This is a genomic window from Pseudomonas sp. Z18(2022) (genome assembly GCF_036346535.1).
Taxonomy (GTDB): Bacteria; Pseudomonadota; Gammaproteobacteria; order Pseudomonadales; family Pseudomonadaceae; genus Aquipseudomonas; species Aquipseudomonas yamanorum_A.
In genome coordinates, this window is record NZ_JAOTOA010000016.1 from 1 (window position 1) to 57,671 (window position 57,671).

Here is a 57,671-nt window from a genome sequence, read left to right on the forward strand (position 1 = left end):
GGCGAGGTGCCGACAGGCGGGGCAGAGCCCTTTGCTTACTTTGGGGCTTTTCCAAAGTGAGTCGCTGTAAGAGCGAAACCATAGGCCGCCGTTACCTAAATAACGGATATGTACACCGATCAACCCTTGGAAGCCTCACTGATAATCTGCCGAATCGCCCCGACAAACGCCTCAGCCGGCTGCCCGCCACTCACCGCATATTGATCATTAAACACAATGGTCGGCACAGAACTCACCCCACGCGACACCCACAACTGCTCCTGCTCACGAACCTCAGCCGCATATTCATCCGAAGCCAGAATCTCCTCAGCCCGCTGACGATCCAGCCCAACCCCTTCGGCAATCGTCGCTAAAGTCGCGTGATCAGACGGATTCTGCTGGTCAGTAAAGTACGCCTTGAACAGCGCCTCCTTGAGGTTGTACTGCAACCCCTCAAGCCCGGCCCAATGCAACAGGCGATGCGCATCAAACGTGTTGTAGATCCGGCTCTGCCCATCGGTACGAAACGCAAACCCCAACTCCGCCCCCATGTCACGAATCCGCGCCCGGTTAGCCTGGGATTGCTCCGCAGTGGAGCCGTATTTCTCAGTGATGTGCTCAGTAATGTTCTGACCTTCAGGCCCCATATTCGGGTTCAACTCAAAAGGCTGGAAATGAATCTCGGCCTGCACCTCCGGCCCCAACTGGTCCAGAGCCTCGGTCAAGCCGCGCAGGCCGATGATGCACCAGGGGCAGGACACGTCGCTGACGAAATCGATTTTCAGGGGAGTACTCATGACTAGGCAACCTCGCTGGCTTTAAACGCCGGAAAGGCACCACGATACACCCCGCCAAGCCCTTACAAAACCTTGGAAGGCGCCACTGGGTCGATCTGCGCCCAATGCGCCGCATCCTCGCGATGGGCTTGCAGGTACGGCAACACCGCCGCCAGCAACGGCGCCTTGAACGCCTCCTGGAAACGATGGGCCAGGCCCGGAATCAGCCGCAACTGGCTGCCCTGGATATGCGCCGCCAGGTGCACGCCATGCATCACCGGCAACAGCGGGTCGGCAGTTCCATGCACCACCAGCGTTGGCACACGCAGTTGATTGAGCAACGGCACCCGGCTCGGCTCGGCAAGGATCGCCATGATCTGGCGCTTCACACCGTCGGGGTTGAACGCCCGGTCGTAGGACTGCGCCGCCTGTTGCAGCAGCACCTTGCGATCATCCTTCACATAAGGGCTGCCCAGCGCCGCCAGCAGGTCGGCCTGTTGCTCCAGGGCCACTTCACGATTGGGCGCGCTGCGCCGTGACAACAGTTGCACCAGCGCTGCACTCGGTGCCGGCAGGCCTTCGGCGCCGGAGCTGGTCATGATCAGGGTCAGGCTTTCCACCCGTTGCGGCGCCATGGCCGCCAGGTGCTGGGCGATCATCCCGCCCATGCTCGCGCCCAGCACGTGGAATTGCTGGATGTGCAAACCATCCATCAGCCCCAGAGCGTCGTCGGCCATGTCCGTCAGGGTGTAGGGCGCCGCCACCGGCAGACCGAGTTTGTAGCGCAGCACCTCGAAGGTCAGGTTGGCGCTGGCAGGCGCCTGGCGCCAGGTCGACAGGCCGACATCGCGGTTGTCATAACGAATCACCCGAAAGCCTTGCTGGCACAGGGCGACGACCACTTCGTCGGGCCAGTGAATCAACTGCCCGCCCAGGCCCATCACCAGCAGCAAGGCCGGATCGGACTCACGGCCGATACTCTGGTAGGCGATGCTCACCTGGGCCAGGTCGACCGTTTGAGTCGGGACATTGACATCACATCGAGAAGCCGCAAAAGACGGCAGGCCGAATAATAAAGCGGCCATTAAAAACAAAACGCGCATGAAAAACACCGAAACGCAGAACCCCAGTAGAGCGCGAGTCTGATGAAGTTTGTTCAAGCGCGCTGCCACAGTTCAGTGACAGTTTGATGAATGTCGCCAGGCGGTCGCGGTATCCATCTAGCCCACGCCGCTCTGCCGTATCTCATTCAATAGCCCGATTCCCGAGCCGTATCGGGGCCTTGAGAGAGACAGACATGAGCGATACCCCCGACAACCTGCCGGATGTGAAGATCACCCCGTTTGATATCACGGCGCGAACGCTGGCCCGCCCGGTGGACGAAACCCTGCTGTGGGACGCCACTCGCCGGGGCCAGCAAAGCCAGCAGTTACTGCACACCCTCATCGCCCTGGCGCCTCGTGCGGCCACCGCCATCCGCGAGCTGTTGCGGCACGCCTGGAATCTGGACGGTGATCAGGTCGGCGTCATTTCCCCCCCCACCCAACAGCGCAGCACTCGCCAGTGCAGCCTGAGCCAGGCCTGCGGGTTTGTCCTGCAAAACCCGCAACTGTCCCCGGCGCAATTTCCAGCCTGCCGGATCAGCCGAATGCCTGCGCAACACCCGTTCGCATCGCTGTCGGCCATCGAGCTGTTTGAACGCTGCAAGGCGCTGGCACTCAAGCCCTTTATGCAACAACGCTGGGATGCCTATTGGCAGGCTCGCGCGCCCGGCAGCGGGGTCTCGCGCCATGAGCGCGCGGCCCAGTTGTATGGCCAGCACCTAGAAGCGGCGACCCATCACATCGAGGCCGTCGACGGCCTGACGCCGCCGCTGCTCAACGCTGTGCAAACCCTCATGGACCCTACAGCCCCCGTCGGCACGTTGATCGACGGGCGCCGGATCCACACCGAACAGGTGGCCCTCAAACACCCCGGCCAGGTGCCGATAGCATTACCGGGCGCCTGGATCATTACCCTCGACGGCGAGGACCCGGTTCCCCAGTTACTCTACCTGCCGGCCTGGCAGCCAGCGGTCCAACTGTTCCATCGACGCACTCACCTGGAGCGTTGGCTGATCGATAACCAGCAAGCCGTGTTCCAGGTCGACAGGGCCTTGCCACGCGCGATGATCGACTACATCGCCACCCGCCAACCATTGCAAACGGGCATCGCCCAACGCCTGTCCGACCTCGCCAACCACCAGTTCTTAAGCGTGCTGAGCCACCTCTCCCACCACCACGACATCAGCGAACACGCGATCCACACCCTGGACAATGCACTCGCGTTCGATGAGCAGCTCAGCCGCGTCCCATTGTTGGCCGCGCCTCCCGAGGTGAGCGAACAACCGCCTGATATGGACGCCCTCAAGACCACCGCGCAATTTGGCTGGCTGTACGCCGACATTCCTCCCGCCACGCGCCAGGCCATGATCGACCACCAGCACCAAGCCATCGAAACGCTGCTGGGTGAGGATTACCAGGGTGACCACCGCCACCCACCGCTGGTGCAATTGACGCAGCACCTGGAACAGCTCCACAACGCCCAATCCGCGGCCAGCGATGCTGCCGTGGCGCTGCTTGCGCGCCGGGTCTACGACACCGCCAGCCTGGACACCCACTACACTGCACTCTACCGCGCACGAAACGCCGGGCTGCGGGCCGAAGCCCTGCTCCAGCGCAGCCTTGGGCAACTCGGCGACGACGAACTGAACGGCCTCCTGGCCCTGCTGGAGGACCCGGAACTGGAGGACCGCACGGCAGATGTGGGCGCAGCCCGGCTGACGCTGGCGGTCAGGCGACACAATGGCAGCAGCACCCTGATTACCGAAAAGGTCCTCAAGGGCCCCGTGCTGATCGCCCGCCGCGCAGCCCTGCGGGGGCCGGGCACCGATGCCGACAGCCTGTTGCTCTACTGGCCCGGACGGGGCGGTGCCCTGCAGCGTTTCGATTCGCGCCGGGCCCTGGAGCAGTACCTGTTCGGCATCCAGGCTGGCGACCCTCACCTGGCGCTGCGCCTGGACGAGGTGACCTCGGACCCGTTCGAGTACAGCCTGCAAAGCCAACAGACCGACTTCGAAGAACAGGCCGCGCGAATCCGCGCCGAACAGGCCGATGCACAATCACGGGACAGCGCGTTGCAAAGGCTGCGCCTGGAGGTCGCCGGCCAATTGTGCGTGCCCGAGCATCAAGCCCGCGATGCAGCGTTCGAGCAGATCATCGAGCAAAACAACAGCAGCCATCTGGCCGAGCATTTACCCCAGTGGCTACAGACCCTGAACGACCCACAGCGCACACTGTTCAAATACTTGGTGCAGGCCTACCTGCCCGCGGCGCAGCGCGCCCAGGCACTGCTCGAGCGCTCGCTGCCCCAGCGCGAGGCCTTCGCCCGGCAGCAAATAGAAGCCCGCCTGCGCCGGGATTTCTCACTTAAAAAGAACTTCACGGTCGTGCTCGACCTGCCTGACTCAGTCAGGGCCATTCGCGACGTCATTCCCGGGGCCGCACCGGGAACGCCCGTCAGGATGCTCAACGCCCCCAGCGCGATACGCAGCAAGCTCTCCCTTGAAACCCTCGCACTGTCGAACATCGGCGATTCCATGGGCGCACGCCTGAGCTTTATGCGCCTGGAGGTCACGGCCGACGATCAGCGCGAGTACGACACACTGAAAAACGGAATCACCGGCGCCTATCTGGCCCGAGTGGTTTCCGAGCTGGACCTGGCGCAACAGTATGAGATCCAGATTCTCCGGGCGTTCAACGGTAGCCCCGAGCAGTCCCGGTTCGATCGCGAATACCAGCGTGAATGCCTGATCGAACCACTGCGCCTCACCCTGCAACTGCACGCCACCCGCGCCCATCTGCAAGGCCATATCAATGACAACGAACTGCACACCCTGAAGGTGGCCATTGACGCCGATACCCCACAGGCCTGGGAGGTCGATCGCAAACAGATCGTCCTGCTCCCCGCCGGGCTCGCGGTGGGCGGCGCCGACACCAATCAACGCCCGACGGCCTTGGTCGGCGTCACCTTTATCCAGGAGAAAAACAGCGGTGTGACCCTGGTGTATCTGCCGGATGCCCCCGACCATCGCAACCTGCTCCGGGCCGACAGCCTCGACCAGGCACGTGCCCTGCTGTTTGCGCTGTGTGCCCAGGACAGCGGCGTGGACTACCTGGCAGGCCGTACCTTGAAAGGCGATGTGATTGCCCATGCCGCACGCATCCGGAAGGCCTATCAAAGCCGGTACGACGGGCTGATCGGCGTGGGCTCGCCCTGGCCGTCCACGACCTCACTGGCGGCGCACGAGCTTGACTCCCGGATGGCTCGGCTGATCGAGGCCCATCGCAACACCTCCCGCTCCAACTTCGACCTGGCCGTAGAGCGCTACGCCCTGCAAAACCGCATGCTGTTCCATTGGATCAAAGTCGCCCTCAATTGCCTGCCGTTCGTGGGCACGGCCATTTCCCTGTATGACGCACGCGCCAACCTGCACGCTGCCGTGAAAGCCTTCCTGCGGGGGGACATCGGGCAGGGTATCGATGACCTGGCCTCAGCGTTTGAGGCACTGTTATTCGCCACCATGGATGCTGCGCAGATAGCCGGCGCTTCGACACAGGTGGGCAAAGCCGCGCGTGGGTTGATGCGCCGGCACCAGCTGTCGAGGAGGCTGGACAAGGGCGCGTTCTGGCGCTCTGGCGGGCCCGCAAAAAAACCATCCCGGCGTTCGGACTTCGAGGGCTATGCCTATGACCAACCGCTGTCCCTCGAAGGCCTGCACGCACCGACGTCCGGAAAGTATCGCCAGGTCTATCGGCATGCACGTGGTGAGTTCATTGTCCGCCAGGGGCAGATCCTTGAGGTCACCTTTGACAGCACCTACGACACCTGGCGCCTGAAGGGCAACCGCAACCGCCTTTACAGACAACCGATCGCCCTGGATGAAGCCAGTGAGTGGCAATCCCACGGCATTCTTTATGGGCGCCTCGTCGCCGGCGGTTTGCCCGGTGGCAGCCGCCGCATCCCCCGACGCCGGGCCGGCGCACCGCCCGCCGCGGTGGAAGCACAACTGCCCCAGGAGATGACACGTACCCTGTCACGGCGTCAGATCCAGCTCAACGAAATCGCCGTCGCCCTGGACGACCTGCTCCGCCAGAGCAAAGCCAGCAATACCGAACTCAGCCGTTACACCGACGCCTGGTCAAGCCACACACCGGCAGAGCGCTTCCCCCTCAGTCAAGATATCGACGTACAGTTATTCGCCGATATCGAGCTGGCCAAGCAGACTTATCAACTGGCAGACAACGCGACCCAACTTCCGGGCGGCGGCCTGTTGGCCACCCTCAACCGTGACAAAAATACCGCGGCCCTGGTGATCACCGAACGAGCGTTGCAGCGCGCCCAGTTGGCCGGCCATCGATTGAGCCACCTCACCCGGCACCTCGACGACCTGAACAGGCAGATCAATCGCGACCACCCCGGCACCGAACATTTGAGGCTGGCCCGTGAGATCACCGAAAGCCGGGGCAAGATTCTTGCCGAGTACACCATCATCGAAGCCAGCATCAATGACATACGCCTCTGGCGCCCGCGTGTCGCGCCCACCCCCCTGCCCGCCGGTTCGGTGGAGGCGGCGAACGTCATCATGGAAAACTTCTCCGAACTGCGCTTGCTGATCACCCGCACCAGCCTGCATCTGCAAAGCGCCAGGTACCTGGATGTGCCCCATACCCTCAGTTGGTTTTACCTGTACAAACAGGTAGGCGAGCTGCATGTAAAACTCAACAATACCTTGGTCACCCATATGGAACTGCCTCGACGCGGTATCAGTCGCGTCGAGCGTAACCGCGTCCTGAATTATTGCAGCGCGACTTACGAGGAAGCCCGTCAAAGCTTCAACAGCTGGAGCATCAATTACCCCGAGCTTTTTGATCCACACCAGGTGCAACCGCTGCGGGACAATCTCGAAACCCTCAGTGCCCGGGCACTCAAGGCCCGGCGCAAGACCAGCACGGAACAGGCCGCCGACCGGCCCCACAAGACGTTCAACAGCGAAGGCGACGAACTGTTGGTGGGCACTGAAGAGGTACGCCCAGACGTATCGCAACGGCGCTACATTCGCCTCGTCGGTGAGGGGCGTAGGGAAACCTGGGATCAGGTCGGGCAAAGCCAGAAATACCGCAGGGTCGATGCCCCCGGCCCGTCCAGGCCGGCGCCCCCCGCTGCGCCCGCCAATGTGGCCGTGGTCCTGGAGGAAGCCCGGGGCCGGCTCGGCGACCTGCCGGCGTATGAAGCCAAGGTCCATAGCTACAGGAACATGGAACCGGTCAACCTGGAACACATGATGGCCAGCGAAGCGGACGGCCTGGTACAGCGTGCCAGGCATCTGGAAAACCTGGGTTCCCGGGACCCGCTCATCGCGAAACTGCGCGAGCAAGCCATGGGATTGCAAACCCGTGGCCGGGACCTGCGCACCGAACGGTCCCTCACCAGCCAGCAACCCACCGAAGGCTATCTGGACGACCTCAAGACCGTAGGCAAAATAGACATCCAGAAGCTGGGAAGCCGTGAGTCCCGGCCCAACCGCCTGGACGGTGGCGCAGATTTCCTGCAGGAATATGTGATCAACGACCTGACAAAAAATCCGCCCGTCCCTTTGTGGTACGCACACTTTCACTATGATGCCCGGGCATCGGCCTTTGACAGTTTTATCAAGGCGCACCTGAAGCTCGGCCGCCAGCGCAAGAAGGGCCTGCAATGGCAGTTGTCACAGCAGGAACAGGGGGCGCTGTGGAGCAACCTCAGGATCTGGCGCGGCGATATCGGCAAAGCCTTTGCGGTGAAGCATTTCGAAGCGCTCTAAACGACACAGGAATACCACTTAACGCGCTGCGTACTCGGGTGTACTGGCCGCCAAAGAGGAGCACCCCGCTCCTCTTTGGCGAGGAACACTCACCATGACCGATGGACACCAGACACCCCGGGCCTGGTCACGCGCCTGCTCAGGGAGCAATTGGACCTGGAATGGCAAAAACAACAGGCCACCCATACACCGATCTGGCGCGGCGATATCAGCCGGTCGCTGTTCCTCAAACACTTCTCCCAGCTCTGAACCAACGGACATCACGCCACCGATCCTGGCGGCGTGATCGCCTCAGCACGGTCGACAGCCAGGACAACATGAGACAAACTCACCCGATCCGAATTTGTCACAAGTTATGCTCATGGAGACCCCGTGCTCGAAATCCGTCATCTCAAGACCCTGCACGCCCTGCGCGAAGCCGACAGCCTGGTGGAAGCCGCCGAGCGCCTGCACCTGACCCAATCCGCGCTCTCGCACCAGTTCAAGGAGCTTGAGGAAAGGCTCGGCATGCAGCTGTTCGTACGCAAGACCAAGCCGCTGCGCTTCACCAGCGCCGGCCTGCGCCTGCTGCAACTGGCGGACGCCACCCTGCCGCTGCTGCGCGGCGCCGAACGTGACATCGCACGCCTGGCGGGCGGCACCGCCGGGCGCTTGCACATGGCTATCGAGTGCCACAGTTGCTTCCAGTGGCTGATGCCCACCATCGACCAGTTCCGCGATGCGTGGCCGGAAGTCGAGCTGGACCTGGCCTCCGGTTTCGCCTTCGCGCCCTTGCCGGCCCTGGCCCGGGGCGACCTGGACCTGGTGGTGACCTCCGACCCGCTGGAGCTGCCGGGCATCACCTATGTGCCGCTGTTCACCTACGAGGCCATGCTGGCCGTAGCCAACCAGCACCCGCTGGCGAACAAGCCGTACATCGTGCCCGAAGACCTGATCAGCGAAACCCTGATCACCTACCCGGTGGAGCGGGATCGCCTGGACATCTTCACCCGCTTCCTGGAACCCGCCGACGTTGAGCCGGCCCAGGTGCGCACCTCGGAACTGACGGTGATGATGATGCAGTTGGTGGCCAGCGGTCGCGGCGTGTGTGGCATGCCTCATTGGGCGCTGCATGAATACAGCTCCCGGGGTTACGTGAAGGCCAAGCGGCTGGGGGAGAAAGGCCTGTTTGCCACGCTGTACGCCGGCATCCGCGCCGACATGCTGGACGCGCCGTACATGCGCGACTTTTTGCTGACGGCCAAGGACACCTCGTTTTCGACCCTGGATGGGGTCAGCGCCGTACGCTGATGAACAGCGGGTACCTGTGGCGAGGGAGCTTGCTGTGGCGAGGGAGCTTGCTCCCGCTGGGGCGCGAAGCGGCCCCGAGATTTTTGGGTCTGCTGCGCAGCCCAGCGGGAGCAAGCTCCCTCGCCACAGTTTCACGCACCCGTTAGAGAGGCGCGATAGAACGGCAGGATCAAGTCCCGGGTCAGGGGCGCCAGGTGCAAGTCGCCGTCACCGGCCGGGTCGATCCAGCGCACTTCTTCAATCTCGGCGGCCGGTGTCACCGGCACGTCGATGTGTACCTGGAACAACTCGGCCTGCACCACAAACCCTGGCTCATTCGCCGCCGGGGCCGAGAATTGGCCCAGGTACACCGCCGCTGCCGGGTCAATGCGCAGGCCCAGCTCTTCGTGCAGCTCACGGGCCAGGGCCTCGGCAGGTTGCTCGCCGGCATCGATCTTGCCGCCTGGCTGCATGAAGGCCTGGGTGCCGCGCTTGCGCACCAGCAGAGTCTGGCCGTCGCTGCCGATCAGCAGGGCGGCGGCGATGCGAATGGTAGAGGTCATAAAGGGTCGCCTTGAATGCAAAGGCGCAAGGATCCCATGAACCGGCCTCAACCCAAAAGTACCGTCTCTTCCGGCGCCTTGATGAACACGCTGTACCTGGCCCCTTCCATCGTCTCGAACGCGATCAGCTTGTCCACCAGCGGCAGGTTCAACACCTTGCCGGCGTTGAGCAGCAACATGCCATTGTCGGCATTGAGGTTGCGCGCCAATACCATGCCTTCGGCCAGTTCGCGGGTGGTCAGGACTTTCACCGTCGGGTCGCCCAGGGTCACGTCGCTGAGGAACGCCGCGCAGGCGTGGACGAAATCTTCCACCATGTCCGGGTCGTAAAGGCGCCCGGCGTATTTGCGGATATAGAGCAGCGCTTCGTCGCTGTTCATCTGCCGCTCCAGGATCAGGCCGCGCTGCAGTTCGATAAAGTCCACCGCCAGCTTCAACAGGCGCGCGCCGAACGGAATCGCCTCGCCCTTGAGATGGTCGGGAAAGCCGGTGCCGTCCCAGCGTTCCTGGTGATGGCGGATCAGGCGCGCGGCATCTTTCATCGGCTCCAGGGTCATCAGCAACGATTCGCTCTGGGTTGGGTACGCCCGGTAGCGTTCACGGTCGGTGCTGTGCAGCAGGTCAGCGGGCGACACCATCATGCTGTCGCTCCAGCTCAGCTTGCCGATGTTGTAGAGGGCGGCGGCCATGGTCAGGTCCCGGGCGCTGGCTTCATCCATGGGCTGGAACTTGCAGTACACGCGGATCAGTTCGATCAATTGGCGGTTGGTCTGTTTTTCCTTGGGCAACCGCAGGTTGGCCAGCAGCGAAAACACCTCGGTGCCGGTCACGTAGCTGCGCTTGAGCTCGTCGTAGGCCAGGTCGAGCATGTCGGCGGTCTGCTGCAACTCGGAGGTGCGCGCCACTACGCGTTTTTCCAGGGTCGCATTGAGGGCTTTCAGCTGGTCGTTCTGCTCGCGGGTCAGTTGCTCAAGGCGCAGCCGTTCGCGCTCGGAATGCTGGTGCTCCAGGGACTGACGCAAGGTCAGGAGCATTTCCTCATCGTTCCAGGGTTTGCTGATGTAGCGGTGGATCTGCCCTTCGTTGATCGCCTTGATCATCATGCTCATGTCGGCGTAGCCGGTCAGCAGGATGCGCGTGGTGGCCGGGTACAGCCGGTGGGTTTCGGCCAGGAGCATCGCGCCGTCCATGGCCGGCATGCGGGCGTCGGTCATGACCAGGTCGATGGGCCGGGCGGCCATGATCTGCAGGGCCTGGGCGCCGCTGCCGGCCAGCAACACCTCATAGGGTTGGCCCCGCAGCAAACGGCGCAGGCTGTTGAGGATCGACTCTTCGTCATCGACCAGCAAAATCGTGGGGGTGTAGGGGGCAGTCGTAGCAAGTTGCTCATCCATGGCGACACCTCCTCTCAATGACACAAAATTGCACCATTGCGCCCCCGTCGTGATCAATCGCTGTACTTGCAGGTGCATTGAGCGCTAGATGAATGCGGGGGTAACTGGCGTTGATTTGACGCCAACCGGCCGACTTATTCAAGGGAGCCAACTATGCTTGTGGCAAGAAGCCCATGACCGCCCCTGTTTACCGATGTACTTAAGGTAAGGAAGCCACATGCGCCAGAATATGCAGTTGAGCGCGACCCGGAACCGCTCGTGAACCCGCGCTCCGCAAGGGCCAATCGGCGGATTCTGATCGTCGACGACACCGCGTCGATCCACGAAGACTTCCGCAAGATCCTCGAAGCCGACCCCAACGGCGGCCAGTCCCTGGACAGCATCGAAGAGACCCTGTTCGGCACCGCCCCGGCCCTGCGCCAGACATTCCTGCTGGACTCGGCCTACCAGGGCCAGGAAGCGCTGGCGCTGGTGACCAAGGCCCTGGCCGCCAACACGCCCTACGCCCTGGTATTTATCGACATGCGCATGCCCCCGGGCTGGGACGGCCTGGAGACCATCGAGCAGCTATGGGCCATCGACCCTCACCTGCAAATCGCCTTGTGCACGGCCTACTCCGACTATTCCTTCGAAGCCATCGAAGCGCGCCTGAAATACGACGACCAACTGCTGATCCTGAAAAAGCCCTTCGACAACCTGGAAATCCGCCAGATGGCCAGCGCCCTGACCTGGAAATGGCAGCTGGCACAAGATGCCGCGCTCAAGCTGATGGGCCTGGAGCGCACGGTGGAGGAACGGGTGCAGGAACTGCTCAAGGTCTCGCACCTGCTGCAATACGACGCCCTCACCGAGCTGCCCAACAGCACCCTGCTGGGAGACCGCCTGACCCAGGCCATCGCCGTGTGCCGGCGTCATGACACCCAGTTGGCCGTGATGTTTATCGGCCTCGACCGCTTCAAGCGCATCAACAATGCCCTGGGCCATCCGGTGGGCGATGAAGTGCTCAAACAAGTCAGCCAAAGCCTGGTGGCGACGGTGCGCGAGTCGGACTCGGTGTTTCGCTACGGCTCCGACGAGTTCGTACTGATCCTCAACGACGTTCATCATCCCCAGCAAACCCAGCACATTGCCGAAAAAGTCCTAAAGGCCGTCAGCCACACCCGCTACGTCGCCGGCCACGACCTGAGCGTTACCGCCAGCCTGGGTATCAGCATCTACCCCGACGACAGCCAAAGTGCCGTGGAATTGATCAAGAAAGCCGAAACCGCCATGCACGCCGCCAAGGACCATGGCCCGAATGACTTCAGCTTTTTCATCGATGACATGAACCTGCGCGCCCAGGAACAACAAAGCCTGGAGACCGCGATTCGGCTGGCCCTGCAGCGCAATGAGTTTGTCTTGCACTACCAGCCCAAACTGGATTTGAACACCGGGCAGATCGTCGGCGCGGAAGCCCTGATTCGCTGGCACCAGCCCGATCATGGCTGGGTCTACCCCTCGGCTTTTATCCCGGTGGCCGAAGACAGCGGCCTGATCGTGCCCCTGAGCCAATGGGTGCTGGGCCAGGCCTGCGAACAAGCGCAAGCCTGGCAGGCGGCCGGCCTGGCGCCGATCTGCATTTCAGTGAACATCTCGGCCATCGACTTTCGCCAGCGGGATTTTGTCCCCAACCTTGCGGCCATCCTCGAACGCACCAGCCTGGCCCCAGGCTTGCTGGAGCTTGAGATTACCGAAAGCGTGCTGATGCAAAACGTCGAGGACACCCTGACCACCCTGCGGGCCATCAAGACCATGGGTGTGCGCCTGGCAGTGGATGATTTCGGCACCGGCTACTCCAGCCTCAGCTACCTGCGGCGGTTTCCCATTGATGTGCTGAAAATCGACCAGTCGTTCATTCGCGGCTTGAGTAAAAACCCTCAGGACGCGCAACTGATCAGCGCAATCATCAGCCTGGGTAAGAGCCTGGACCTGAACATCATTGCCGAAGGCGTGGAAACAGTTGAGCAGCTGGATTTCCTCAAGGCCCACCAGTGTGAAGAAGGCCAGGGCTACCTGTTCAGCAAGGCCGTGGCCGCCGATGAATTTGCCCTGTTGATGCAAGCCGGGCGGCGCCCCCTGATGCCTGGCCAATAACCTTCTGCCCCAAGGAATAATCGCTTGAGCGACGCCATGCCACGCTACGTCCACCGCTCTTCACGGGCGCCCGGGCTTGTCATCATGCTGTGGCTGGCGACCTGCCTGCCGGTGATGGCTGCGCCGCTGGATGAACCGCTCAAACCTCTGCCGCCGATACCGCAACTGGATCCGGCAACAGTGGAGTTGGGGCGCCAGTTGTTCAATGAGACACAACTGTCGGTCAATAACACCAAGTCCTGCGCCAGTTGCCATGACCTGCAAAACGGCGGTGCCGACAACCGGGCCTTCTCCCTGGGTTTCGACGGCAAGCCGGTGACGCTCAATACCCCCACCGTGTTCAACGCCAGCCTGAACTTCAAACAGTTCTGGAACGCCCGGGTCGACACCCTGCAGGCACAGGTCGAACAGGTGGTCACCAGCCCCATGGAGATGGGCAACGACTGGAAAACCGTGATCCGGAGCCTGTCGGCACTGCCCCACTACCAGGCCACGTTCCGGCAGATCTACCCCGACGGCATCACGCCCGCCAACGTGCAAAATGCCCTGGCCACCTATGAGCGCACCCTGCTCACCCCCAACTCACGCTTCGACCAATACCTGCAAGGCGACACCGACATCCTCACCCTCCAGGAAAAATACGGCTATCAACGCTTCAAGGAATACGGCTGCATTGCCTGCCATCAGGGCACCAATATCGGCGGCAACATGTACCAGAAGTTCGGCGTGATGGGCGATTACTTCAAGGCCCGCGGCAACCCCACCGAAGCCGACCTGGGGCGCTACCTCGTGACCGGGGACGAGGAAGACCGCAACGTGTTCAAGGTGCCCAGCCTGCGCAATGTGGCAGTCACCGCGCCGTACTTTCACGACGCCTCGGCCAAGACCCTCGAAGACGCCGTCGACGTGATGTTCAAGTACCAGCTGGGGCGCGTTCCCTCGACTGAAGACAAGACCCTGATCGTGCTGTTCCTGAAGACCCTGACCGGCGAATGGGCAGGCAAGCCCCTATGAAGCTCTCACGCCGCGCCACCCAGTTCATGCTCAGCGCCATGACCCTGATACTCGCCTCGATCCTGGTATTCCTGTACCTCAAGTCGTCGAGTGACCAGACCACCTACACCGAGTCCCGCGACCTGATCCGCCAGATCAAGCAATTGAACGCACAGTGGGACAGTGAAGTGCTCAAGGCCAGGATCGCCCTGACCCACAACTACGACCCGCTGGTCGCGCCCCTCAGCGAGATGAACAGCCTGTGGTCCCGTCTTGAACGCCGCGAGTCGCAAAACCCTCACGAAGAGCCGGCCCTCTGGCAAGCCAGCCAGGAAGCCTATCGCCAGGCGATTCAGGAAAAGGCCCGGCTGGTGGACCGGTTCAAGTCCCACAATGCGGTACTGCGCAACTCCCTGGCCTTCCTGCCCAACGCCGAAGACGACATACAGGCGCAGTTCCTGGCGCTCACCGACGCCGACAAACTGCTGCAGCAAAGCATCGCCACCGACACCTACGACCTGCTGCTCAGCAGCCTCGAATTCGCCCAGGTGACCAGCGACGACAAGGCCGCTGACATTCTGGTGGGCCTGAATAAACTGGCGATCAACAAGCTGAGCCTGCCCGAGTCGTTCCAGGTGCCGGTGGAGATTCTCAGCAATCACATCTCGCTGATCCTGCGGGAACAGCCGGTGGTCAACGACCTGCTCGAACGCATCGCCGCCGTGCCGCTGGCCGAACGCCTGGACGACCTGACCAACCAGCTCAACCAGGACCAGTCGGCGGCCGACCTGCTCGACCAGAAATACCATCGCTACCTGCTGGTGTTTTCGACCTTGCTGGTGGCGCTGCTGCTGTACCTGGCGATCCGCCTGTTGCGCAGTTTCGCCGAGATCAACCGGGTCAACCGGGCCTTGCATGTGGTCAACGAAAGCCTTGAGCAGCGCGTTGAAGAACGCACCCGGGAACTCAAGGATGCCCAGGGCGAACTCATGGACAGCGCCCGCCAGGCCGGCATGGCGGAGATCGCGACCAACGTGCTGCACAACGTCGGCAACGTGCTCAACAGCGTGAACATTTCCGCCGAGCTGGTGGCGCGCAAGCTGCGCACCAGCAAGGCACTGGGGCTGGGCAAGGCCATGCAGTTATTCAATGAACATCGCCATGACCTGGGCACCTTCCTCACCGAGGATGAAAAGGGCAAGTTGCTGCCCGGTTACCTGAACCAACTGGTCGAGGCCATCGCCACTGAACAGCAGGGCCTCACCGAGGAACTGGCGCAACTGAGCAAAAGCGTCGACCACATCAAGGATATTGTGTCCACCCAACAGTCCTACGCCGGCGCATCCACCCTGCTGGAGCCGGTGCATATCAGCGCCTTGATGGAAGATGCCCTGCGCATGAACTCCGGGGCCCTGAGCCGCCACCATGTGACGGTGGTCAAGGACTACCACGAGGTACCCGAGATCATGGCCGACAAGCATCGATTGCTGCTGATCCTGGTCAACCTGATCAGCAACGCCAAGTACGCCATGTCCAACCTCACCGACCGTACCCGGCAAATGACCCTGACGGTACTGCCGCTGGATGACGGCACCTTGCAGATCAGCGTCAAGGACGAGGGCGAAGGCATACCGGCAGAAAACATGACAAGAATCTTCACCCACGGTTTTACCACCCGCAAGGAAGGCCACGGCTTTGGCCTTCACAGCTGCGCGCTGGCCGCCCTGGAAATGAAGGGCCGCCTGAGCGCCCACAGCGATGGCCCGGGCAAAGGCGCGTTGTTCACCTTGCACATCCCCCTTGATCCCGCACGGAACTGAGCATGAACAAACCACCGAACCGGCGAATTTTATTGATCGATGACACCCCGTCGATTCACCAGGACTTTCGCAAAATCCTGATGCCGCCCGTGGACGCGAACCTGGAACTGGATGAGATGGAAACCGCGCTGTTCGGCGACAGCGCCAAACCCCAGGCCCAGGCCTTCGAGCTGGATTCGGCCTACGGTGGCCAGGAAGGGCTGGAGCTGCTGTGCCAGGCCATGCAGCAACAGCGCCCCTACGCCCTGGCCTTTGTTGACATGCGCATGCCCCAGGGTTGGGATGGCGCGCAAACCATCGAAGAACTCTGGAAAGTCGACCCGCACCTGCAAGTGGTGGTGTGCACCGCCTACTCCGATTACTCCTGGGAAGAACTGCTGTTTCGCCTGCAGGCCCACGACCGGCTGCTGATCCTGAAAAAGCCCTTCGACAACATCGAAGTCCAACAGATGGCCAACACCCTGGCCGCCAAATGGGACATGGCCCGGCGCGCATCCCTGCAAACCAGTCATCTGGAGCTCCTGGTGGAACAGCGCACCGAGGCATTGACCTTGACCAGCCAGGCGCTGCAACTGGAGATCGATGAGCGCAAGCAATTGGAAAGCCAATTGGTGCAGTCGGAAAAACTCGCGTCCCTGGGCCAGCTCGCGGCGGGCGTGGCCCATGAAATCAACAACCCGGTGGGATTCATCTCCTCCAACCTGAGCACCCTGGACGGCTACTTCAAACAGTTGCAGCAGATGCTCGACGCCTATCGGCAGGCCGAAGAAGCCCTCGCGCCCGGCGAATGCCTGACGCAATTGCAAAGCCTGCGCAAGGCCATGGACCTGGCGTTTCTCAAGGAAGACATCCCGATCCTGATCCACGAATCCAAGGACGGCATTGGTCGCGTGGCCCGCATCGTCAAGGACCTGAAGGATTTCTCGCGGGTCGACAACGACGAGCAATGGCAGTGGGCAAACCTGCAACAGGGCATCGACTCGACCCTGAACATCGTCGCCAGCGAACTCAAGTACAAGGCCGACGTGGTCAAGCACTTCCAGGTGCTGCCGGACATTGAATGCCTGGCTTCGCAGCTCAATCAAGTGGTGATGAACCTGGTGATCAACGCCGCCCAGGCCATGGGGCCGGAGCGCGGCACCATCACCCTCAGCAACGGCGTGGAGGGCGACAAGGTGTGGCTGGAAGTGGCGGACACCGGCTGCGGGATCGCGCCGCAGAGTGTGCAGAAAATCTTTGATCCGTTCTTCACCACCAAGCCGGTGGGCGAAGGCACGGGCCTGGGCCTGTCACTGTCGTACGGGATTGTGAAGAAGCATCACGGGACGATTTCCGTGAGCAGCGAAGTGGGCAAGGGCACCACGTTTCGAGTGGTGTTGCCGATCCGCCAGACGGCAGATCCCCTGTAGAGGCAGGCCTCTACAGGGGACAGGCTCAGGCTTGGGCGTTCTTCGGGCTCGAACCGAACGACGCAAACCGCTTGTTGAAGCCGGCGATGCGGCCTTCGGACTGGGTCTTGCGCTGCTGGCCGGTATACACCGGGTGCGAGGCGCTGGACACGTCGAGCAGCACGTAAGGGTAGGTGTTGCCGTCGCTGTGCTTTTGCGTGCGGTCGGTATCCACGGTGGAACCGATCAGGAAGAACACATCGGCGGCGGTGTCATGGAACAACACGGTGCGGTAGTCGGGGTGGATACCAGGTTTCATAAGGCCTCCGGGGCGTCTGGGCGAACAATTAGTGTTATACAGTAACACAAATCATGCACCCAAACGAGAACCGATTGCAATAAGAATAGACCCCGACCTTCTATGCAGTTTCCTGGAAGTCCATTTCAGGTGGCTGCTGCGAAAAGCCTCGCGTCAGAAAACCCAGGTACACCAGGCCAATCGCCAACCAGCTCAGGCCCAGGTAAATCGCCAGGTGATCAAGGCTGACCATCAACCACACATCCGCCAGCAGGCCGATGGTCGGGAACACCAGGAACAGCACCAGCTCCCGCAGCCCGCGCTGTTTGGCGCCGATCCAGTAGTGGAAGATCACCGACAGGTTCACCAGGCTGAAGGCCAGGAACGCGCCGAAGTTGATGAACGAGGTGGAGGTGGTGACGTCCAGCTTCAGTGCCAGCAAAGCGACTACCGCGCACAGCAGGATACTGTTGACCGGCGTGCCGAAGCGCGCATGCAAGGTGCCGAAGAACGACTTGGGCAACACCCCGTCGCGCCCCATCGCAAACAGCAACCGCGAACCGCTGGCCTGGGCCGAGAGCCCCGAGGCGAACTGACCGACGATCAGGCCGATCAGGAAGATCGACACAAACAGGTCGCCGCCAATGTTGCGGGCAATCTCATAGGCGGCCGAATCCACGTCGGTAAATTCGAACGATGGATGGGCGATCTGCACGAAGTACGACACGCCGACGAAGATCAGCCCGCCGATCAGGGTGATCAACATGATCGCCCGGGGAATGGTGCGGCGTGGGTCGCGGGTTTCCTCGGTCAGGGTGCTGACGGCGTCAAAGCCCAGGAACGAGTAACAGGCGATCGCCGCGCCGCTCATGATCAGCGGCATTTGCATCTGGCCGTTGAAGAACGGGGTGATGGTCCACAGCGGCTTGCTGGCGTCACCGTCGATGTAGTGGATGCACAGCGCGACAAACGCCACCAGCACCAGGAACTGCACCAGCATCAGCAAGGCGTTGATGCCGTTGGCGAGTTTCAGGCCGATGATATTGATCACGCTGGTGACCCCGATAAACGCCAGGACCCAGACCCATTGCGGCACCGACGGGAAGGCCGAATGCAGGTAGGCCGCACCGATCAGCCAGATGGCCATGGGCAGGAACAGGTAGTCGAGCAACACCGCCCAACCGGCGATAAACCCCAGCTTGGGGCTGATGGCCTTGCGCACATAGCTGTAGGCGGAACCGGCCACCGGGAAGGCCGAGGCCATGCGGCCGTAGCTCATGGCGGTAAAGAACATCGCCACCAGGGCGGCCAGGTAAGCGGCCGGAACCATGCCGGCGGTGGATTGCGCCAGGATACCGAAGGTACCCAGGACAATGATCGGTGTCATATAGGCGATGCCAAACAGCACCACCGACCCTAACGACAGGGTGCGTTGCAAACGAGCCATGAGCGATTCTCCGCGCAATTATTAGAGTTATGGCAGAACTGAAGTCGGTGCAGCACGAGCAATAATTTTTATGGTTGAAGCGTTTTTCTTGATGGACGCACTGTTGTGTTGATTACAGCTGTTGTGGCGAGGGAGCTGCTGTGGCGAGGGAGCTTGCTCCCGCTGGGGCGCGAAGCGGCCCTAAGATTTTGGGGCCGCTGCGCAGCCCAGCGGGAGCAAGCTCCCTCGCCACAACAGCTCCCTCTCCACAGCAAGCTCGCTCACCACAGGAATTCCATTTGCCAGTGAGATCAGGCTTTCGGGATCAACAACTCCCGCACACCGTCTGCGCGCTCAATCACCTCCCCCGGCAATTTCAAGCGCTGGTCATCCAGGTAGCGATAGTCCTGTCGCGCCGCCGCCAGTTGCCCAAGATCCAGTTCAACGCTGAACTGCCCTTCGTCGCGCCCGGCTTCAAACAGCAAGGTGCCCAACGGGTCCACCAGCGCACTGCCACCGGCGAACATCAGGCCGTCGTCGCCCTCTTCCACCCGGTTGACCATCAGCGCAAACGCCTGGTTTTCCTGGGCGCGGGCCATGATCGCGGTGCGGTGGGTGGGGCCGTACGGGTCCATGTTGCCGTTGGTGACGATCAACACTTCAGCGCCCAACTGCGCCAGGGCGCGGGCGGTTTCCGGGAATTCGATGTCGTAGCAGATCAGCAGGCCCACGCGCACGCCGTTCCACACGCAGGTGGCGTAGCGGTCGCCCGGGGCGAACACGCCGCGGTCCGAGGCCCAGAGGTGGGTCTTGCGATAACGCAGGGCGATGCCGTCCGGGGTGATCAGCAAGGTGGTGTTATAAAATCGGCCCGCGTCGTTCTCGGCCATGCCGATCACCACGGCGATGTTGCGCGCCCGCGCAGCCTGGATAATCGCCTGGACGGTCGGGCCGTCCACCGGCTCGGCGACGTCCGCCACGGTACCCGCGGAGGGGAAGCCCATCAGGTGGGTTTCCGGGAAGACGACCAGTTGGGTATCCGCCGCACACGCAGCAATCGCCGCCAAAGCGCGCTCAAGGTTGTAAGCTGTGCCGTTATCGCGGCCGGCCAGCTGGGCAAATTCGACCTTCATGGTGTGTCCTGTTGTTTTATCTGTGGCGCAGTATGCGCAGGCCGCAACCACTCGGGAAATCACGCAGCCGGGTTAACCCTATGGGGGTAGATGCATGACATTGTCGCTGGAAGACATCGCCTGGCACCGTTCGGTGGGGCAAATGATAGACGCCCTGGACCAGCCCAATTTCTGGACGCAACTGGTGCGGTTGCTGGACCAGTACGTGCCGTTCGACAGTTGGGTGGTGTTGCTGTTCAGCAGCGAACACAAGCCTTTGGTGTTCGCCGAATGCCCGGGCCAGGACGGCGAGCCGGACCATCTGTTCCAGGATTACCTCAACGGCCTGTACCTGCTCGACCCCTTCTACATCGCCAGCCGCGAACACTCGCGCACCGGGCTGTTCCGCCTGGCCGAAGTGGCGCCGGAGCATTTCGAGCTGACCGAGTATTACCAGCGCTACTTCCGGCTGAACGTGGTGGCCGATGAAATCCAGTTCAATTGCCAGCAGCCCGACGGGCGAACCTTATGCCTGTCCCTGGGCTCCAGGCAGCGTTTTGAGCCGCAGCAGATTGCCCTGCTGTCGCTGATCCAGCCGTGGGTATTGAGCTTGCTGCGCCAGCGCCTGCCCCATGAACTCAACCAGGTGAGCGCCCCGCAGGCACCGATTCAGAACGATGACTGGGGCGCACAGTTAACCGCACGCGAGCTGGATGTGGGGCGCTTGATGCTCAGTGGCTGTTCCAGCAAGGAAATTGCACGCAAGCTGGAAATCTCGGTGGAGACCGTGAAGGTTCACAAAAAGCACATGTACAGCAAGCTGGGAATCAAATCCCAGTCGGAGCTGTTCTCGATTTTTCTGCAGGCTCAGACGAGCTGAATCGGCCCCAGGAGCTCAACCAGTCCAGGAGTTTGATTACGACTTCCTTGACGAACGCCGGTGTGGCTTCATTTTTGGCGACGGCCTCGGCATAGCCTTTGAAGATTGACATCAGGCTCCCCTGGGCGGCGCCACGGATCGACGTTTCCAGGCCGTCGTTCAGGGTTTTCTCCAGCCCGGTTTTTGCACCGGCCATCATGCCGACGGCGCTGCCATCCGACTTTTCTACACCCAGGGCCATGTTGCTGAGGCCGGGGAACATCCATGTTTTGTTGCCGACGGCACCGGCGATGTTCTGCGTCATGTTCTTCCGAGCATCCTCAGGTCTCACCTCGGCGCCCGAGTGCGGCGCATCGGCCTCCTGACGTTCGGCGCCCTTCTGGCTCAGCAGAAACCTGACGACAGGGTTGTCGTACACCGCCTCTGCATGACGCTCACGCCGCTCCTGCGTCGGGTCATCCGCTTGGGGTGTTACTTCGTGCTGCGGTGTCAGATCGTTCGCGCTCACTCGATCGTTTTTTGAAAGCGCCGTTTGTTGAGGCAGAGACGGTGACAAATAGCGATCAGGGGCAATTGAGGCACTGACAGTCATAACAATTCACTCATGGCAGAAGTTGACATACGGGATTCGCGTCCTGCGTCCATAGTGGCAATCGCCCGCAGAAGAGTTCCCACAAACAGGCAGCACAGTGGCCAATAAATGCGCACCAGAGCGGTCAATCCTTGTCCGGGCTTTGAGGACAGGCGCAGAATGGCGGATCGACCTGTAGAGTTGAACCTGAGGAAAAACCGTATGAGCCTGTCGTTACTAAGCCGTTACGCGTTCTTTGCCGTCTGCGTCATTTTCACCCTCGCCAGCATGCCGTTTATCGAACACGAATGGGTGTGGCCGATCGCCGTGGTCACCGGCATCCTTAGCCTGATCGGCATTTTCGACCTGCTGCAAAGCCCTCACGCGGTGCGCCGCAACTACCCGATCCTGGGCAATATCCGTTACCTGGTGGAGGCCATCCGCCCGGAAGTCCGCCAGTACCTGCTGGAGTCCGACAGCGACGCCCTGCCCTTCTCCCGGGCTCAGCGCTCGCTGGTCTATTCGCGCGCCAAGAATGAAAGCGCCGACAAACCCTTCGGCACGCTGATCGACGTGTACCAGTCGGGCTTCGAATTTATCGGCCACTCCATGCGCCCCGCGCCGTTGAGCGACCCCAGCGCGTTTCGCGTGATCGTCGGCGGCCCGCAGTGCAAGCAACCGTACTCGGCTTCGGTGTTCAACATCTCGGCCATGAGCTTCGGCTCGTTGAGCGCCAACGCGATTCGCGCCCTCAACCAGGGTGCCAAGCTGGGCAACTTCGCCCACGACACCGGCGAAGGCAGCATCAGCCCCTACCACCGGGAAAACGGCGGCGACCTGACCTGGGAACTGGGCAGCGGCTACTTCGGCTGCCGCACCAGCACCGGCCTGTTCGACCCGGAACGCTTCGCCGCACAGGCGCAGAACCCGCAAGTGCGGATGATCGAAATCAAGATGAGCCAGGGCGCCAAGCCGGGCCATGGCGGGATCCTGCCCAAGCACAAAGTCACCCAGGAAATCGCGGATACCCGCGGCATCATGATGGGCGAAGACTGCATCTCGCCGTCGCGCCACAGCGCGTTTTCCACCCCCATCGAAATGATGCAGTTCATCGCCCAATTGCGTGAACTGTCGGGCGGCAAGCCGGTGGGCTTCAAGTTCTGCCTGGGCCACCCGTGGGAATTCATGGGCATCGCCAAGGCCATGCTCGAAACCGGCATCCTCCCGGACTTTATCGTGGTGGACGGCAAGGAAGGCGGCACCGGCGCGGCGCCCGTGGAGTTCACCGACCACATCGGCGTGCCCCTGCGTGAAGGCCTGTTGTTCGTGCACAACACCCTGGTGGGCCTGAACCTGCGGGACAAGATCAAGCTCGGCGCCAGCGGCAAGATCGTCAGCGCGTTCGACATCGCCAGCGTCCTGGCCATCGGCGCCGACTGGGCCAACTCGGCGCGGGGCTTCATGTTCGCCATCGGCTGCATCCAGTCGCAAAGCTGCCACACCAACAAATGCCCCACCGGCGTGGCCACCCAGGACCCGTTGCGCCAACGCGCACTGGTGGTGCCGGACAAGGCCCAGCGGGTGTTCAACTTCCACCGCAACACCCTGAAGGCCCTGGCCGAAATGCTCGCCGCTGCCGGCCTCGATCACCCCTCGCAGCTGTCGGCCAAGCACCTGGTGCGGCGCATGTCGGCCACCGAGATCAAGCTGTTCTCGCAGCTGCATGTGTTCCTCAAGCCTGGGGAACTGCTGACCGGCGAGGTGAACGGCGAGTTCTATTCGCGCATGTGGCAGATGGCGCGGGCGGACAGTTTTGAGCCGAATGAAATTGCGGCGGCTTAAGAGCCGCTTGGAGGCATGTGTTTCATGACGATATAACCATCGTCATGGAACATATAAATCGAATAAAACCGAGTGTCGACTACAGGCGAAATATCACTTTGCACGATGGCCGCTACAGGGTGGGTTTTATCTTGCCATCCCACATTGGGAATTCCGGCACGAATCATCGAGTAGGGCAGCAACAGAAAGTTCGCCGATAACACATACGACATGACGGGGGTTACCGAGAGCGCTCCTTGCGCAGCGGGTATCCAGAGTTCACTTTCATCAATCGAAAAATAGAAACTCTTTATATTTTTGAGCTGCGCATGCGCATTAATACTGGCGACCACGCTATTGACCAGACTGATATCCAGTTCTTTTTTTGCGCTCAACACTCGCCCATAACTATAGGAAAAATTCATTGCAAAAATGAGTGGCAATACAAGAACCCACATAAAGTAGCGAGGCAACTTTCTCAACAACCAATAAACCAACAGCAATATAAACGTAAATAAAGGCCCAACTGCCAACATCAGCCTTGAGTCGCTTTGCTCAAAGCTGAACAGCACCATAACACCCGGGATACAGGTGACCAACAACAACGGCACCGACAAATAAATCCCTCCCACAAGGCCTTTTACCCCTACGCCATCTCTGTATTTCAACACCGACAAACCGCCGCCGATATATCCCATGCCCGCCAGCACCATCATCAAGATGAAAAACCACCGGCTATCACCCGTGTACAGCGAGCTCAATGACGCCTCGATATGTTGAAAGCGGGTCAGCACCCGAGAAATCCAACTTGAATCAAAAGCGACTACACCCTGCCTGCTTCGGGACAGGAAGGGTGACACCACTCCCATATAAACAACCAGGGCAACTACCACTTGGGCACACTTGACAAAAACAAACAAACCCAGTTCGGAAAGTGTTTTTCTATTGACAAGGCCTTTATACAGTTCAATAGCGCATAGTGCGAAAAACACATTCATCAACGGCTGATAAATAGCCAGAGCGATCCATACCAGCAGCGCCGGAACCGTCCAATTCACCCATCGATATGGCGAGTTGAAGGTCACTGAGAATATCAAGGCGGCGATCCCTAACGTCGCTACCGGCCCGTCATAGTGATAGGTGAGGTTAGACAAAAAGAAAGGATTAAAAAATAAAGGAAGCACTACAACCGCACAGAAAAAATTGGCACGTTGAAAATAGTGCAGCATCAAACTCTGCAGCGCGAATGCCATGATGGCTGTCGCTATCAGCAGAGCCAGAGGAAAGGAGTCGGGTATGCCCCCTGTAAACGATAGAAAATTGTAAAAAAAAGGCATCAAAAACCGCCCTTCCTTGATCCAGTCCACGTCACCGTCTACTGCACGATAGATGTCATCCACGTAGGGGTAATCCGCCAGGATCAGTGGAAATACATACACGATGGAAACGATCAAAAAAAACGCAAGCGCCTCTCTTTTTGACCAGTCGCGGAAAAACATCCGAGACGCTTCCGTCGTGTCAATACTCATTCTTCACACCCTCTGTTTTTCAGCGCTTGCTCATCCACGCTGTCATTGCGGGGGCAAATAGCGAATAGTTGAACCCTTGCAATTCCCGCGCTAAAACCCTGCAGCAGGCGCCAACTGTCGGGCAACTTGAAGTGCAACGTATCAGCCTCCACATCACCCACCAGCCAGACCCGCCCCGACACGGGTGCGAGTGACGCAACGCCGTCCACATAAACCTGTTCCGCCTTATCGTTAACAAGCGTCCATGTTTGATACCCATCAGGGCGTGCCGATGTGCCGTCGCTGTTCAACGGTGTGTAATACAGGGGGACGGTCTCATTTTTCAGGTAATAGAGCATTGGCAAATACATGAAACTATCCAGCACCAATACGCTATCCCCTGCTCGGAAAGAGACGCTGATATAGCCTGCCACTCGGTCAAACTGACTGAATTCAAATACATCTTGCGGTTGTTTGGCGTAGATGATTCCCAAGCCACCGGCTTGCAGAATCGTCACGCCGGTCAACAAGCCAAACCCCACTATTTTGCTGCGTGCCCATAGCTGGCTTGCCGCCACCGCAACGGTCATCGGGAAGGCCAGTGAACAAAACAAAAAATAGTGCGGAACAAACAATGGGTAAAAGCAGGAAACCAGCACCACCACCACTGGCGGCGCCCAGGCATAAATAACCAGCAACGCATGCCATCGCCGGGCACTGTCGTCCCTCACGACAATCATCACCGACACCATGAGCAACACAACCGGCACGCCATAGAATGCCCACACCGGCATCGCCAGGCCGTCACTGAAGTTTAGAAACTGCCAGAAAACGCTGACCACGTCCTTGATACTTGGCTGCTGGATCCAGTTAAACCCTGAGTACTTTATTTGATGCCAAAGATGAGGAACCCACGGTATGAACATCACCACAATAGCGACGTTGGCACCCCACCAGGCGGGTAGCCTCAAAACGTTTTGCCCACCGCTGCGCGCCTTCGACAACCACAACAGGTACAGCCAGTGTGAGATGACGCATACACCTGTGAAGTAATGGGTATAGAACCCAGCAACCATCAGCAGACAATAGAGAAACAAAGGCCGTCGGTTGCCGGGGTTTTCCAGCCAATAGACCAGTGCAATTGTTGCCCCGAGCATCAACGCACCGTGCAACGCGTACATGCGAACTTCCTGACTGTAACGGACCGCAAAGGGCGACAGCGCCAGCAGAAAACCACCGACAATCACCGTGGGCCAGCGACTGATCCGGCTCATTAACCACATCCCCAATACCACGGTTACCATACCGAACAAGGCACTCAGTGCCCGGGCGGCCAGCACGCTATCGCCCATGACCTGCATCCACCCGTGCAGCAGCCAATAATAGAGCGGCGGATGCACGTCCCGGGTCGTATGGAACATAATTTCGGTAGGGGATTTAACGCTCAACAAAATACTGAAAGCCTCGTCACTCCAGCCCCCGGCCGTATCGATATGGTGAAATCGAGCCCACCCGCCGACGATCAGGATCAACCCGCAAGCCAATACTCTCGCCCGTTCGCTAGCCACAGAGCTCATGCTTTCTCCGTGGAGGCCGGTTGATTCTGTACTTCACCGGCGACTACTTTACTGGCGATCACATACCTGGGCCGGTGCTTGGACTCCATATAAATCCGCCCCACATACTCGCCCAGGATCCCGATCCCGATCAGTTGCACCCCACCCAAAAACAGGATCGCCGTCATCAATGAGGGATACCCGGGTACTTCGTTACCCCAGAAAATCTTGTCCAGCACCATGTAGCCCGCATACGGCAACGCCAGCAATGAGATACAGCAGCCGATGTAACTCCACAGGCGCAACGGCAAGGTGCTGAACGACGTAATGCCCTCCAGCGCCAGGTTCCACAATTTCCAGGCGCTGAACTTGCCTTGGCCGGCACTGCGCCTGGCCCGGTCATACTCAACGATCACCGTGTTAAAACCGGCCCAGGACAGCACGCCCTTCATAAACAGCTGCTGTTCCGGAAGGGCCTTGAGCACGTCCACCACCTTGCGGTCCAGCAGGCGAAAGTCGCCGACGTTTTCCTCGATATGCGGGTTGGCGATGTGGTTGAGCAGGCGATAAAACAACGAGGCACTCTGGCGTTTGAAGTAGCTGTCGCTCGAACGGTCCCGCCGCTTGGCCAGCACCACCTGCGCGCCGTGTTGCCATTCGAGGATCAGACGCGGGATCACCGCCACCGGATCCTGCAGGTCCACGTCCATGGGAATCACCGCCTCGCCGCTGGCATATTCGAGCCCGGCAAAGAGCGCCGGCTCCTTGCCGAAATTGCGCGAAAAGTTGATCAGTACCACATGGCGGTCTGCCAGGGCGATGGCCCGGGCATACTCGGCAGTGCGGTCGCTGCTGCCATCGTTGATAAACACGATCTCGACGCAGTGAGCCTGCAACCCAGGCTCCTCGCGCACTGCCCGGTAAAACCGGCCGAGCGCCTGCTCCTCATTGAACACCGGCACGATCAGCGAGAGGTTCATGAACCACCCCCACGAAACACCACACACTTGGAAAACAGAAAGCCACAGAACAGGCTCAACAACGAAAAGCTCACCAGCGTCACCAGGCCAGGCAGGCGCCACAGGTCCGCCAGCCAGCCCACGGCAAGACTCAGAGCGCCCATGAACCCCATGAACAGCAGGTAACGCCCCAGCGTGGCCTCGGCGGCGAAGGTGTACATTGCGTTGGCGTAGAAAGAAAAAGAGGCCGCCGCGCAGAAAGCCAGCAAGTTGCTCAGCGCCTGGTTGAGTTCAAAGAAGCTGCGAAACACAAAAAACAGCTGCCAATGGATCAGGGTATTGGCGATACCCACCAAGGTGTAGGTGGAAAATCCCTTCCAGACTCTGTGCATGCCAGTGCCACCCGTGATGGTGGTGTTCAGCAAGCCACGTGTTGTACACGGCGTCTACTGTCAGAAATAACAGGTAGTACCCACTTTACGACGCACGGTAGGGTTGTCTGCCCGCCTTAAACACGTTGAACTGTGCAGCCTTCCTCCCGCCCGCCGGGCAGCGAGTCGTGCAAAGGACTGACCCGATGTTGAAAGTAATCGCCGAAGACTTCATCAAACCCGAACACCTCGACACCGTGCGCCCGTGGTACGCCGAACTGGTGGAGAAAACTCGCCAGGAACCGCTGTGTATCGCCTACGATCTGTTCATCGACCAGAAAGACCCGGGGCACTTCATCTTTGTCGAGCAATGGCCCGACCAGGCCGCGCTGGATACACACTGCCAGACGGAACACTTCACCCGGCTGGTGCCGCAGATCAACGAATACCAGGCCAAACACTGCCGGGTGTTGTTGATGGATGCGTTCTGAAAACCTGACCCTTTCCCGCTGAACCGGACCACCGAACGGCATCGCAGAAACAAGGAGCTTCACCATGCCGTTACTGGATTTCACCGCCCTCGCTGCACAACTGCCTGACACCTGGAAATCTACCCGCCTGGGCCAGGTCGGCCCGGCGCGGATCAAGGTGTTGCGCATGGACGCGCAGGCCTACGAAGAAGAAACCCACGACTACAACGAAGGCCTGCTGGTGATCGACGGGCATTTGCGCCTGTCCATCGGTGAGTAGGCTATCGACGTGGGCGCCGGCCAGATGTACCTGGTGGAAGCCGGCATCGCCCACGGGGTGTTGGCTGGCAGCCACGGCACCCTGGTGATCATCGATGTTTAATCAACGTCAGTGAGACATTCTGTAAATACCCCGCCTTTGCAATTGCTTACAAATACCGCCAACCTGCGCCCCGCCCGACGTACGGCTCGACAAAAGCCGTCGTCCACTTGTCATTACTAAACCCTTTGTTCAAGAGCCCGCTGCCATGCTGAACGGACGCGACCCGCGCATCGATTTTTTTCGGGGCCTGGCGTTGATCTTCATTTTCTGGGATCACGTGCCCCACAACCCTCTCGGCCAGATCACCCTGCGCAACTTCGGTTTCAGTGACGCGGCGGAAGTCTTCGTGTTCCTGGCCGGTTATGCGGCGGTGCTGGCCTACGGCAAGATCCTGCAGCGCGACGGCTACCTGATTGCCTGTGTAAAGATCTGGCGGCGCACCTGGGTGCTGTACGTGGTGCACATCTTTTTACTGGCGATGCTGATGGGCATCGTGTTCTTCGCCAACAGCCATGTGGAAACCCGCGACCTGGTCGAAGAGATGGGCCTGACGCATTTCGTCACCCACCCCCAGCAAGCCTTGGTGGATGAACTGCTGTTGCGCTTCAAACCCAACCTGATGGACCCGTTGCCGCTGTACATCGTGTTGCTGGGCTGCCTGCCGCTGGTGCTGCCGTTGCTGCTGCGCAAGACCTGGGCGGTGGTGGCGGTTTCGCTGGCGGTGTACCTGCTGGCCCCGCAGCTGGGCTGGAACCTGGCGGCGATTGCCGACGGTGTGTGGTACTTCAACCCGGTGACCTGGCAGTTGCTGTTTGTGCTGGGCGGTGCGGCGGCGATTCATGCGCAGCAGCCACGACCGGCGCAAACCCGTGGGCTGCTGCGCCAGCCGTTGTTCGTCGCGGCGGCGGTGTATGCGCTGGTGGCGGGCGTCATCACGATCTCGTGGCGCTGGCCCGAAATCCACGACGCGGTGATGCCGTCGGCCCTCAGTGACCTGCTCTACCCCATCAGCAAGACCGACCTGTCGCCGGTGCGTTTGCTGCACTTCCTGGCCCTGGCCTACGTCACCGCCAAGCTGCTGCCCGGCCATGGCTGGACGCAGAACTGGCTGGCGCAACAAACCTGCCGCATGGGCCGCTACTCCCTGGAAGTGTTCTGCCTGGGGGTGCTGCTGGCGCCGTTGGCGGACATGGTCAATGCGATCACCGGCGATGCCTTCGCCATGCAAATCTTCACCGCCATGGTGGGTGCCGGGTTGATGGCGCTGCTGGGGGCCTGGCTGGACTTGAACAAGCGGCTCACCCAACCGACGCGCGTCGCCACCGCGTGAAAAACAAAAAGCCCCGAAAGGGGCTTTTTGTTGAGCGCAGAAACATCAGCTCGCCGTGCGCACCGTAGCCTGGGTCGGCTGCAACTTGAACACATAGAACAACACCGTCAGCAGCACCAGGAACGCCGGGCCGACATACAGCGCCACGCGGGTGTCCGGGAAGTACGCCATCAGGCCTACCACCAGCAGCAGGAACGCCAGCGCCAGGTAGGAACTGACCGGGTACAGCCACATGCGGTATTTGAGGGCTTTTTGCTCGGCCGGGCTCAGGCTCTTACGGAACTTGAGCTGGGCCAGCAGGATCATCAGCCAGGTCCAGATCGCACCGAAAGTGGCGATGGAGGTCACCCACACAAAGACTTTTTCCGGGACCATGTAGTTGAGCAGCACGCCCAGCAACAACACGAAGATCGACAGCAAGAGCGCCTTGCGCGGCACGCCGTTGCTCGACGTGGTGCCGAACGTGGCCGGGGCCTGGCCGTTCTGCGCCAGGCTGTAGAGCATGCGCCCGGTGCTGAAGATGCCGCCGTTGCACGACGACAATGCCGCGGTGATCACCACGAAGTTGATGATGCCGGCGGCGGTCTTGATGCCGAGGCGCTCGAAGGTCATCACGAACGGGCTGCCCTGCGTGCCGATTTCGTTCCACGGGTAGATCGACAGGATCACGAACAACGCACCGACGTAGAACAGCAGGATGCGCCAGAACACCGAGCCGATGGCGCTCGGGATGGTCTTCTGCGGGTTCTTCGCTTCACCGGCAGTCAGGCCGATCATCTCCACGCCCAGGTAGGCGAACATCACCATTTGCAGGGACATCAACACGCCCGTCACGCCGTTGGGCAGGAAGCCGCCGTGGGCCCACAGGTTGGAAATCCCCAGCGCCACACCGTCGTTGCCGAAACCGAACGCGATGATGCCGACGCCGCCGATCACCATCGCGATGATGGTGACGATCTTGATCAGCGCGAACCAGAACTCGAACTCACCGAACGCCTTGACCGCGATCAGGTTGATGGTGCCCATGCTGACCAGCGCCGCGAGGGCCCAGATCCAGCGGGGCACATCGGGGAACCACACGCCCATGTACACCGCGACCGCGGTGATTTCCGCGACGCAGGTCACCAGCCACAGGAACCAGTAGTTCCAGCCGGTGAGGAAGCCCGCCAGCGGGCCGAGATAGTCTTGTGCGTAACGACTGAAGGAACCGGCGACCGGGTTGTGCACGGCCATCTCGCCGAGGGCGCGCATGATCACCAGGATCGCCAGGCCGCCGATGATGTAGGACAGCATGATTGCCGGGCCGGCCATTTCAATGGCCTTGGCCGAGCCCAGGAACAGACCGACACCGATACAGGCGCCGAGGGCCATCAAGCGAATATGCCGTTCGCCGAGTTCGCGTTTCAGCGGACCGCCCTGAGCGGCCTCGCCATGGGGCAGGTGATTGCCAGCTGGCATAGGGATACAACCTCGTCTTGTTATTGGATATGAGCCACCGAGTCCGGGGCGTCGCGGCGGGTGGCCGGGGCGTCCTGATAGCGGGCCTGCCTTTTGGGCAAGACCGTCTGGCCGGGCCAGATCAGCGGGGGTGCAGTATAAAAAGCAAAACCCAGGGGTTTTCACTCTATAAACGACAAGATTCAGCGGGAACTCGCGGTAAAAGCCCCTTTGACGGAGGCGCATTAACTGTTCCACGTAGGAATCATCGCCAACAAACGGCGGCGAGTATTGCACGGTAATGGTGCAGCGTCATGCCCCTACCTTTGGCGGATTTACTGGTGGGGGAGGCTCTAGGGCAGTGTTTTCTGCCTGACTCAATCCATTGTGGAGAGGGAGCTTGCTCCCCCACCACAGCAAGCTCCCTCCCCACAGCAAGCTCCCCACCACAGCAAGCTCCCTCCCCACAGCAAGCTCCCCACCACAGCAAGCCCCCTCCACACAGCAAGCTCCTCCCCACAGTGAGGGACCATGCATGGAAATACGTACTCAACAATTCCGGGATCAGGGCCCCTGTCAGGCTGCTAGCGTCAATTCATCTGGAGCAACAAGGAATGCAATGGAATGCCTACACGCCCTCAATCCCATCGCCTGAGGACCGGTAGATTCAGCGAGCCCGGCAGGGCTTATCTGGTCACAGCCGTCGTCCACAATCGCCAACCACTCTTTACCAACTTTCATCTGGGTCGCCTGCTGGTAACCGAATTCAGGCGTGCCCATGAGCAAAAATGGGGGAGTTCCATAGCCTGGGTCATCATGCCGGACCACTTTCATTGGCTGGTCCAGCTTGAGCAACGCAGCCTGCCCCAGCTGATGCAAGCGGTTAAGTCCCGCAGCACGCACACGATCAACCGGGCAAGGAACAGCACAGGAGCCTTTTGGCAGAACGGCTATCACGACCGGGGGATTCGGGACGGTGAAGACTTGCGTCATTTGGCCCGGTACATCATCGCCAATCCCATCAGGGCGGGACTGGTAGAACGCGCCGGCGACTACCCGCTGTGGGACGCCTGCTGGCTATAGGCAGGAACAGCACCTCGCTGGTGAAGGAGCTTGTTGTGGCGAGGGAGCTTGCTCCCGCTGGGCTGCGCAGCAGCCCCAAGACCTGGGCATGCGGTTTTGCAGTCAAACCGAGGTGGGTTCTTTGGGAGTGCTTCGCACTCCAGCGGGAGCAAGCTCCCTCGCCACAGCAAGCTCCCTCTCCACAGCAAGCTCCCTCACCACAGCAAGCCCCCTCTCCACAGCAAGCTCCCTCTCCACAGCAAGCTCCCCCACCACAGCAAGCTCCCTCTCCACAGCAAGCTCCCCCACCACAGCAAGCTCCCCCACCACAGCAAGCTCCCTCTCCACAGCAAGCCCCGTCCCCACAACAAGCTCTCTCACCACAAACAACCCCACCCTCACAAATCCCCCCCACTCGCCCACCACCGTCTAAGCTTCAACCAAGTCCGATCAATCTACGTAAATGGATCAATCGACTATGGGCGCTTTATGGCAGAACGCTTCGACCAAGGCTGCGGTATCCACCGATAGCCCGGATGAACAGCCATTGCCACAAAGCCCTCCTCCCCGCAGGCGACTGTGGTGGCGCCTGTTCTGGCTGGTGCTGCTGATTGCGCTGATCGCCCTGGGCTTTGCCGCGATGCGGGAAATGCACACCTCGCGCCTGCAGGCCAAAACCTTCTCCGACCTCGCCTCAACCCTCACCTATCAAATGCATCCCGGCCCCAGCGATGCGCGGGTTTATCCCGGCGCCGGGCCCTTCGACAAGCGCCTCGGCTACAGCGCCCTGGGTGAATTCCTGCCACGCCTGATCAAGCGCGATTACCTGATCCAGGCACAGGCACGCTTCTCCCCCGACCTGATGAGCTACGCCCAACGCGGCCTGTTCGTGCCCTACCCGGAAAAAATCCAGGCCGGCCTGACCATCACCGATTGCCGCGCCGCACCGCTGTACCAGTTCACTTATCCACAACAGTTCTACCCAAGCTTCACGGCGATCCCGCCGGTGGTGGTCAACAGCCTGCTGTTTATCGAAGACCGCGACCTGCTCGACCCCAAGCAACCACAACTCAACCCGGCGGTGGATTGGCCGCGTTTCGCCAAGGCCGCCTGGTCCCAGGTGGCGAAGCTCCTGCACCTGCCCGGCCAGACCGCTGGTGGCAGCACCCTGGCGACTCAGCTGGAGAAATACCGCCACTCCCCCGACGGCCTGACCCTGTCCGGCGGCGAGAAAATCCGCCAGATGATTTCCGCCAGCGTGCGGGCATATCAGGACGGCCCGCAAACCCTCGGGGCCCGCCAGGACATCGTGCGCGATTACCTCAACAGCGTGCCCCTTTCAGCCGTGCCCGGCCATGGCGAAGTGCACGGCATGGCCGAAGGTTTGCGCGTGTGGTACGGCGCCGACTTCAACCAGACCAACGTCCTGCTCAACAGCAACGACCCCAAACAGCTGCCGCAAAAAGGCCTGGCCCTGCGGGAGGTGCTGTCGCTGATGATCGCCCAGCGCCGGCCCTCTCACTATTTGTCCAAGGGCCACAAGGAACTGGCCGACCTCACCGACAGCCACATCCGCCTGCTCGCCCAGAACAACGTGATCGACCCGGCGCTGGCCAAGGCCGCCCTCGCCAGCCACGTTACCTACCGTGACTGGCAGCAGCAGCCAACGATCCAGCCGATCGAAAGCAACAAGGGCATCACCGTCGCCCGTACGCGCCTGGCCGCCCTGCTCAACCAGCCGTTGTACGACCTTGACCGCCTTGACCTCGCCGCCACCAGCACGTTGCAAGCCGACCTGCAAAGCCAGGCCAGCGCTTACCTCAAGCACCTCGCCGACCCGGCCTTCGCCACGCAGATCGGCCTGATCGGCCCCACGCTGCTGACACCCGCCAGCACCGCCCAGGTTCGCTACAGCTTCAACCTTTACGAGATGACACCCGACGGCGCGCGGGTACGGGTACAGACCGACAGCACCGACCAACCCTTCGACATCAACGAAGGCAGCAAGCTGGAACTGGGCTCCACCGCCAAGCTGCGGGTGATGACCACCTACCTGCAAATCGTCAGCGAGCTGCACGATAAATACGGTGCAATGCCGGCGGCCGAGCTGCGCAAAGTCCCGGTGGACGACCAGGACCGCATCACCCGCTGGGCCCTCGATTACCTGATCCAGAACAGCGACCGCAACCTGCCGGCCATGCTCGACGCAGCCCTCAATCGGCAGTACTCGGCCAACACCAGCGAAGGCTTTTTCACCGGTGGCGGCATGCACCACTTCCACAACTTCCGCATTCAGGACAACGGCCGTACACCCACGTTGATCGAAGCGCTGCGCGAGTCGATCAACCTGCCGTTCATCCGTCTGATGCGCGACCTGGTGCGCTACAGCACCTACCAGGGCCCGAACAACAGCGCCGAGTTGCTCAAGGACGACAACGACCCGCGCCGCCAGGAATACCTGGCGCAGTTCGCCGACCGCGAAGGCACCACCTTCCTGCTCAAGTTCTGGAAGAAATACCGCAACAAGAACACCCAGGCCCGCCTCGACACCTTTCTCGACAGCATGCATCCCACCGCCATACGCCTGGCCGCCGTGCACCGCTACCTGCTGCCCAACGCCAGCCAGGCGAGTTTCAACAGCTTTATCCGCTCGCACCTGAGCAGCGTGAAAAGCACTGAAAAACTCACCGACGAACGCCTCGACAAGCTCTACCAGAACTACGGCCCCGGCGCCTACGACCTGCCCGACCAGGGCTATATCGCCAAGGTCCACCCATTGGATTTGTGGCTGATGGGCTACCTGCTGAACAACCCCGACGCCACCTTCACCCAGGCCACCGCCGCCAGCGAACATGAGCGCCAGGAGGTTTACAGCTGGCTGTTCAAGAGCCGCCACAAGAGCGCCCGGGACAGCCGCATCCGCACCATGCTGGAGATCGAAGCGTTCCTCGATATTCACCAGCGCTGGCAAAAAGTCGGCTACCCGTTCGACCACTTGGTGCCATCGCTGGCCACCGCCATCGGCAGTTCCGGCGACCGTCCCGCAGCGCTGGCGGAGCTGGTGGGCATCATCCTCAACGACGGCGTACGCGAACCCACGCTGCGCATCGACAGCCTGCGCTTTGCCGCCGACACGCCCTATGAAACCCGCCTGATCAACGACCCCAATCGCGGCAAGCGGGTGATGCCGTCCGAAGTGGCCACGGCCCTGCGGGGAGCCCTTTCGCAAGTGGTGGACGCCGGTACCGCACGCCGCGTGTCCGGCAGTTTCAACCTGGCCGACGGCACACCGCTGGCCATGGGCGGCAAGACCGGCACCGGCGACAACCGCATCGAAGCCATCGGCGCCGGCGGGCGGGTTCTCAGCTCCAAGGCGATCAACCGCACCGCAACATTCGTGTTCTATATCGGCGACCATCACTTCGGTGCGCTCACCGCGTTCGTGCCCGGCGCGTCGGCCCAGGGGTTCAAGTTCACCTCGGCGTTGCCGGTGCAGGTGCTCAAGGGCATGGCGCCGATTCTTACCCCGTATTTGCAGCCCGGGGACAGCACCTTGTGCCAGACTCCGCCCGCCACCGCCGCACGTTGAAACAGGTGACAGGTATGCGCTTTATCCACGCATTTTTCCGCTGAATAAGCCGCCTGTTCCAGCCGGTATTCGAACTTATCGGCGGCCCCGGGCCTGAATAGACTGAGCCGTTACTCTTGCTCTAATTCAGGTCTACCCCATGTCCGATTTACCCGGCGCCGATTTCCAAGGCACCCACTATTTACTGATCAAAAACACCCTGCCACCGTGGATCAAAGGCGCAGCCCTTGACCGAGCGCGTGCGTTGAAAACCGCCCGCCCGCTCAACGTTGCGCCCACACCCGCGCTCAAAACCGCCATCGCCGAACACTGGCAAAACCAAAGCGCCGTGGACCAGAAATTTCGTGACCTCAACGACGTCCAGGCGTTCGCCGAGCCCCTGCTGAAAAGCGCCCTGGCCCACTACGGCGAGATCGACGTGCGCAACACCTTCCTGCGCCTGTATAGCAAGGCCGAACTGGCCTGGTGGGTGCACGACAGCAGCAACGCGGTGGTCAGCCGCACCGTCTCGCTGCTGGATGCCGCGCTGCATAACTTTGCCGCCAGCGACAGCTTTGTCGACTACGCCTTTCTGTCCGCTGAAGACGCCCGCGGCCAGCGCGACGTGTTGAACCTGCGCCACCGTACCAGCGGCGCCTCACTCACGGCCGACACCTTCAAAACCCTCTGCCGCCAACTGAACATCGGCGCGCGTTATCAGGCGCGACTGCAGGAGGCCCTGGGGTTCAACAATGCCGCGCTGGCGCGCACCGTGCGCGAGGCAACCATCTGCAGTCAGAAAAGCGCCCTGACGGTTGCCGCCCATCTGGCGCTGATCCTTGGCCACGTGAGGCCTGATGCCCACCTGGCGACACTCAAACTGGTCGCCGGCCAGTCGAACGCACACCTGGATGGCCGTCCTCTGGGGGCCTACACCGTACATTTGATGAACAGCGCCCTGAGCGGCATCGTGCTGTTCTGCGCCACCCCCGGCACCGAAACGCCCGTGGGCCGGGTGATCGTCTACGTCCCCGAAGACCCCGAGCACCCGCTCAAGGAATACCCCTCGCCGATTGCCTTCGTCCAGGAACTCACCCGGCAACTACGGGACAGTACCCGCTACCAGCGGTTTTTCAGCCAGTTTGTCGCCCAGGGCGAGCGCGGTCACTTCTTTGCCAACCTCAACGCGCGCCTGAGCAAAGTCCGCTGGCACCAGAAAGCCCCGACCGACCCCGGCCCCACCTGGAAAGACACCCCGGTGAACAACCCCAACCTGCAATTCCGTCTGCAACACATCGCCGACGATTACCAGAACCGCTCCGGTAACCCCGGCGAAAATGACCTGTGGCACTACCAATTTCGCATCACCCTGAACAAGCTCCTGAACGACGCCCGGGAAATCGCCGTGTCCACGGCCCTGGCCGACCGGCATGCGCGCTGGGCATGGTGGGACAACCTGGAAAAAATCCTCTCGGACATCCTCAACGCCGCCTTGCTGGTGGCCACGCCGTTTGTGCCGGTGCTGGGAGAACTGATGCTGGTCTACAGCGCTTATCAGATCGCCGACGAAGTGTTTACGGGCATCGTCGACTGGGCCGAAGGTCAACGGTTAGAGGCGTTCGAACACTTGATGGAGGTGGTCGACAGCGTCCTGCAATTTGCCGCATTCGGCGCGGCGAGCACCCTGGGCCAGGCGGCGCGCCTGAAGCTGTCGCCCTTTGTCGAAGGGCTAAAGCCGGTGACCACCGCCGACGGTCGCACCCGCCTGTGGCACCCCGACCTGACGCCCTACACCTTGAAAAACATCGCGCTGGCAGCGGACGCAAAGCCTGATGCCCGGGGCCTGTACTCCCATCAAGACCAACTGATCCTGCCACTGGACAACCAGCACGTTGAGGTTCGCCAGATCGACGACAACGGCCAACACCGCATCCGGCACCCTGAACGCCCGGACGCCTACCACCCCAAGGTGTCGTTCAACGGTCATGGCGCCTTCGTGCACGAAGCGGAACAGCCCCGTCGTTGGGACAGCACCCTGCTGATGCGCCGCCTCGGGCCAAGCACCCAAGCCTTCAGTGACCTTGAGTTGCAACAGGTACGGCGCATCAGCGCCACCGATGAAGACCAGTTACGTGGCCTGTATGTGTACAACCGTCCGCCCCCGCCATTGCTGGAGGCAACCCTCAAACACCACGAGGCCTATCACACCGCCAAAACCGCCGCTGGCACCTTGCGCACCGGCACGCCGATGCCCGATGACCCGACCTCGGCATGGTTTGAACAGACCGTCACCGAGCTGCCGGGTTGGCCCGAAAATACCGCGTTGCAGGTGTTCGCCCGCGCCGATCTTGCCGGGGGTTCTCGTACCTACACCAAGCCCGGCGCCACACCTTCCGCCACCCTGAAAGTCAGCCTGGGGCAGGTGATGTCCGGCCAACTGCCGGAACGGGTGCTGGGGTTTCTCGACGAAGAGGCCATCCGCACACTGCTGGGTCGCGACGTGCCCCGCGCCGAACGGGTACAAGCCCTGCGCGATCAACTGGCCGACTACGTGCAGACCCAGACCGACGACATCGGGAAGTACGTGCACCAGATCAACCAGCAATCCGCTGACCCGCAGGTGCGCCTGCTGCAACGCCAGTTGCCCGGCCTCGACCCGACGCTGGCGCGCACCGTGCTCGACACCGCCACCCGCACCGAGCGCCAGACCCTGAGTGAACAGCACGTGCCTTTGCGGCTGCTCAACCAGGCTGAGGAATTGCACTTCGTCCAGCACGCCAACCAGGCCTACGCCGGGCTATATCCGTCCTGGCCGCTGACACCAGACACCGAACGCATGGTGCTCAACACCCTGAAACTGCACAGCGATGCCTTCGCCGACCTGCACCTGGAAGTGCGCGAGCAAACCCCGGACGGCCCGTTGCGCTGTGAAGCCGGCCCGGCCGATGCATCGCAGCAACGAATCCTGGTGCGCAAAAACAACCACGGCTACGAGCTGTTCGACCAGGCCCACCAACGCCTGCACACCCTGGACACCCTCTACGAATCGCTGCTGCACGCCGTCACCGTACCGGGCCAAAAACCCGGCCAGGGCGCAGAACTGAAACGCTGGCTGATGGACAAGTTGCACACCCTGGACGAGCGCCGCCGAGTACTCGCGCAACCGCCAATACGCACCACGGCCGACACACAGACCAGCCGTTTACTGCGAGGGCCTGTCGCCAGCCGGCAGGCGGGTACGCCGCAACCGGCGTCAACACCGCACACCCGGGAAGTCCTGCAACTGCTGTTTCCCTCGTTGAGCGAACAACGCGTCGAACAGTTCATCGACAACGTCGACGCCCGGCAGATGCGCAGCGTGCTCAACCTGTTGACCACCGAGAAACAACAGTTGTACCACCGCCTGGAAGTGTGGAAACGCACGGCCACCGCCCACCCGAAAGACAGTCGCGCGTTTCGCCAGGAACGGGCCGCGCGGCACTTGCTCGCAGACAAGCTGTATCGCTGCTGGGAAGACCGCATGGCCGTGCACACCGACCCTTGGGGCAACGTCCAGGGCGGCGCGGAACTGGACCTGCGGGGCCTGCTGCTGCCGGATATGCTGCCGGAACTCACCACCGGCTTTGAGCACGTCACCAGCCTGACCATTGCCGATAACCGCTTCGGCGTGCTCCACGAACATTTCCTCAAGGGCTTCCCATCCCTGCGCGCGCTGGACCTGGGCTACAACGACCTGTCGAGGATGCCCGAGGCCATTGGCGAAATGCGCTTTTTGCGCTACCTCAACCTGCGGGACAACCGCATCATGTTGCCCCCCGCGCAACGTCAGTTCCTGTCCCGCCTGCGTCGCCTGGAGCACCTGCAACTGCAAAACAACCCCTTGGGCATCCCGCCGGACATCTCGCGCATGCCCAACCTGCGCGATCTGCTGCTGAGTCGCACACAGATCACCCTGTGGCCTACGGGCCTGTTTTCCCACCCGCGAAACCGCAGCTTCCTGCTCGACCTGCGAGGCAACGCCATCGAACAAGTGCCCGAGTTTGCGCGCGGCACGCCCCAGGCAGAAACCGTCGCCCGCACCCGCCTGGACCGCAACACCCTCGACCTCGAACACCGCCAGCGCTATGAAAGCTACCGCGTGGCGGCGGGGCTGGACCCCAACCGCACCTACGAACCAAAGGGCGACAGCACCTACTGGCTGGAAGCAATGGACCCGCAACTGCACGAACACCGCAAGACCTTATGGAATGCCCTGGAACAGGAGCACGGCTCACAAGGGTTGTTTGAGGTGCTCAAGTCCCTGGAGCGGGAGGAGTCGGTACAGACCGAAGAAGACCGGGAACGCATAGCGATCAACCGCCCGGAGCTCACCCAGCGGGTGTGGCAACTGATCCTCGCCGCCAGTGTCGACAGCGACCTGCGCGACACGTTGTTCAAGATGTCGAGTTTCCCCGGACTGTGCGCGGATGGCGGTGCACAGATTTTCAATGACATGGGCATCGAAGTCCTCGCCACCGAGGCCCGGCGCTACTCACTGACCGACGAAGAACGAACCGGCAAGTTGGTGACCCTGGCCAAGGGCCGGGCGCACATGAGGCATCTGGGCGAGGTCATTCAAGAGGACATCGCCTGGCGCCTGAGGCCGGTGACCGAGGGCGGCCTGGGCCAGCGCCTGCGTTCCGATATGCGGGATGGCGAGCCGGGCGAAGTCGATGAAGTGGAAATCTACCTGGCCTACCAGACCTCCCTGGCGCAGAAGCTGGATTTGCCCTGGCTGTCGGACCACATGCTTTATCGCCTGACCGCCGACGTGCCCCAGGCACGCATCGACGAGGCGTACCAGACCGTGCTGGAAATGGCCGAAGGTGATGGGTTGGTGAACCAGATGCTGCTTGAGCCCTACTGGGAACAGTACCTGCGCGACAGCCATGACGGTGAGTATCGGGACAACGAGCAACGCTGCACCGAGCAGTTTTTAAAGCTGGATGAACTGCAGGACACACAACACCAGTGGGCGCGCGCTCAGGACCCGGCGCAAAAAGAGTTGCTGAGCCAATCGCTCAAGCCCCTCGCCGAAGCACTGGGGGTGCCTGAACGTGTGGTATTTTCCCGCCAGCCAATGTCTGACGATCTCTACAACAGACTGCTCAACGACCTGGGCTACAAAGAGAAGGAATGGATGAGGCGCCTGACGCGCGAAGCGCTGGCCAGGGCCACGGGGCTGAGCAACCGCGAGGCAGTGGCGTCCACCCGGCTCTGACCTGCTCCATGTGCCAAACCTGCTCCATGTGGCGAGGGGGCTTGTCCCCCGTTGGGCTGCGAAGCGGCCCCAAAAACGGGAGTGCTGCGCACTCCAACGGGGGACAAGCCCCCTCACCACAAAAGCTCCCTCTCCACTTAGCGCCCTCACCACAAGGGCTGATCACCGTAATCCGTTATCAGGGCCGCAACGCATCAAACACCAGTTGCACACTGCCGTAATACTCCCCCGCCAGGTACCCGCCCTCCGGCTCTACGGCAGTGATCACCAGCGGCACCCGCAACCCCACCCGTGCCTGCTCTTCTGCCACTACCGTGGCCTCCGTCAGGCCAAGCTCCTGCCCGTTGAAGCTCACATTCAGCGCAATTGAATCGAACCCGTTGAACAACGAAGGCAACGCCCCCAAACGCGCCGTGACCCCACCGGAGATGTTCTTCACATCGAAGTTTTCCCGTAACGGTGCCAGGGTCCGGGTGACCGTGTTCCAGTGCATGCGCTGGTCGCGTTCAAGGAACCCCGGATTGACCGGCAGTACATAAAAATCATTGCCGGGAATCTGGATCGACACGTCAAACGTGTGCTCTTCACGCACCGCAAAGGCCTCGGAGCACACCAATCCCAGCATCGCCAACAGCATCCCCGCCATGAGCCACTTGAACATCCTCGGATTACTGCTCATCAGCCTTCGACCTCATGAATTTTTTGCCCGCTGCCTTCCACCAGGTTGAAGCGGTACACCCGGCCCGGCTCCTTGTCGAAGGTAAACGCCCGCCCCGGCAGTACATGGTTCTTGGTCACCGGCCGGCAGTCCTGGGGGCTGGCGGCCGAACAGTCCTTGAACTCATCGACCACCACCACGCTGTTGCCACGGTTACTCAACACATACCGATTGGCGTTGTCTTCGATACGCGATTCATAACGGGTGTTTTTGGGGCGCACGAAAAAGACCGTGCCATAGCCCGCCAGCACGTTGACCCCGGCCGACAGGGACGCCCGGTAGGCGTCGCGATCTTCGGCAGACACGGCAAACTCGTCTTCTTTCTCCGGCACCACCGGCACGAACCGCACCCGGAAGTAACGCTCCTGGTCACGCTCGCCCATAAACAACAAGCGGCTGCCCTGCATGCCGTTGGACGGCACGATCAGACGGGCCGGGCTGGCCATCAGGCCGTCGCGGGCATTGCCGTCGGCCTGGCTTTTGAGGGGCACTTCTTCGGCGCTGCCATCGGCGTTGTAGAGGATTTCCATGATGTTGATCTTGACGAAGGCGGTGCTGTCGCCACCGTTGAACACCCGTTTCAAATAGGTGCTTTTATCACCGTCCAGGTAGTCGTAGACCACGCCCACGTTGATGTTCGGCCCGGCAACCGCCAGGGGCATGAACACACCAAAACCAATCGCTGCCAATAAAGTTTTCATAACCATTTACCTGTTGAATTGAATGCTCGCCCTAGACTTCCGAATCCCAGATCACTGTGGCCGTGCCCGCATAGCGATCAGGCGCCCCCGCCTGAAACAGCGGGGCAACCTCACTGGAGGGGATTTCGAAATGCAAGGTGCCAGGCCGGCGTTCCACGTACTGGGTCGGGTTGAACAACCGGGTGGCCATCCAGCAACAAGGGCTGCCGGTTGACCCGTTGACCCGTTTCATCAGCAATCCCCCAGGGCAGGCTGACGGCAATGTTCAACGGCACCATTTCACCCGACGCGGCTTGCAGGCCGCACGTGTTGCCCATGGGGAACTGGCACTCCAGCTGCATCTTGAAACGCCCCGACGACCAAATGTTGAACGTCTGGTCACGGAACAGCCGCGTGGGCCGACGGCCCTGTTGCACCCACGCTTGCCAGCCCCCCTGGGGGATCAGTTCGATACGGTTGCCACCCGGCGGAATGTCGACCTTGAGGATGTGGGTCACGTCCAGCGTGAAGTTGAAAATGAATGACGTCTCGGCCGTCTCCATGTTGTCACCGAAGTCAAAATCCTTGCCCGGCCCCATGGAGTATTTGATGCTGCCAGTGTAGGTGCCGGCGGTCATGCCCAACGGGTTGGGTGTTCTCAGGGCATAGGCGTATTCCAGGGTGCTATACCAGAACTGGGAAACTTCCTGGCCCGGTTGTCGGCTGCACACACCCGCGCCCTCCGGCACCAGCCAGAAAAACAACGCAAAGGTGGTAGAGGCCGCAATATATCCCGTGCTCTCGCAAGGGCTGGGGGCAACGCGCCATTGGCTGTCCCACGTCACCCCGGGCGCCCACCAGGCGGAGGCGCCAGGCCGGGCATCCCAACGGTGGCCGATGCCGGCAATGCGCATCTGCACGGTACTGGTTTCGCCGGTCTCGGTGTGAGTCACCTGCAAGTCCCGCCATTCGGAGGGCACCCGCCACATCGCGCCTTGCCGAGGGTCCTTGGGGTTGGGGTAAAGGGGACCCTTGGACATTGCATAAAAATCGGTGCGGATGGTGAAAATATTCAACTGCTTGCACCGGGCCGGAATATGCCAGGGGCACACCCCACTCTCGGGCGTCGTGTTCCTGAATTCGTTTTTCATCGGATTGGTCGGGTCCGGAACGAACTCGGCAGTAATGTCCTGGACCAGCGCCTGCGCGCCCCCCGCCAGCAGCATGCAGAACGCACCTGCGAACAGTCTCTGTGTCTTTTTGATCATGCTCTAGACTTCCGAATCCCAAATCACAGTGGCGGTACCCGAGTAACGATCAGGTGCCCCCGGCAAAAACATCGGTTCCATCGTGCTGGCCGGGATTTCAAAATGCAGGGTTCCCGGTCGGCGCTCCAGGTAATACGTGGGGCTGAACACACGGGTACCGCTGCCATCGAGCAGCAAGGGGCGCCGGTCGACCTTCTGGCCGGTTTCATCGCCCACCCCGAAGGGCAGGCTGACGGCGATATTCAACGGCACGGTCTCACCCGAAGGCGCTTGCAGGCCGCAGGTATTGCCCACGGGGAACTGACATTGCAGCTCCATCTTGAAACGCCCGGACGACCACATATTGAACGTCTGGTCGCGGAACAAACGCGTAGGTCGACGGCCCTGTTGTACCCAGGATTGCCAGCCGCCCTGGGGGACCAGTTCGATACGGTTGGCGCCGGGTGGAATCTCGACCTTGAGATGGTGTTGCACGTCCAGGGTGAAATTGAGGAGGAGTTCGCTGTCGTTGGGCAGCATGACGTCGCCCAGGTCGAAGTCTTTTCCCGGCCCGACCGAATACGTGACGGCCCCCTTGTATTCACCTATCGACATGCCCAGTGGGTTGGGTGTGATCAGCTCGTAGGCAAAGTCCAGGTAGTCGTAGGTCATCCACGGAATATTGAAACGGGCCTGCTTGGCGCAGTCTCCGACAACCGGCGTTAACCAGAAAAACTGATAGTAGTTGCCCGAATAGGCTCCGAGCGGGGAAGAGCGGCAGGGCGCTGGAGCGCTCACCCACCTTGACCCCCACAACAGCTGGTGAGCTTGCAATGCCGTTACACCACCGCCGACAAGGTCAACAACCGGGTCGGTGATGTACCGTGAACCAATCCCGGAAATTCGCACCTGGAGCGTCTCTGTCTCCCCGGTCGCAGTGTGGGTCACCATCAATTCACGCCACTGGGCCGGGACACTGAACATGGCACCCTGCCGGGGTGATGTGTGCAAGGGCTCAATCGGCCCGCTGGAATCAAACCGCAGCGGCACACGCAAACTGAAACTTTTGATGGCCGCACACTGCACGGGATAGGACGCGCAGAAACCAGTGTTCGGCGTTTTGTTTTCAAAGGTATTGAAATTGGGCCTCGCGGGGTCCGGCTTGAACTCGGCACGAATCGCCACTTCCGCCGCCTGGGCTGGCAGCGTTGCCCCACCCAACAAGCCAGCGAGCACCAGGCTCGCAACCTTGTACTTGAGCAGTTGGCTTAAGGCATCAGCGAACAGCCCGGTTTTTTTGTTTGGCATGATTAGACTTCCGAATCCCAAATTACAGTGGCGGTACCCGAGTAACGATCAGGCGCCCCCGGCAACAACATCGGTTCCATCGCGCTGGCCGGGATTTCAAAATGCAGGGCGCCAGGTCGGCGCTCCAGGTAATACGTGGGGCCGAACACACGGGTACCGCTGCCATCGAGCAGCAAGGGCCGTCGGTCGACCTTCTGGCCGGTTTCATCGCCCAGCCCGAAGGGCAGGCTGACGGCGACATTCAACGGCACGGTCTCACCCGAAGGCGCTTGCAGGCCGCAGGTATTGCCCACGGGGAACTGGCAATGCAACTCCATCTTGAAACGCCCGGACGACCAGATATTGAAGGTCTGGTCACGGAACAGACGCGTGGGCCGGCGCCCCTGGCTCAGCCACGCTTGCCAGCCGCCCTGGGGCACCAGCTCGACCTTGTTGCCGCCGGGCGGCAATTCGATCTTGAGCAGATGCTGCACATCCAGGGTGAAGTTCAGGGTCAGCTCGCTGTCGCTGGGTAGCATGATGTCGCCCAGGTCGAAGTCTTTTCCCGGGCCGACGGTATACGTCAGGCTGCCTGTGTATTCTCCGGTGGACATCCCTAATGGGTTGGGCGTGACCAGCTCATAGGCAAAGCTCACCCTCTCATAACTCAACGAGGCAAGATTGAACCGCGCCTGCCGGGCACACACCGCCTCCACCGGCGTCAGCCAGAAATAGGTGAAGCTGAAATTCCCCCTCGAACCATTTGAGAGCAGCCGGCAGGGGGGCGCCGCACTTGTCGTCCAGTTTGACCCGGTCCACAACATGTCGTGAGCCTGAAAGTCCGACACGCCACCGCCAACAAGATTGACAACGTCGTCCGGCAAACGAACCGTTGAACCAAACCCGGAAATACGCACGCGAACGGTTTCAGTCGCACCGGTTTCGCTGCGCACGACGGTCAAATCACGCCACTGGGCCGGAACATTCAACATTGCTCCCTGCCGGGGTGACGGGTGAAAAGCAGCAATGGCAGCAGAAGACGTGAATACCAGCGACGGCGCCAAACTGAACATTCCCGCCAACTCGCACGCAAGAATGTTTACGGAGCAATAACCCGTTGAGGGCGTTTTGTTTTCAAAAATATTCAGATGAGGCTTGGCAGGGTCTGGCTTGAACTCAGCGCGGATCTCCATTACCGCCGCCGCGACCGGCAGTGCAAGGCCGCCCAGTACACTGCCCATAAGACAGAGAAATACCAGGTTCACCTCACCACATGGTTTGTTCATGGCAATCACTTAACCCGCCCTCGCTGTGTTCGGGGAGGTCTCGGCCAACGTGTCCGGCGTGCAACGCAAGTCCCCGATCATCAACACATTGTTTTCACTGCGGGCACTGGCCGTGTCCAGACGGAACTGGCACAGCAACTGGTTGCCATGGCGCACTTCCAGAGTCGGCGAGCCGGCGTTCATTTCCATCGAGAAGAACCCGTCCACTTCACTGACCCCGCGGCTGGCGTGGTTGATGATGTGGTGCCCCTTGAGCGGCTGGCCCTGGGGGTCGATCAGCCGACCGAGCACCGTCACGGTGCGCATCACGTTGACCTTGCGGTAGTCCACCCCGCCCTTGTTCATGTGATACGCAATGCGGGGCGGCTGGATGGTCGCGGCCGGCCCGTGGTTGCCGTGAAAATCGAAGCTTACCGAGCTGTTCTTGTAGGCCGTGAGCGGGATGAAGTTGCGGCCCGGCTTGAGCACGGTGTCGCCACCGGTGAGGTCGTCGGCGTGGAGGACGATATCGTCGACGTCGGACTCGACATCAATGATCATCCCCGCGCCGCGCCCGTGGTGCTGGCTGGTAAGGACCATCTTTTGTCCGCCCACGGCGAAGGTGTTGTCCAGGTTGAGGCCACCGGTGAGGTTGCCGTTGAACGAGGAGCGCTGGAAAAACCCATCACCGTACAGGCCGTCAGTCTGGAAGCTGGCCATGCCCGACAACCCAGCGCCATACACATCGGCCAGGGCCGTGGCAGACACGCTTTGCAGGAAGTGGCCTTGCAGGTCACGACGGTAGGTCAGCGAACCGTTGTTGTCGCGCCCTCCCTCGCGGGCGGTGCGGGTGCCGATACTGCCCGACCAGTACTCACCCGGCCCCCCGAGGGCCAGGCTCATGCTGAAGTCCACACCACGATTGCGCTGGCTGCCACTGCTGAAACTGCCGGGGCGGTCAAACAGCGACAGGCGCCAGTTGGCATCGCTGCCAAACAAAAAGGTGCGCTGGTTCCACCCCAGGTCCACGCCGACGCCCTCGGTGTTACCCGTGCTGTGGGACACCCGGGTACTCAGGGAATTCTTGGCGTCAAGGCGATGGTTGAGGGACAGCGAGGAGTTGCTGGTCTGCCCGGTAAAGGTTCGGGCATGACGAATGCGGGTGCCGTCGGGCAGGGTGTCATAGCTGTCGCGGGTGTCCAGCCAACTGCGGGTGTGGTTGAACACGATGCTGCCGGAACGGTAAGCGTAGAGTCCGTTGAGGTCGACACCGGTGCCGTAGGTTTCGGTCTGGTAGATGTTGGCGTACAGGCTGGCGGTTTCGGCCAGGCTCCAGTCGATGGAGGTGCCCAGTTGCAGCGTGTCCTGCACCTGGCGCCCCGACAAGCCGAGAATCACCCGGGGATGGGCCAGGTAATTGATCGACGCACCGGCGGTCAACTGGTCGCCGGACTGGCGTTCCCAGTTACTGAGCAACCCGCTTTCACGCCCGGCAAACAGGTTGTAGCGCCAGCGCTCATCGTGGTTGCGCCAGTTGTTAGGCTTGTACACCAGCTCCGAGGTGGTGCTGGTGACGATGCCATCCTCCAGCAGGCGCACTTCCACCTCGTAAATGCCGCCGGGCAACGAGCGGGTGTCGAGGCTCTGCAAACCCGCCGCCACCTGCTGGGTATTGATCAACAGGCCGTTGCGGTAAATCTCCACCGAACCCTGGCGGTTGGCGGTGACATAGACAGGGTAGACACTGGGCTTTGGGTTGTTGACCGCCAGGCTGTCGGAGCTGCCATACATCACGCCGATGGTGGTGTCGGGAGCAGAACCGAACGTACGGATCTGGCGGGTAAGGCCTTCGGAACTGGGGGTGAAATAGCCCAGGCGGAAAAAATTACCCTCCAGCTCACGCTGGGTGTAGAGCTCGTACACAGAGTGGTACAGCTTGTTTTCGTCGGGGCCGCCGAGGCGCGAGAACTGCATGTTCAGCGCCTGGCTCCAGTTGCCCAGGCTGCTGCTGGCCTCCAGGCCATAACGCCCGCCCAACGCCTCGCCCTGGCCACCGTTGAGGTTCAACTGGTTACGTACGATCAGGCCATGGCTGCCATCGGCGGGCAAGTCGTAGTAGCGGCGAGCTTCAATTTCACGCTCGGCGCTTTCAGTGAGCAAAGAAACCAGCGAGTTTTCCAGGTTGTAGTGCACCGCCAGCAAGCCCTCCGGGCAGTTGCGCTCACAGGCACCCAGTGCCACACCCTGCTTGAGGTAAGCGTCCCAGGTATCGTGCTGGTGGGGTTTTAATGAACTTTCCTGATGGTCGGTAAAATTCAGCAAGGTCAGGCGATCGTCTCGAGACAGGACAACCATCGCCTCACCAATAAAATGTTGGTCCAGTTCCACCCGTACTGCCAGGGGCACGTCAAAGAAGTGTTCTTCAAAGTCTGCCGGCAAGCCTTTGGCTTGAGCCAACAAACTTCTGGGTGTTGTACCGCCGGGAGCGGCCCATGCACTTGCGCACATCAATAAGGCAAGCGCTGCCGCGATGGGAGTCATCGGGAACATGAAAGAAATACTCAACTTTCTAACGACCAGATCAATAAAGACCGATCGACCGGAAAGTGCCCTGTCGATCGGAAAAGGCTAAGAAGCAACGCGCTTTCTTAGTTACCCGTTATGGCGCCGGTGGTACCCGCGGAACACTGTCGAACACCACGACCATGCTGGTGGTGAACAGGCCGTTTTGGGTGTCTGCAGGTTTGGCAGGCGTGATCACCATGTCGGCCTGGGTGCCAGGAGTCGACGATGCATCATCGACCACTTGCTTCGACGTACCGTCCAGCGTAACGCCGTTGAAGGTGGTGGTCAGCGCGATTGCACTGCTGCCATTGGACAGCGATGCCGGGCCGCCTTCGATGTACGCCGCGATGTGGCCATCGGTGTTTTTCACATCGTAGACAGCGCGCAAGGTGTTCAAATTGCCCGTGATGGTGTTGTAGTCCATGGTTTCCGCCACACCGAAGTTCGGATCGCGAGGCTGGGCATGGAACTGCTTGGTGGGGATGTTTGCAGAGATGTTGATGGTGCTGGTGGCTTCGCCCGCAGCAAAGACACTGCCGACACCCAGCAGCGAGACGGCCAGGGAAGCGGCGATTACCGATGTTTTGAACATGTTAAGTACCTGTAGAGTTTCAGTTGATAACGATTGAGCCGCCAGAAGAGGCCGTTCAACGCTGCAACAGTATCTACAACAACTTGGAGAAGTTAAGCAGGGCACTTCCGACAAACTTGTAGCCAACTAAGCCAATCGACAAGCTGAAAAAACCCGGATTTTTTATAACGCCTGTCATCAGCCGTAAGAACCAGACTACATGACAGATTTTTTATGAGCTGAATTAACTGTAAGACGAATACTACACAAGGCTCTAATTAACACTTATTAACTTTTATTAGAGCTTTAGTTCTACATTAGTCCAACTAGGTATAGTCCAGTTGGTGGACCTTTTCCGGTTTTAGTTCCAAATTTTTGTGACGTAACCCTCGACCGTTCGTCCGGTCAGCTTGCCCGCCAACAAAGATATATCTTAAGTTGTATCTAAACCAAACGAGAGCACACAGAAATGAGAGACCATCATTCCCACCGCGAGGGCCGCGACGGCTTCGAAAAACGCCCGGGCCGCGAACGCGGCGGCCGCGGCCCACGGGTCTTCGCCCCCGGCGACCTGAAATTGCTGCTGCTGGCGCTGATCGCCGAACAGCCGTGCCACGGCTACGACCTGATCCGCCAGATCGAAGGCCTGTTCGACGGCGCCTACAGCCCCAGCCCCGGCGTGATCTACCCGACCCTGACGTTCCTTGAAGAAAGCGAACTGGTCACCGGCGACGCCGAGGGCGGAAAAAAACGCTACACAATCACCGACGCCGGACGTCTTTCCTTAAGTGAGCAAGCCATTGCCCTGGAAGGCGTACGCATGCGTATCGACGTGAGCAAGCGCTCCCTGCGCGGCCACGACCGCCCCGCCGAAATTCACGAGGCGGTGCACAACCTGCGCCATGCGCTGCAGTTGCACCACGGACGCTGGAGCCCGGAAGAAATCGTCCGGGTGGCCGCCCTACTCAACACCACGGCCCAGGCCATCGTCGACGGCCCGGCTGTTCAACCCGTACCGGAGCAAGCCCAATGACTGAACCCAACAAACTCGAAATCCACCGCGTCATGCACGAGATCAAACGCCGCCGCCTGGAGGTGCTGAAGGTGGTCGATATCACCCCGCGCATGCGCCGCATCACCGTGGGCGGCCCCGAGTTGACGGGGTTTGTGAGCCTGGGCAGCGACGATCACATCAAGCTGCTGTTCCCGCAGAACGCCGCCGAAGTGGCGGCGCTGGAGAGCCCGACGTTCAGTATCAAGGATGCCGAGGACCTCGCCATGCGCGACTACACCCCGCGTCGCATCGACCTGGCGAACAACGAGCTGGACATCGACTTCGTGCTGCACGGCGACGGCCCTGCGTCCACCTGGGCCGATCAGGTTCAAGTCGGCCAGCGCCTGTACATCGGCGGGCCACGGGGCTCGTTGATCGTGCCGGATATCTTCGACAGCTACCTGCTGATCGGCGATGAAACCGCACTGCCCGCCATCGGCCGTCGTCTGGACGAATTGCCGGCCGGGCGCATGGTGTTGGCCGTGGTTGAAATCGCGAATGCGGCGGAACAGCAGACACTGAACAGTGCTGCCGATGTGGAAGTGATCTGGGTAATACGCGGCCAGGATGACTTGGTGGAAACAGTGCGTAACCTGACCCTGCCGAGCGGTTCGCTGTACAGCTTCGTCGCCACCGAAGCCAAGCTGTCACGCCAGGTACGGCGGGTGCTGCTGGACACGCACCAGATCAATGAAGACGCGCTCAAGGCCGTGGGTTACTGGCGCGCCGACGGCAGCGACGAATAACCTGTGGCGAGGGAGCTTGCTCCCGTTGGGCTGCGCAGCAGCCCCAAAAGCTTAGGGCCGCTACGCGCCCCAACGGGAGCAAGCTCCCTCGCCACATTAACCGCGTGGTCTGGCCAGAAATTTATCCAGCCCCACCACGGCCAACGCCACCAGCACGAACCCCGCCAGAATCCCCCCGGCATTGATAAACACCTGTGGATAACCCAGCGTGTCCACATCAATGAACGGGTACTGATACAGCCCCCACACATACCCGCGCAACAACGCATAGGCGAAGTACACCAGCGGGTAAATCACCCACAGCCCGATGTGCCTGAGCCGCAGGCTGCCCTTGGGCACGCACCACCACCAATACGCCACGAACACCAGCGGCATCACGTCGTGCAGCAACTCGTCCGCCACAAACTGCACGCCCGCAGGCGCCCACATATGCCGTAGCAACAGGCTGTAGGCGAGGCTGACCACGACGATGCTCACGGCAATCCCACTGCTCACCACGGGCCCGAGAAAAAACCGGCTCGCCGCGGTTTGGCGTTGCACCCAGGCATGGGTCAACACCACCGCCACCAGGGTGTTGGTGAGCACGGTGAAGAAGCTGAAAAAATTCACCAGGCCTGGCAACAGGCTGGCGCCGTCGACCCAGCGGAAATAGAAAATGATGTACTGCTGCAGCGCCAGGCCAGCCCAACCGCCGAGGGCTGCCAGGCCGATAAGGTGACGTTTCACCTCAGTCCTCAACCGGCCGTTTGGTGCGCATCAACTTCACGTACAAGCCTTCGACCTTCTCCCGTGCCCACGGGGTCTTGCGCAGGAACGACAGGCTCGACTTGATGCTTGGGTCACTGGAAAAACAGCGGATGTTGATGCGCTCGGCCAGCCCTTCCCATTGGTAATGCGCCACCAGTGCGGTGAGGACCTGTTCTAGGGTGACGCCGTGCAGTGGGTCTTTGTTTGTCGCGGTCATGCCGGGCCTTTTGCAAAAAAGAAGAAAACGAAGCCGCGCACCTTAGCGGACGGGCCGGGCCGGTGGAAGCACCGCTTTAACTGTAGACGCATAAACCTGTAGGAGCCGGCTTGCCGACGATGACGGTCTGGAGCCCTGCAGCGCTCACGGGAACGCCATCGCCGGCAAGCCGGCTCCTACAGGGTTTTCGGGAAAGTTCCCCTTGGCAGGGAAAAAAGTGATGTTATATTGTAACGATAACTATCAAAGGGTATCGAATCCCTTACCGTCTTCAGCCTTCTCTTTTTTGCCGTTTGCCAAGGAACGACCGATGTCCCTCTCTTCTCTCTGGCGCCTCACCCCGCTGGCCGCCGCCCTGTTGATCACCTCCCAGGCCAACGCCCTGGAGCTGCAACCCCAAGTCATCACCGGCAACCCGTTGGGCAGCGAAACCCTCGCCTCGCCCACCACTGTGCTGGAAGGCGATGACCTGACCCTGCAACAAAAAGGCAGCCTGGGTGAAACCCTGAACAAGCAGCCCGGCGTGTCTTCGTCGTACTTCGGCCCGGGTGCCAGCCGGCCGATCATTCGTGGCCAGGATGGCGACCGCATTCGCCTCCTGCGCAACGGCGTCGGCGCGCTGGACGCTTCGTCGCTGTCCTATGACCACGCCGTGCCGCTGGACCCGGTCAACGTCGACCGCATCGAAATCGTGCGCGGCCCGGCCGCCCTGCTGTATGGCGGCAGCGCCATCGGCGGCGTGGTCAACACCTTCGACAACCGCATCCCCACCGAAGCCATCGAAGGCATCCACGGTGCCGGTGAGTTGCGCTACGGCGGCGCCGACACCACCCGCAGCAGTGCAGGCAAACTGGAAGCCGGCAACGGCACCTTCGCCCTGCACCTGGACGCCAGCGCGCGGGAATTCAACGACCTGAAAATCCCCGGTTTTGCCCGCAGCCGCCACGCACCGGAAAGTGAAGACGGTGAAGGTAAGAACGGGCGCCTGGGCAACAGCAACGGGCGCCAGGACGGCGGCGCGGTCGGCGGCTCCTACACCTGGGACGACGGTTACGCCGGGCTGTCCTACAGCAACTACGACAGCAACTACGGCTCCCCGGCCGAGCAGGACGTGCGCATCCGCATGAAGCAGGATCACTACGCCTTTGCGTCCGAGATCCGTAACCTGCAAGGCCCGTTCACCTCGGTCAAACTCGACGCCGGCTACACCGACTACAAGCACATGGAAATCGAAGGCGGCGAGACCGGCACCACCTTCAAGAACAAGGGCTACGAAGCCCGGGTTGAAGCACGGCACCTGCCAATCGGGCCGTTCAACGGCGTGATGGGCGCGCAGGTCAGCCGCAACGAATTCTCGGCCCTGGGTGAAGAAGCCTTCGTGCCGCAGACCGACACCAATGCCGGCGCGCTGTTTATCCTCGAAGAAATGCAGGCCACCGAGCGCCTCAAGCTGAGCCTCGGCGGGCGCCTGGAACACACCAACGTCGACCCGGACGGCAAAGGCAACGAGCGCTTCGCCAATGCCAACAAGTCCGCCGACTTCACCGCCGGCAGCCTGTCGTCCGGCGCGGTGTATACGCTGACGCCGATCTGGTCCCTGGCCGCCACCCTCGGCTACACCGAACGCGCCCCGACGTTCTACGAGCTGTATGCCAACGGCGCCCACGTCGCCACCGGCACCTACGAACTGGGGGATGCCAACCTGTCGAAGGAAAAAGCCGTGTCCAGCGACCTGGCACTGCGCTTTGACAATGGCACCCACAAGGGCAGCTTCGGGGTGTTCTACAGCCACTTCTCCAACTACATCGGCCTGCTGGGCAGCGGTCGGACCTTGAATGACGAAGGCGAGGAAGACGCCGGCGGCATCCCTGAGTACAAATACTCCGGCGTGCGCGCGCGTTTCGCAGGGTTTGAAGCCCAGGACCACATCAAGCTGGGAGAAGGCGCCTACGGCAAGTTCGCGCTGGAGCTGTCGGGTGATTACACCCGCGCTACCAACCTGGACACGGGTGAAGCGTTGCCACGGATTGCGCCGTTGCGTTTGAACAGCGGCTTGTTGTGGGAGCTGGATCGCTGGCAGGCGCGGATTGATGTGGAGCATGCGGCGGGCCAGGGCCGGGTGCCGGATAACGAAAGCGGCACCGACGGCTACACCACCTTGGGTGCCAGCGCCGGCTACCGCTTCAATGTGGGTGGCAGCCAGTGGCTGGCGTTTGTGAACGGCGAGAACCTGACGAACCAGACCGTGCGGTATGCCAGTTCGATCCTGCGGGACATTGCCCCCGCGCCGGGGCGGAGTGTGCAGGTGGGTCTGCGTACCACCTTTTAAAAGCTGATTGAAACCTCTGTGGCGAGGGAGCTTGCTCCCGCTGGAGTGCGTAGCGCTCCCACTATTTTGGGGCCGCTGCGCAGCCCAGCGGGAGCAAGCTCCCTCGCCACAATAAGCACCTTTGCTACAGTCGCGGTGCTAACGCTTAGCTAGTACCGTGCATCCACCGGCTTGCCACCCTTGGGCCAATCCTTAACCTTGTCCGGGAAATCCGGGCGAGGTTGTTGGGAGAAGTACGCCGCCACATCCACCGCCTCCTGATCCGACAAACCACCCTGCCCCAACGGGAATTTCTCGTGGAAGCCGATCGGCATATTGCGTTTGACGAACGCCGCCGCGGTATACAACCGCGCCATCCCCGCCCCGATATTGAACGACTGCTCGCCCCACAACGGCGGGTACACCAACTCGCCATCCGCCCGCGTCAAACCCTGGCCATTGTCGCCATGGCACACCGCGCATTGCCTGGCGTACACCTGCTTGCCATTCTCCATGTCCGGCTTGATCGCCGGGTCGACCTTGCCCACTCCGCGCCCCGCCACTTTGTCTTCCGGTTTAGTGTTGTTTTTCATCCAGTCGAAATAAGCCACCATCGCCTGCATATCCGCCGATTCCGGTGGCAATGGCTTGCCGTTCATCGAGCGCCGGAAGCAGCCGTTGATCCGCTCTTCCAGGCTCACCACCTTGCCCGCACGCGGCGCATAGCTGGGAAAAAACGCCGAGACGCCCACAAACGGCGAACCATCTGCCACGGTGCCTGCGTTGAGATGGCAACTGGTGCAGTTCAGCGAGTTGCCAACGTTATTGGGCAGCAGCTCCTTGGTTTGCAGGTGCAAGCGCATGCCGCGTACCACCTGATCAGCATTCGGCGCCGCCAACAATTCAGCCAGGCGCGGGGTTTCAAACGCTGAAGAATCAGTGGTGACCGGGTTGAGCTGGCCGCGCATTTTTTTCACTTGGGCAGCCGTGATGGGCGTGCCTTCGTTGCCCCAACTGCTGCGCACAAAGCTGAGGATTTCAGCGATCTCCTGATCCGCCAGCCGGGCAAACCCGGGCATGGTGTAGACCCGTGGATGGGTTGCCGTCTCAGCGGTTTCCCAACCGGTAAGGGTGATATGCAGCAGTGAGGTCGGGTTGTTCGAAGCGACGCCTGGGTTGCCCGCCAGCCGTGGGAACAAGCCTTTCACCCCGCCCCCGTCGCTGCGGTGGCAGTCGCTGCAAAACTGCATATAACCCAAGCCGCCACGGCTGGTGAACAGGTCCTTGGGCGGCGCGACGGGTTCGTGGGCCACGGCGGGCATCGGCAGGTCGTCCTTGCCCGGTGGCAGGGATTTCAAATAGGTCGCGATGGCCGTCAAGTCGGCATCGGTGAAGTGCTGGGTACTGTGGTGAATCACATCGGCCATGTTGCCGGAGACCGTGGCAAAGCGGTTCTGCCCGGTCTTGAGCAATTGCACGGTGTCGTCCACCGTCCACAGGTTGCGCAGGCTCAGGGCACGCCAGTGTTCGACGGTCTCCCCGGCCAGGTAATGCCGACCGCTGCGGCCGGCATCGCTCAAGGCTTTTTCCTGGAACGCGATGCCACGCGGGGTGTGGCAGGAGCCGCAGTGGCCAAGGCCCTGGACCAGATAGGCGCCACGGTTGAGCACTTCATCCTTTGCGGGGTCAGGCACGAACGCTTGCGTGTCGAGGAACGCAAAATTCCACAACGCCAGGCCCCAGCGCTGGTTGAACGGGAAGCCCATCTCGGCGTCCAGGTTGGGTTTGCTCACCGGCTCCACGCCCTGCATCAGGTAGGCGAACAAGGCGCGCATGTCGCCTTCGCTCATCTTTGCATAGGACGGATACGGCATTGCCGGGTACAGGTTCTGCCCCGCCGGCGTCACGCCTTCACGCATCACCCGGTCGAATTGTTCGAAGGTGTACTGGCCGATGCCGGTGTCGCGATCCGGGGTGATGTTGCTCGAATAAATCGTGCCCATCGGCGTGCTCAGCTCCAGCCCGCCCGCCATGGGCGCGCCTTGCTTGGCGGTGTGGCAGGCGATGCAGTCGCCCAGTTGGGCAACGTATTTGCCCTGTTCGATCAGCGTGGGGTCGGCTTGGTTGGCGTGCAGGGGAAGAGACAGACACAGCATCACCCCCACAAGGCCCAGACGTGACAGGGGAACAATCATCGCACTATTCCTTTAATAACCAGGGCCTGGGGTGGTCCCCTCGGCGCCGGTCTGCAATCGTTTTTATTGGGTCATCAGGCGGATAACCGGGGCATGGTCAGCCCCAGCTTCGTTGTAGCGGATTTTTTGCGGGCGGCCCTTGATGTGGATCAGGCGCGATGTTCTACAGTGGAACTCACGTTGGCTAATTAACGCGGGCATCGATGTCGGCGAGGAGAGCAAGGATGCGTTATTCACCCTTTGTCGCGCGCATTGGCGGCGAGTCCGTCAGTGCCTGGGATATTCACTACACCGCCGCCGAAGCCCAGCATCGCGGCGAAGACGTGATTGTGCTCAGTGTCGGCGACCCGGACTTCGCCACAGACAACGCGATATGCGAAACCGCTGTCGATGCCCTGCGCGCTGGCGACACCCACTACACCCATGTGCTCGGTCGCCCGAAACTGCGGGAGGCTATCGCCGCCAGGCAGAGCCTGCTGCAAGGGGTTGCGGTGCACGCCGACAATATTGCCCTGGTAGCCGGCGCGCAGAATGGCCTGTTTGCGGCCTGCCTGTGCCTGTTCAGCCACGGCGATGAAGTGCTGGTGCCAGCGCCGATGTACCTGACCTACGAAGCCTGTGTCCATGCCTCGGGGGCACGCCTCACAACCGTCGAGCAACCGGCTGCCAACGGCTTTCGCCTGACCCGCACCGCGCTGCAAGCCGCCATTACCGAAAAGACCCGGGGCATCGCCCTCGCCACACCGTGCAACCCCACCGGGAATGTCTACAGCCGCGAAGAGCTGGAAGCCGTTGCCGAAGTGGCACGCGCCTATGACCTGTGGGTGATTTGCGATGAGGTGTACGGCCAGCTCGTCTATGACGAGCAACACCTGAGCATCAGCTCATTGCCCGGCATGGCCGA

41 protein-coding genes and 1 pseudogene (1 of these 42 running past the window's edge) are annotated in these 57,671 nt (G+C 61.1%); 18 read left to right on the top strand and 24 right to left on the bottom strand.

The window, feature by feature from the left end; all coding sequences use genetic code 11:
• Positions 1-119: 119 nt before the first annotated feature.
• Together V3W39_RS24815 and V3W39_RS24820 are read right to left on the bottom strand one after the other, a co-directional pair.
• Positions 120-776 carry a DsbA family oxidoreductase gene (locus tag V3W39_RS24815; RefSeq protein ID WP_177078378.1) on the bottom strand — a complete coding sequence of 219 codons (657 nt, stop codon included), beginning with the start codon at positions 774-776 and terminating at the stop codon, positions 120-122.
• 62 nt (positions 777-838) lie between these two features.
• Positions 839-1,858, bottom strand: coding sequence for an alpha/beta fold hydrolase (locus V3W39_RS24820; RefSeq protein ID WP_177040651.1), 1,020 nt, complete (start codon positions 1,856-1,858; stop codon positions 839-841).
• 194 nt (positions 1,859-2,052) lie between these two features.
• Here V3W39_RS24820 and V3W39_RS24825 point away from each other — a divergent pair, with 194 nt between their 5' ends.
• Entirely contained in the window at positions 2,053-7,656 is a 5,604-nt protein-coding gene (locus V3W39_RS24825; RefSeq protein ID WP_330213508.1) for a dermonecrotic toxin domain-containing protein, read from the top strand.
• 372 nt (positions 7,657-8,028) lie between these two features.
• Complete coding sequence (metR, locus tag V3W39_RS24830; RefSeq protein WP_017480097.1) at positions 8,029-8,946, top strand: transcriptional regulator MetR; 918 nt, start codon at positions 8,029-8,031, stop codon at positions 8,944-8,946.
• Between the two features lie 131 nt (positions 8,947-9,077).
• On the opposite strand, the gene V3W39_RS24835 is transcribed toward metR, so the two are convergent.
• Both V3W39_RS24835 and V3W39_RS24840 read right to left on the bottom strand, forming a co-directional pair.
• A complete protein-coding gene (locus V3W39_RS24835) occupies positions 9,078-9,488 on the bottom strand; it encodes an NUDIX hydrolase (protein WP_177116181.1) in 411 nt (136 codons plus the stop codon).
• Positions 9,489-9,535: 47 nt separating this feature from the next.
• The gene (locus tag V3W39_RS24840; RefSeq protein ID WP_177040656.1) at positions 9,536-10,882 is read right to left on the bottom strand and encodes an HD domain-containing phosphohydrolase; all 1,347 of its coding nucleotides are present in this window, start codon (positions 10,880-10,882) and stop codon (positions 9,536-9,538) included.
• Positions 10,883-11,140: 258 nt separating this feature from the next.
• On the opposite strand from V3W39_RS24840, the gene V3W39_RS24845 reads away from it, so the two are divergent.
• The 4 genes from V3W39_RS24845 to V3W39_RS24860 all read left to right on the top strand — a co-directional run bounded on the left by V3W39_RS24845 (position 11,141) and on the right by V3W39_RS24860 (position 17,237).
• Positions 11,141-13,015, top strand: coding sequence for a putative bifunctional diguanylate cyclase/phosphodiesterase (locus tag V3W39_RS24845; RefSeq protein WP_330213509.1), 1,875 nt, complete (start codon positions 11,141-11,143; stop codon positions 13,013-13,015).
• A gap of 84 nt (positions 13,016-13,099) precedes the next feature.
• Positions 13,100-14,029: a cytochrome-c peroxidase gene (locus tag V3W39_RS24850; RefSeq protein ID WP_330213555.1), complete on the top strand. Its 930-nt coding sequence runs from the start codon at positions 13,100-13,102 to the stop codon at positions 14,027-14,029.
• The gene (locus tag V3W39_RS24855; protein ID WP_177040660.1) at positions 14,026-15,828 is read left to right on the top strand and encodes a DAHL domain-containing protein; all 1,803 of its coding nucleotides are present in this window, start codon (positions 14,026-14,028) and stop codon (positions 15,826-15,828) included. Before V3W39_RS24850 ends, V3W39_RS24855 begins: the two co-directional genes overlap by 4 nt.
• Positions 15,829-15,830: 2 nt before the next feature.
• Positions 15,831-17,237, top strand: a complete 1,407-nt coding sequence (locus V3W39_RS24860) for an ATP-binding protein (protein WP_177078388.1) — start codon at positions 15,831-15,833, stop codon at positions 17,235-17,237.
• A 25-nt stretch (positions 17,238-17,262) separates the two neighbouring features.
• On the opposite strand, the gene V3W39_RS24865 is transcribed toward V3W39_RS24860, so the two are convergent.
• The 3 genes from V3W39_RS24865 to V3W39_RS24875 form a co-directional block, all read right to left on the bottom strand.
• Entirely contained in the window at positions 17,263-17,535 is a 273-nt protein-coding gene (locus tag V3W39_RS24865) for a type B 50S ribosomal protein L31 (RefSeq protein ID WP_177040663.1), read from the bottom strand.
• 100 nt (positions 17,536-17,635) lie between these two features.
• Entirely contained in the window at positions 17,636-18,961 is a 1,326-nt protein-coding gene (locus V3W39_RS24870) for an APC family permease (RefSeq protein WP_330213510.1), read from the bottom strand.
• A 290-nt stretch (positions 18,962-19,251) separates the two neighbouring features.
• The gene (locus V3W39_RS24875; protein WP_177079922.1) at positions 19,252-20,073 is read right to left on the bottom strand and encodes a carbon-nitrogen hydrolase family protein; all 822 of its coding nucleotides are present in this window, start codon (positions 20,071-20,073) and stop codon (positions 19,252-19,254) included.
• A gap of 94 nt (positions 20,074-20,167) precedes the next feature.
• Between V3W39_RS24875 and V3W39_RS24880 the strand changes: the two genes are divergently transcribed.
• On the top strand, positions 20,168-20,932 hold the full coding sequence (locus tag V3W39_RS24880; protein ID WP_177040669.1) for a helix-turn-helix transcriptional regulator: 765 nt from the start codon (positions 20,168-20,170) through the stop codon (positions 20,930-20,932).
• Here the strand turns inward: V3W39_RS24880 and V3W39_RS24885 are convergent.
• Entirely contained in the window at positions 20,880-21,524 is a 645-nt protein-coding gene (locus V3W39_RS24885; RefSeq protein WP_177116185.1) for a hypothetical protein, read from the bottom strand. The genes V3W39_RS24880 and V3W39_RS24885 overlap by 53 nt on opposite strands.
• Before the next feature lie 201 nt (positions 21,525-21,725).
• Between V3W39_RS24885 and V3W39_RS24890 the strand changes: the two genes are divergently transcribed.
• Positions 21,726-23,345 carry an FMN-binding glutamate synthase family protein gene (locus V3W39_RS24890; RefSeq protein WP_177040673.1) on the top strand — a complete coding sequence of 540 codons (1,620 nt, stop codon included), beginning with the start codon at positions 21,726-21,728 and terminating at the stop codon, positions 23,343-23,345.
• Here the strand turns inward: V3W39_RS24890 and V3W39_RS24895 are convergent.
• The 4 genes from V3W39_RS24895 to V3W39_RS24910 are packed head-to-tail and all read right to left on the bottom strand — an operon-like array spanning position 23,342 to position 27,739.
• Positions 23,342-24,853 (bottom strand): glucosyltransferase domain-containing protein, encoded by a 1,512-nt coding sequence (locus tag V3W39_RS24895; RefSeq protein ID WP_330213511.1) that lies wholly within the window; start codon positions 24,851-24,853, stop codon positions 23,342-23,344. The genes V3W39_RS24890 and V3W39_RS24895 overlap by 4 nt on opposite strands.
• A complete protein-coding gene (locus tag V3W39_RS24900) occupies positions 24,850-26,409 on the bottom strand; it encodes a glycosyltransferase family 39 protein (protein WP_330213512.1) in 1,560 nt (519 codons plus the stop codon). The genes V3W39_RS24895 and V3W39_RS24900 overlap by 4 nt, the downstream gene beginning before the upstream one ends.
• A complete protein-coding gene (locus V3W39_RS24905) occupies positions 26,406-27,368 on the bottom strand; it encodes a glycosyltransferase family 2 protein (RefSeq protein ID WP_330213513.1) in 963 nt (320 codons plus the stop codon). Before V3W39_RS24905 ends, V3W39_RS24900 begins: the two co-directional genes overlap by 4 nt.
• Positions 27,365-27,739 (bottom strand): GtrA family protein, encoded by a 375-nt coding sequence (locus V3W39_RS24910; RefSeq protein WP_330213514.1) that lies wholly within the window; start codon positions 27,737-27,739, stop codon positions 27,365-27,367. The genes V3W39_RS24905 and V3W39_RS24910 overlap by 4 nt, the downstream gene beginning before the upstream one ends.
• 185 nt (positions 27,740-27,924) lie before the next feature.
• On the opposite strand from V3W39_RS24910, the gene V3W39_RS24915 reads away from it, so the two are divergent.
• From V3W39_RS24915 to V3W39_RS24925, 3 genes and pseudogenes are all read left to right on the top strand, one after another.
• On the top strand, positions 27,925-28,209 hold the full coding sequence (locus V3W39_RS24915) for a putative quinol monooxygenase (RefSeq protein ID WP_177040683.1): 285 nt from the start codon (positions 27,925-27,927) through the stop codon (positions 28,207-28,209).
• 64 nt (positions 28,210-28,273) lie between these two features.
• Positions 28,274-28,570 (top strand): annotated as a pseudogene (locus V3W39_RS24920) (cupin domain-containing protein).
• Between the two features lie 145 nt (positions 28,571-28,715).
• The gene (locus tag V3W39_RS24925) at positions 28,716-29,840 is read left to right on the top strand and encodes an OpgC family protein (RefSeq protein ID WP_330213515.1); all 1,125 of its coding nucleotides are present in this window, start codon (positions 28,716-28,718) and stop codon (positions 29,838-29,840) included.
• A gap of 45 nt (positions 29,841-29,885) precedes the next feature.
• On the opposite strand, the gene V3W39_RS24930 is transcribed toward V3W39_RS24925, so the two are convergent.
• A complete protein-coding gene (locus V3W39_RS24930) occupies positions 29,886-31,298 on the bottom strand; it encodes an amino acid permease (RefSeq protein ID WP_330213516.1) in 1,413 nt (470 codons plus the stop codon).
• Between the two features lie 603 nt (positions 31,299-31,901).
• Between V3W39_RS24930 and V3W39_RS24935 the strand changes: the two genes are divergently transcribed.
• Positions 31,902-32,360 carry an REP-associated tyrosine transposase gene (locus tag V3W39_RS24935; RefSeq protein ID WP_177116188.1) on the top strand — a complete coding sequence of 153 codons (459 nt, stop codon included), beginning with the start codon at positions 31,902-31,904 and terminating at the stop codon, positions 32,358-32,360.
• Between the two features lie 102 nt (positions 32,361-32,462).
• Here V3W39_RS24935 and V3W39_RS24940 read toward each other — a convergent pair whose 3' ends face one another.
• The gene (locus V3W39_RS24940) at positions 32,463-32,735 is read right to left on the bottom strand and encodes a hypothetical protein (protein ID WP_330213517.1); all 273 of its coding nucleotides are present in this window, start codon (positions 32,733-32,735) and stop codon (positions 32,463-32,465) included.
• A gap of 82 nt (positions 32,736-32,817) precedes the next feature.
• Here V3W39_RS24940 and V3W39_RS24945 point away from each other — a divergent pair, with 82 nt between their 5' ends.
• Together V3W39_RS24945 and V3W39_RS24950 are read left to right on the top strand one after the other, a co-directional pair.
• Positions 32,818-35,928: a transglycosylase domain-containing protein gene (locus V3W39_RS24945; RefSeq protein ID WP_330213518.1), complete on the top strand. Its 3,111-nt coding sequence runs from the start codon at positions 32,818-32,820 to the stop codon at positions 35,926-35,928.
• 139 nt (positions 35,929-36,067) lie between these two features.
• Positions 36,068-41,167 (top strand): NEL-type E3 ubiquitin ligase domain-containing protein, encoded by a 5,100-nt coding sequence (locus tag V3W39_RS24950; RefSeq protein WP_330213519.1) that lies wholly within the window; start codon positions 36,068-36,070, stop codon positions 41,165-41,167.
• A gap of 178 nt (positions 41,168-41,345) precedes the next feature.
• Here V3W39_RS24950 and V3W39_RS24955 read toward each other — a convergent pair whose 3' ends face one another.
• The 7 genes from V3W39_RS24955 to V3W39_RS24985 all read right to left on the bottom strand — a co-directional run bounded on the left by V3W39_RS24955 (position 41,346) and on the right by V3W39_RS24985 (position 49,521).
• Entirely contained in the window at positions 41,346-41,846 is a 501-nt protein-coding gene (locus tag V3W39_RS24955; protein ID WP_259198274.1) for a fimbrial protein, read from the bottom strand.
• Positions 41,846-42,586: a molecular chaperone gene (locus tag V3W39_RS24960; RefSeq protein ID WP_330213520.1), complete on the bottom strand. Its 741-nt coding sequence runs from the start codon at positions 42,584-42,586 to the stop codon at positions 41,846-41,848. The genes V3W39_RS24955 and V3W39_RS24960 overlap by 1 nt, the downstream gene beginning before the upstream one ends.
• 110 nt (positions 42,587-42,696) lie before the next feature.
• On the bottom strand, positions 42,697-43,833 hold the full coding sequence (locus V3W39_RS24965) for a hypothetical protein (RefSeq protein WP_330213521.1): 1,137 nt from the start codon (positions 43,831-43,833) through the stop codon (positions 42,697-42,699).
• 3 nt (positions 43,834-43,836) lie between these two features.
• Positions 43,837-45,120 (bottom strand): hypothetical protein, encoded by a 1,284-nt coding sequence (locus V3W39_RS24970; RefSeq protein WP_330213522.1) that lies wholly within the window; start codon positions 45,118-45,120, stop codon positions 43,837-43,839.
• Positions 45,121-45,122: 2 nt separating this feature from the next.
• Positions 45,123-46,385: a hypothetical protein gene (locus tag V3W39_RS24975; RefSeq protein ID WP_330213556.1), complete on the bottom strand. Its 1,263-nt coding sequence runs from the start codon at positions 46,383-46,385 to the stop codon at positions 45,123-45,125.
• 9 nt (positions 46,386-46,394) lie between these two features.
• Positions 46,395-48,914 (bottom strand): TcfC E-set like domain-containing protein, encoded by a 2,520-nt coding sequence (locus V3W39_RS24980; RefSeq protein WP_330213523.1) that lies wholly within the window; start codon positions 48,912-48,914, stop codon positions 46,395-46,397.
• A 109-nt stretch (positions 48,915-49,023) separates the two neighbouring features.
• Positions 49,024-49,521 (bottom strand): CS1 type fimbrial major subunit, encoded by a 498-nt coding sequence (locus V3W39_RS24985; RefSeq protein WP_330213524.1) that lies wholly within the window; start codon positions 49,519-49,521, stop codon positions 49,024-49,026.
• A 448-nt stretch (positions 49,522-49,969) separates the two neighbouring features.
• Between V3W39_RS24985 and V3W39_RS24990 the strand changes: the two genes are divergently transcribed.
• Together V3W39_RS24990 and V3W39_RS24995 are read left to right on the top strand one after the other, a co-directional pair.
• Complete coding sequence (locus V3W39_RS24990) at positions 49,970-50,533, top strand: PadR family transcriptional regulator (protein ID WP_330213525.1); 564 nt, start codon at positions 49,970-49,972, stop codon at positions 50,531-50,533.
• On the top strand, positions 50,530-51,300 hold the full coding sequence (locus V3W39_RS24995) for a siderophore-interacting protein (RefSeq protein WP_330213526.1): 771 nt from the start codon (positions 50,530-50,532) through the stop codon (positions 51,298-51,300). The genes V3W39_RS24990 and V3W39_RS24995 overlap by 4 nt, the downstream gene beginning before the upstream one ends.
• Before the next feature lie 96 nt (positions 51,301-51,396).
• On the opposite strand, the gene V3W39_RS25000 is transcribed toward V3W39_RS24995, so the two are convergent.
• Positions 51,397-52,026 (bottom strand): Pr6Pr family membrane protein, encoded by a 630-nt coding sequence (locus V3W39_RS25000; RefSeq protein WP_330213527.1) that lies wholly within the window; start codon positions 52,024-52,026, stop codon positions 51,397-51,399.
• Between the two features lies 1 nt (position 52,027).
• A complete protein-coding gene (locus tag V3W39_RS25005) occupies positions 52,028-52,264 on the bottom strand; it encodes a VF530 family DNA-binding protein (RefSeq protein ID WP_003216406.1) in 237 nt (78 codons plus the stop codon).
• Positions 52,265-52,574: 310 nt separating this feature from the next.
• On the opposite strand from V3W39_RS25005, the gene V3W39_RS25010 reads away from it, so the two are divergent.
• Positions 52,575-54,593, top strand: a complete 2,019-nt coding sequence (locus V3W39_RS25010) for a TonB-dependent receptor (RefSeq protein ID WP_330213528.1) — start codon at positions 52,575-52,577, stop codon at positions 54,591-54,593.
• 149 nt (positions 54,594-54,742) lie between these two features.
• Here V3W39_RS25010 and V3W39_RS25015 read toward each other — a convergent pair whose 3' ends face one another.
• Positions 54,743-56,767: a c-type cytochrome gene (locus V3W39_RS25015; protein WP_330213529.1), complete on the bottom strand. Its 2,025-nt coding sequence runs from the start codon at positions 56,765-56,767 to the stop codon at positions 54,743-54,745.
• A 224-nt stretch (positions 56,768-56,991) separates the two neighbouring features.
• Between V3W39_RS25015 and V3W39_RS25020 the strand changes: the two genes are divergently transcribed.
• A protein-coding gene (locus tag V3W39_RS25020) for a pyridoxal phosphate-dependent aminotransferase (RefSeq protein ID WP_330213530.1) crosses the window boundary here: on the top strand, positions 56,992-57,671 show its 5' portion. 514 nt of this gene lie beyond the right edge of the window; only the first 680 of its 1,194 coding nucleotides appear in the window; its start codon is at positions 56,992-56,994; the stop codon falls past the right edge of the window.

Bases quoted from the DNA above. Each gene is read 5' to 3' on its own strand.
- V3W39_RS24815 (WP_177078378.1), bottom strand. From the start codon at position 776: ATGAGTACTCCCCTGAAAATCGATTTCGTCAGCGACGTGTCCTGCCCC.
- V3W39_RS24820 (WP_177040651.1), bottom strand. From the start codon at position 1,858: ATGCGCGTTTTGTTTTTAATGGCCGCTTTATTATTCGGCCTGCCGTCT.
- V3W39_RS24825 (WP_330213508.1), top strand. From the start codon at position 2,053: ATGAGCGATACCCCCGACAACCTGCCGGATGTGAAGATCACCCCGTTT.
- V3W39_RS24835 (WP_177116181.1), bottom strand. From the start codon at position 9,488: ATGACCTCTACCATTCGCATCGCCGCCGCCCTGCTGATCGGCAGCGAC.
- V3W39_RS24840 (WP_177040656.1), bottom strand. From the start codon at position 10,882: ATGGATGAGCAACTTGCTACGACTGCCCCCTACACCCCCACGATTTTG.
- V3W39_RS24850 (WP_330213555.1), top strand. From the start codon at position 13,100: ATGCTGTGGCTGGCGACCTGCCTGCCGGTGATGGCTGCGCCGCTGGAT.
- V3W39_RS24855 (WP_177040660.1), top strand. From the start codon at position 14,026: ATGAAGCTCTCACGCCGCGCCACCCAGTTCATGCTCAGCGCCATGACC.
- V3W39_RS24860 (WP_177078388.1), top strand. From the start codon at position 15,831: ATGAACAAACCACCGAACCGGCGAATTTTATTGATCGATGACACCCCG.
- V3W39_RS24865 (WP_177040663.1), bottom strand. From the start codon at position 17,535: ATGAAACCTGGTATCCACCCCGACTACCGCACCGTGTTGTTCCATGAC.
- V3W39_RS24870 (WP_330213510.1), bottom strand. From the start codon at position 18,961: ATGGCTCGTTTGCAACGCACCCTGTCGTTAGGGTCGGTGGTGCTGTTT.
- V3W39_RS24875 (WP_177079922.1), bottom strand. From the start codon at position 20,073: ATGAAGGTCGAATTTGCCCAGCTGGCCGGCCGCGATAACGGCACAGCT.
- V3W39_RS24880 (WP_177040669.1), top strand. From the start codon at position 20,168: ATGACATTGTCGCTGGAAGACATCGCCTGGCACCGTTCGGTGGGGCAA.
- V3W39_RS24885 (WP_177116185.1), bottom strand. From the start codon at position 21,524: ATGACTGTCAGTGCCTCAATTGCCCCTGATCGCTATTTGTCACCGTCT.
- V3W39_RS24890 (WP_177040673.1), top strand. From the start codon at position 21,726: ATGAGCCTGTCGTTACTAAGCCGTTACGCGTTCTTTGCCGTCTGCGTC.
- V3W39_RS24895 (WP_330213511.1), bottom strand. From the start codon at position 24,853: ATGAGTATTGACACGACGGAAGCGTCTCGGATGTTTTTCCGCGACTGG.
- V3W39_RS24900 (WP_330213512.1), bottom strand. From the start codon at position 26,409: ATGAGCTCTGTGGCTAGCGAACGGGCGAGAGTATTGGCTTGCGGGTTG.
- V3W39_RS24905 (WP_330213513.1), bottom strand. From the start codon at position 27,368: ATGAACCTCTCGCTGATCGTGCCGGTGTTCAATGAGGAGCAGGCGCTC.
- V3W39_RS24910 (WP_330213514.1), bottom strand. From the start codon at position 27,739: ATGCACAGAGTCTGGAAGGGATTTTCCACCTACACCTTGGTGGGTATC.
- V3W39_RS24915 (WP_177040683.1), top strand. From the start codon at position 27,925: ATGTTGAAAGTAATCGCCGAAGACTTCATCAAACCCGAACACCTCGAC.
- V3W39_RS24925 (WP_330213515.1), top strand. From the start codon at position 28,716: ATGCTGAACGGACGCGACCCGCGCATCGATTTTTTTCGGGGCCTGGCG.
- V3W39_RS24930 (WP_330213516.1), bottom strand. From the start codon at position 31,298: ATGCCAGCTGGCAATCACCTGCCCCATGGCGAGGCCGCTCAGGGCGGT.
- V3W39_RS24935 (WP_177116188.1), top strand. From the start codon at position 31,902: ATGCCTACACGCCCTCAATCCCATCGCCTGAGGACCGGTAGATTCAGC.
- V3W39_RS24945 (WP_330213518.1), top strand. From the start codon at position 32,818: ATGGGCGCTTTATGGCAGAACGCTTCGACCAAGGCTGCGGTATCCACC.
- V3W39_RS24950 (WP_330213519.1), top strand. From the start codon at position 36,068: ATGTCCGATTTACCCGGCGCCGATTTCCAAGGCACCCACTATTTACTG.
- V3W39_RS24955 (WP_259198274.1), bottom strand. From the start codon at position 41,846: ATGAGCAGTAATCCGAGGATGTTCAAGTGGCTCATGGCGGGGATGCTG.
- V3W39_RS24960 (WP_330213520.1), bottom strand. From the start codon at position 42,586: ATGAAAACTTTATTGGCAGCGATTGGTTTTGGTGTGTTCATGCCCCTG.
- V3W39_RS24965 (WP_330213521.1), bottom strand. From the start codon at position 43,833: ATGATCAAAAAGACACAGAGACTGTTCGCAGGTGCGTTCTGCATGCTG.
- V3W39_RS24970 (WP_330213522.1), bottom strand. From the start codon at position 45,120: ATGCCAAACAAAAAAACCGGGCTGTTCGCTGATGCCTTAAGCCAACTG.
- V3W39_RS24975 (WP_330213556.1), bottom strand. From the start codon at position 46,385: ATGAACAAACCATGTGGTGAGGTGAACCTGGTATTTCTCTGTCTTATG.
- V3W39_RS24980 (WP_330213523.1), bottom strand. From the start codon at position 48,914: ATGTTCCCGATGACTCCCATCGCGGCAGCGCTTGCCTTATTGATGTGC.
- V3W39_RS24985 (WP_330213524.1), bottom strand. From the start codon at position 49,521: ATGTTCAAAACATCGGTAATCGCCGCTTCCCTGGCCGTCTCGCTGCTG.
- V3W39_RS24990 (WP_330213525.1), top strand. From the start codon at position 49,970: ATGAGAGACCATCATTCCCACCGCGAGGGCCGCGACGGCTTCGAAAAA.
- V3W39_RS24995 (WP_330213526.1), top strand. From the start codon at position 50,530: ATGACTGAACCCAACAAACTCGAAATCCACCGCGTCATGCACGAGATC.
- V3W39_RS25005 (WP_003216406.1), bottom strand. From the start codon at position 52,264: ATGACCGCGACAAACAAAGACCCACTGCACGGCGTCACCCTAGAACAG.
- V3W39_RS25010 (WP_330213528.1), top strand. From the start codon at position 52,575: ATGTCCCTCTCTTCTCTCTGGCGCCTCACCCCGCTGGCCGCCGCCCTG.
- V3W39_RS25015 (WP_330213529.1), bottom strand. From the start codon at position 56,767: ATGATTGTTCCCCTGTCACGTCTGGGCCTTGTGGGGGTGATGCTGTGT.